Origin of the sequence: Actinomyces sp. oral taxon 448 str. F0400, from assembly GCF_000220835.1 — a bacterium.
Lineage (GTDB): Bacteria > Actinomycetota > Actinomycetes > Actinomycetales > Actinomycetaceae > Actinomyces.
The window spans coordinates 1331902-1389572 of record NZ_GL985606.1 but is presented as its reverse complement, the minus strand read 5'-3'; the positions used below and the strand labels follow the sequence as shown (position 1 = coordinate 1389572).

Annotated in this window: 47 protein-coding genes and 2 tRNA genes; 26 read left to right on the top strand and 23 right to left on the bottom strand. The window is 69.0% G+C overall.

Annotation, left to right across the window (positions count from 1 at the left end; genetic code table 11):
* Window positions 1-338: 338 nt before the first annotated feature.
* Window positions 339-3698 (bottom strand): isoleucine--tRNA ligase, encoded by a 3360-nt coding sequence (gene ileS, locus HMPREF9062_RS05940; protein WP_034254782.1) that lies wholly within the window; start codon window positions 3696-3698, stop codon window positions 339-341.
* 945 nt (window positions 3699-4643) lie between these two features.
* Between ileS and HMPREF9062_RS05930 the strand changes: the two genes are divergently transcribed.
* The 8 genes from HMPREF9062_RS05930 (at window position 4644) to HMPREF9062_RS05895 (ending at window position 13096) form a co-directional block, all read left to right on the top strand.
* The gene (locus tag HMPREF9062_RS05930; RefSeq protein ID WP_009749162.1) at window positions 4644-6419 is read left to right on the top strand and encodes a nitrite/sulfite reductase; all 1776 of its coding nucleotides are present in this window, start codon (window positions 4644-4646) and stop codon (window positions 6417-6419) included.
* Window positions 6416-7282, top strand: a complete 867-nt coding sequence (locus tag HMPREF9062_RS05925) for a phosphoadenylyl-sulfate reductase (RefSeq protein WP_009749161.1) — start codon at window positions 6416-6418, stop codon at window positions 7280-7282. The genes HMPREF9062_RS05930 and HMPREF9062_RS05925 overlap by 4 nt, the downstream gene beginning before the upstream one ends.
* A 97-nt stretch (window positions 7283-7379) precedes the next feature.
* Window positions 7380-8312 (top strand): sulfate adenylyltransferase subunit CysD, encoded by a 933-nt coding sequence (gene cysD, locus HMPREF9062_RS05920; RefSeq protein ID WP_009749160.1) that lies wholly within the window; start codon window positions 7380-7382, stop codon window positions 8310-8312.
* 50 nt (window positions 8313-8362) lie between these two features.
* Window positions 8363-9781: a sulfate adenylyltransferase subunit 1 gene (locus HMPREF9062_RS05915; RefSeq protein WP_009749159.1), complete on the top strand. Its 1419-nt coding sequence runs from the start codon at window positions 8363-8365 to the stop codon at window positions 9779-9781.
* Window positions 9778-10572 carry a uroporphyrinogen-III C-methyltransferase gene (cobA, locus tag HMPREF9062_RS05910; protein ID WP_009749158.1) on the top strand — a complete coding sequence of 265 codons (795 nt, stop codon included), beginning with the start codon at window positions 9778-9780 and terminating at the stop codon, window positions 10570-10572. Before HMPREF9062_RS05915 ends, cobA begins: the two co-directional genes overlap by 4 nt.
* Before the next feature lie 17 nt (window positions 10573-10589).
* Window positions 10590-11537, top strand: coding sequence for a sulfite exporter TauE/SafE family protein (locus HMPREF9062_RS05905; RefSeq protein ID WP_009749157.1), 948 nt, complete (start codon window positions 10590-10592; stop codon window positions 11535-11537).
* A gap of 35 nt (window positions 11538-11572) precedes the next feature.
* On the top strand, window positions 11573-12286 hold the full coding sequence (locus HMPREF9062_RS05900; RefSeq protein ID WP_172634830.1) for a sirohydrochlorin chelatase: 714 nt from the start codon (window positions 11573-11575) through the stop codon (window positions 12284-12286).
* Window positions 12287-12361: 75 nt separating this feature from the next.
* Window positions 12362-13096, top strand: a complete 735-nt coding sequence (locus HMPREF9062_RS05895; RefSeq protein WP_009749156.1) for a UTRA domain-containing protein — start codon at window positions 12362-12364, stop codon at window positions 13094-13096.
* A 70-nt stretch (window positions 13097-13166) separates the two neighbouring features.
* On the opposite strand, the gene HMPREF9062_RS05890 is transcribed toward HMPREF9062_RS05895, so the two are convergent.
* The 7 genes from HMPREF9062_RS05890 to HMPREF9062_RS05860 all read right to left on the bottom strand — a co-directional run bounded on the left by HMPREF9062_RS05890 (window position 13167) and on the right by HMPREF9062_RS05860 (window position 21455).
* The gene (locus tag HMPREF9062_RS05890) at window positions 13167-15236 is read right to left on the bottom strand and encodes a glucose PTS transporter subunit IIA (RefSeq protein WP_009749155.1); all 2070 of its coding nucleotides are present in this window, start codon (window positions 15234-15236) and stop codon (window positions 13167-13169) included.
* 36 nt (window positions 15237-15272) lie between these two features.
* Entirely contained in the window at window positions 15273-16967 is a 1695-nt protein-coding gene (locus tag HMPREF9062_RS05885) for an alpha,alpha-phosphotrehalase (RefSeq protein ID WP_009749154.1), read from the bottom strand.
* A 559-nt stretch (window positions 16968-17526) separates the two neighbouring features.
* Window positions 17527-17925: a hypothetical protein gene (locus tag HMPREF9062_RS05880; RefSeq protein WP_009749152.1), complete on the bottom strand. Its 399-nt coding sequence runs from the start codon at window positions 17923-17925 to the stop codon at window positions 17527-17529.
* A gap of 17 nt (window positions 17926-17942) precedes the next feature.
* Complete coding sequence (locus tag HMPREF9062_RS05875) at window positions 17943-18722, bottom strand: SDR family NAD(P)-dependent oxidoreductase (protein WP_009749151.1); 780 nt, start codon at window positions 18720-18722, stop codon at window positions 17943-17945.
* A 67-nt stretch (window positions 18723-18789) separates the two neighbouring features.
* A complete protein-coding gene (locus HMPREF9062_RS05870) occupies window positions 18790-19575 on the bottom strand; it encodes a TetR/AcrR family transcriptional regulator (RefSeq protein WP_009749150.1) in 786 nt (261 codons plus the stop codon).
* Between the two features lie 69 nt (window positions 19576-19644).
* Complete coding sequence (locus HMPREF9062_RS05865; protein WP_009749149.1) at window positions 19645-20433, bottom strand: ABC transporter permease; 789 nt, start codon at window positions 20431-20433, stop codon at window positions 19645-19647.
* A 20-nt stretch (window positions 20434-20453) separates the two neighbouring features.
* Window positions 20454-21455: an ABC transporter ATP-binding protein gene (locus tag HMPREF9062_RS05860; RefSeq protein ID WP_034253835.1), complete on the bottom strand. Its 1002-nt coding sequence runs from the start codon at window positions 21453-21455 to the stop codon at window positions 20454-20456.
* A gap of 217 nt (window positions 21456-21672) precedes the next feature.
* On the opposite strand from HMPREF9062_RS05860, the gene HMPREF9062_RS05855 reads away from it, so the two are divergent.
* The 3 genes from HMPREF9062_RS05855 to proC all read left to right on the top strand — a co-directional run bounded on the left by HMPREF9062_RS05855 (window position 21673) and on the right by proC (window position 24763).
* Complete coding sequence (locus HMPREF9062_RS05855; protein WP_009749147.1) at window positions 21673-23043, top strand: alpha-amylase family protein; 1371 nt, start codon at window positions 21673-21675, stop codon at window positions 23041-23043.
* An 88-nt stretch (window positions 23044-23131) separates the two neighbouring features.
* Entirely contained in the window at window positions 23132-23878 is a 747-nt protein-coding gene (locus HMPREF9062_RS05850; protein ID WP_009749146.1) for a sulfite exporter TauE/SafE family protein, read from the top strand.
* 57 nt (window positions 23879-23935) lie between these two features.
* Window positions 23936-24763, top strand: a complete 828-nt coding sequence (gene proC, locus HMPREF9062_RS05845) for a pyrroline-5-carboxylate reductase (RefSeq protein WP_009749145.1) — start codon at window positions 23936-23938, stop codon at window positions 24761-24763.
* Between the two features lie 73 nt (window positions 24764-24836).
* On the opposite strand, the gene HMPREF9062_RS13775 is transcribed toward proC, so the two are convergent.
* Window positions 24837-25688 carry a hypothetical protein gene (locus HMPREF9062_RS13775; protein WP_034253830.1) on the bottom strand — a complete coding sequence of 284 codons (852 nt, stop codon included), beginning with the start codon at window positions 25686-25688 and terminating at the stop codon, window positions 24837-24839.
* Window positions 25689-25878: 190 nt separating this feature from the next.
* The gene (locus HMPREF9062_RS05835; RefSeq protein WP_009749144.1) at window positions 25879-27261 is read right to left on the bottom strand and encodes an MFS transporter; all 1383 of its coding nucleotides are present in this window, start codon (window positions 27259-27261) and stop codon (window positions 25879-25881) included.
* A 45-nt stretch (window positions 27262-27306) separates the two neighbouring features.
* On the opposite strand from HMPREF9062_RS05835, the gene HMPREF9062_RS05830 reads away from it, so the two are divergent.
* The 4 genes from HMPREF9062_RS05830 to HMPREF9062_RS05815 all read left to right on the top strand — a co-directional run bounded on the left by HMPREF9062_RS05830 (window position 27307) and on the right by HMPREF9062_RS05815 (window position 34741).
* Window positions 27307-27867 (top strand): RrF2 family transcriptional regulator, encoded by a 561-nt coding sequence (locus HMPREF9062_RS05830; RefSeq protein ID WP_009749143.1) that lies wholly within the window; start codon window positions 27307-27309, stop codon window positions 27865-27867.
* Window positions 27868-27952: 85 nt separating this feature from the next.
* Complete coding sequence (gene valS, locus HMPREF9062_RS05825) at window positions 27953-30757, top strand: valine--tRNA ligase (protein WP_034253827.1); 2805 nt, start codon at window positions 27953-27955, stop codon at window positions 30755-30757.
* Window positions 30758-30983: 226 nt separating this feature from the next.
* Window positions 30984-32873, top strand: a complete 1890-nt coding sequence (locus HMPREF9062_RS05820; RefSeq protein ID WP_034254775.1) for an AMP-dependent synthetase/ligase — start codon at window positions 30984-30986, stop codon at window positions 32871-32873.
* Complete coding sequence (locus HMPREF9062_RS05815; protein ID WP_009749140.1) at window positions 32870-34741, top strand: AMP-dependent synthetase/ligase; 1872 nt, start codon at window positions 32870-32872, stop codon at window positions 34739-34741. The genes HMPREF9062_RS05820 and HMPREF9062_RS05815 overlap by 4 nt, the downstream gene beginning before the upstream one ends.
* A gap of 55 nt (window positions 34742-34796) precedes the next feature.
* On the opposite strand, the gene HMPREF9062_RS05810 is transcribed toward HMPREF9062_RS05815, so the two are convergent.
* The 4 genes from HMPREF9062_RS05810 to HMPREF9062_RS05795 form a co-directional block, all read right to left on the bottom strand.
* On the bottom strand, window positions 34797-35186 hold the full coding sequence (locus HMPREF9062_RS05810) for a chorismate mutase (RefSeq protein WP_009749139.1): 390 nt from the start codon (window positions 35184-35186) through the stop codon (window positions 34797-34799).
* On the bottom strand, window positions 35183-36478 hold the full coding sequence (gene clpX, locus HMPREF9062_RS05805) for an ATP-dependent Clp protease ATP-binding subunit ClpX (RefSeq protein WP_009749138.1): 1296 nt from the start codon (window positions 36476-36478) through the stop codon (window positions 35183-35185). The genes HMPREF9062_RS05810 and clpX overlap by 4 nt, the downstream gene beginning before the upstream one ends.
* A 218-nt stretch (window positions 36479-36696) precedes the next feature.
* Window positions 36697-37395 (bottom strand): ATP-dependent Clp protease proteolytic subunit, encoded by a 699-nt coding sequence (locus HMPREF9062_RS05800; protein WP_009749137.1) that lies wholly within the window; start codon window positions 37393-37395, stop codon window positions 36697-36699.
* Window position 37396: 1 nt separating this feature from the next.
* Window positions 37397-38038 carry an ATP-dependent Clp protease proteolytic subunit gene (locus HMPREF9062_RS05795; protein WP_009749136.1) on the bottom strand — a complete coding sequence of 214 codons (642 nt, stop codon included), beginning with the start codon at window positions 38036-38038 and terminating at the stop codon, window positions 37397-37399.
* 232 nt (window positions 38039-38270) lie between these two features.
* Between HMPREF9062_RS05795 and HMPREF9062_RS05790 the strand changes: the two genes are divergently transcribed.
* The 5 genes from HMPREF9062_RS05790 (at window position 38271) to HMPREF9062_RS05770 (ending at window position 41999) form a co-directional block, all read left to right on the top strand.
* A complete protein-coding gene (locus HMPREF9062_RS05790; protein WP_253270670.1) occupies window positions 38271-39098 on the top strand; it encodes a class I SAM-dependent methyltransferase in 828 nt (275 codons plus the stop codon).
* On the top strand, window positions 39095-39733 hold the full coding sequence (locus HMPREF9062_RS05785) for an ATP-binding cassette domain-containing protein (RefSeq protein ID WP_009749134.1): 639 nt from the start codon (window positions 39095-39097) through the stop codon (window positions 39731-39733). The genes HMPREF9062_RS05790 and HMPREF9062_RS05785 overlap by 4 nt, the downstream gene beginning before the upstream one ends.
* Before the next feature lie 57 nt (window positions 39734-39790).
* Complete coding sequence (locus tag HMPREF9062_RS05780) at window positions 39791-40822, top strand: ABC transporter substrate-binding protein (protein ID WP_009749133.1); 1032 nt, start codon at window positions 39791-39793, stop codon at window positions 40820-40822.
* Window positions 40822-41592 carry an ABC transporter permease gene (locus HMPREF9062_RS05775; RefSeq protein ID WP_009749132.1) on the top strand — a complete coding sequence of 257 codons (771 nt, stop codon included), beginning with the start codon at window positions 40822-40824 and terminating at the stop codon, window positions 41590-41592. Before HMPREF9062_RS05780 ends, HMPREF9062_RS05775 begins: the two co-directional genes overlap by 1 nt.
* A 62-nt stretch (window positions 41593-41654) precedes the next feature.
* Window positions 41655-41999 (top strand): cupin domain-containing protein, encoded by a 345-nt coding sequence (locus HMPREF9062_RS05770; RefSeq protein WP_009749131.1) that lies wholly within the window; start codon window positions 41655-41657, stop codon window positions 41997-41999.
* 582 nt (window positions 42000-42581) lie between these two features.
* On the opposite strand, the gene tig is transcribed toward HMPREF9062_RS05770, so the two are convergent.
* The 4 genes from tig to HMPREF9062_RS05750 form a co-directional block, all read right to left on the bottom strand.
* The gene (tig, locus tag HMPREF9062_RS05765) at window positions 42582-44021 is read right to left on the bottom strand and encodes a trigger factor (RefSeq protein ID WP_009749130.1); all 1440 of its coding nucleotides are present in this window, start codon (window positions 44019-44021) and stop codon (window positions 42582-42584) included.
* 159 nt (window positions 44022-44180) lie between these two features.
* Window positions 44181-44495: a hypothetical protein gene (locus HMPREF9062_RS05760; protein WP_009749129.1), complete on the bottom strand. Its 315-nt coding sequence runs from the start codon at window positions 44493-44495 to the stop codon at window positions 44181-44183.
* A gap of 53 nt (window positions 44496-44548) precedes the next feature.
* Window positions 44549-46000, bottom strand: a complete 1452-nt coding sequence (locus HMPREF9062_RS05755) for a DUF1501 domain-containing protein (RefSeq protein ID WP_009749128.1) — start codon at window positions 45998-46000, stop codon at window positions 44549-44551.
* Between the two features lie 21 nt (window positions 46001-46021).
* The gene (locus tag HMPREF9062_RS05750) at window positions 46022-48061 is read right to left on the bottom strand and encodes a DUF1800 family protein (protein WP_009749127.1); all 2040 of its coding nucleotides are present in this window, start codon (window positions 48059-48061) and stop codon (window positions 46022-46024) included.
* Window positions 48062-48364: 303 nt separating this feature from the next.
* On the opposite strand from HMPREF9062_RS05750, the gene HMPREF9062_RS05745 reads away from it, so the two are divergent.
* From HMPREF9062_RS05745 to HMPREF9062_RS05735, 3 genes are all read left to right on the top strand, one after another.
* Window positions 48365-49747 carry an LssY C-terminal domain-containing protein gene (locus HMPREF9062_RS05745; protein WP_009749126.1) on the top strand — a complete coding sequence of 461 codons (1383 nt, stop codon included), beginning with the start codon at window positions 48365-48367 and terminating at the stop codon, window positions 49745-49747.
* A 119-nt stretch (window positions 49748-49866) separates the two neighbouring features.
* Window positions 49867-51219: an L-fucose:H+ symporter permease gene (gene fucP / locus HMPREF9062_RS05740; RefSeq protein ID WP_009749125.1), complete on the top strand. Its 1353-nt coding sequence runs from the start codon at window positions 49867-49869 to the stop codon at window positions 51217-51219.
* Window positions 51216-52511, top strand: coding sequence for an ABC transporter substrate-binding protein (locus tag HMPREF9062_RS05735; protein WP_009749124.1), 1296 nt, complete (start codon window positions 51216-51218; stop codon window positions 52509-52511). The genes fucP and HMPREF9062_RS05735 overlap by 4 nt, the downstream gene beginning before the upstream one ends.
* Before the next feature lie 116 nt (window positions 52512-52627).
* Here the strand turns inward: HMPREF9062_RS05735 and HMPREF9062_RS05730 are convergent, their stop codons facing one another.
* The 5 genes from HMPREF9062_RS05730 to rpmF form a co-directional block, all read right to left on the bottom strand.
* Window positions 52628-52918 carry a putative quinol monooxygenase gene (locus HMPREF9062_RS05730; RefSeq protein WP_009749123.1) on the bottom strand — a complete coding sequence of 97 codons (291 nt, stop codon included), beginning with the start codon at window positions 52916-52918 and terminating at the stop codon, window positions 52628-52630.
* A 138-nt stretch (window positions 52919-53056) separates the two neighbouring features.
* Complete coding sequence (locus HMPREF9062_RS12135) at window positions 53057-53557, bottom strand: hypothetical protein (RefSeq protein WP_050795256.1); 501 nt, start codon at window positions 53555-53557, stop codon at window positions 53057-53059.
* Window positions 53558-54134: 577 nt separating this feature from the next.
* Window positions 54135-54211 (bottom strand) — tRNA-Pro (locus tag HMPREF9062_RS05720).
* Between the two features lie 56 nt (window positions 54212-54267).
* Window positions 54268-54338 (bottom strand) — tRNA-Gly (locus HMPREF9062_RS05715).
* A gap of 35 nt (window positions 54339-54373) precedes the next feature.
* Entirely contained in the window at window positions 54374-54538 is a 165-nt protein-coding gene (gene rpmF / locus HMPREF9062_RS05710; RefSeq protein WP_009749121.1) for a 50S ribosomal protein L32, read from the bottom strand.
* Between the two features lie 164 nt (window positions 54539-54702).
* On the opposite strand from rpmF, the gene HMPREF9062_RS05705 reads away from it, so the two are divergent.
* The 3 genes from HMPREF9062_RS05705 (at window position 54703) to cysE (ending at window position 57571) form a co-directional block, all read left to right on the top strand.
* Window positions 54703-55395, top strand: a complete 693-nt coding sequence (locus tag HMPREF9062_RS05705) for an IMPACT family protein (RefSeq protein ID WP_009749120.1) — start codon at window positions 54703-54705, stop codon at window positions 55393-55395.
* Window positions 55396-55841: 446 nt separating this feature from the next.
* The gene (gene cysK / locus HMPREF9062_RS05700) at window positions 55842-56765 is read left to right on the top strand and encodes a cysteine synthase A (RefSeq protein WP_009749119.1); all 924 of its coding nucleotides are present in this window, start codon (window positions 55842-55844) and stop codon (window positions 56763-56765) included.
* 230 nt (window positions 56766-56995) lie between these two features.
* A complete protein-coding gene (cysE, locus tag HMPREF9062_RS05695) occupies window positions 56996-57571 on the top strand; it encodes a serine O-acetyltransferase (protein WP_009749118.1) in 576 nt (191 codons plus the stop codon).
* The last annotated feature ends 100 nt before the right edge of the window (window positions 57572-57671 follow it).

Genomic DNA, 57671 nt, shown 5'->3' with positions numbered 1-57671 from the left:
CAGCGGCGCCCGGCCCTGCCGAGTCCGGAACGAACGAGTCGGATGGACAGGAAACGGCCCGGGTCTGAGGATTCCCTGAGCATCCTCAGACCCGGGCCGCCGTGTCCCTGATCAGGTCCCTGTACTCTGAATCAGTTCCTGAGCCCGGGATTGCTCCCGGAAACCAAGCTGTGCTTGGCCCACGCCCAAGTATGCCACACCGTTGCCGGTTCAGCCAAGAGGCTGACGCAAATCCGTGCTTCGATCCGCGGCGCGGGATCGACGGCGCCGCCCGGTCCTTCCGGAGCGGTCGTGCGCACCGGCTCCACCGATCCGGTCGCGAGCGAAGACGAAGAAGCTCAGCTCCGCGCCCTGGCGACCTCCGCCCGAGCCTCCTCCGCCGCCGGTTCGGCCACGACGCTCGCACTCGCGCACCCGGTCTCGGACTTGATGAGCTCCAGGTAAGCGCCAGTCCACGCGCCCTTGTCGGCGGGCACCGTCAGCGTCATCTCCATCCTGTCCCCCACGTGCAGGCCGACCGCCTTGCGCTCGTCCTGCACGAGCCGGATCAGATCGCGGGCCCAGCCCTCGGCCTCCAGCTCCTCGTCCAGGGCAGTGTCCAGGACGACGAAGGCGCCCGAGCCGATCATGGTCGCGGCCAGCGAGTCGTCGTCGACCTCGACGCGGCTGGTGAGAGTGAAAGCCCCATCCTCGGCCTCCAGCACTACGGGGGAGCCGTCCACCAGCACACCGTCGAAGCGCACATCCCCGTCATCGGTCAGCTCCCACTCCCCCGCCTTGACGGCGGAGAAGAGCCGACTGGTGACCCTGCGGACCACCGGGGCGAAGGCGCGCGGATTGAGAGCCAGATGCTCGGTCACCTGGTAACCCGCGTCGGCGGCGTCGAGGACCCGCACCTCCTTGACGTTGACTTGGGCGGCGATCAGGGAGCGGAAGGGGGCCAGGCCAGCCGGGTCAGTCGTGGCCACGGTCAGGGAGCGCAGCGGCTGGCGCACGCGCAGCTTCTCGGCCTTGCGCAGGCTCAGGGTGGCGGAGACGGCGTCGCGGGCCCCGTCCATGGCGGTCACCAGGCCCGAGTCGGCCACGTGCGCCGGCAACTCGGGCCAGTCGGTCAAGTGCACGGAGCGCTCACCGGTCAGGCCCCGGTAGATCTCCTCGCTCACCAGGGGGGCCAGCGGCGCCATCACCCGCATGAGGACCTGCAGGACGGTGGCCAAGGTGTCGAAGGCCGGATGGGAGACGGTCGGATCGGCATCGGTGAACCGCGAGCGCGAGGTGCGCAGGTACCAGTTGGTGAGCAGATCCAGGAACTCGCGCACCGTGGCAGTGGCGCCGGTGATGTCGTAGGCGCTCATCTGCGCCCCCACCGTGGCGGCCAGGTCCTTGGTGCGGGCCAGGATGTAGCGGTCCATGACGTGCAGACGGCCGCGGGCCCCGAACAGGCCGGCGTCATCCAGGTCCACGCCGCGGGTGACGTACCCGGCGCCCCCATCGGCCTGCCCAGCGTACAGGGCGAAGAAGTACCAGGTGTTCCACAGGGGCAGGAGCACCTGGCGCACCGTGTCTCGGATGGCGCGGTCGGTGACCACGAGGTTGCCGCCGCGCACCACCGGGCTGGACAGCAGGAACCAGCGCATGGCGTCAGCGCCGTCGCGGTCGAAGACCATCGCCACATCGGGGTAGTTGCGCAGCGACTTACTCATCTTCGCCCCGTCGCTGCCCAGCAGGATGCCGTGGGAGACGCAGGTGGTGAAGGCTGGTCGGTCGAACAGGGCCGTGGCCAGGACGTGAAGGGTGTAGAACCAGCCGCGAGTCTGACCGATGTACTCCACGATGAAATCGCCGGGGTAGTGGGATTCGAACCATTCGACGTTCTCGAACGGGTAGTGCACCTGGGCGAAGGGCATGGAGCCGGACTCGAACCAGCAGTCCAGGACGTCGGGGATGCGGCGCATCATGGACCTGCCCGTGGGGTCGTCGGGGTTGGGCCGCACGAGCGTGTCGATGAAGGGCCGGTGCAGGTCGGTGACCTCGACGCCGAAGTCGCGCTCGAGCTCGGCGTAGGAGCCGTAGACGTCCTCGCGCGGATAGCGCGGGTCGTCCGAGCGCCACACCGGGATGGGGGCACCCCAGAAGCGGTTGCGGGAGATCGACCAGTCGCGAGCACCCGCCAGCCACTTGCCGAAGATGCCGTCCTTGATGTGACCGGGGTACCAGTCGATGTTCTGATTGAGCTCGACCATACGGTCGCGGATCGCCGAGACGCGCACGAACCAGGAGGAGACCGCCTTGTAGATGAGCGGCTTGCGGCAGCGCCAGCAATGCGGGTAGGAGTGCACGTAGGAGGCCTGGCGCACCAGGACGGCGCGCTGGTTCTCGTCGCGGCGGGCCAGCGGGCCGGTGCCGTCACGCAGGTCGGCCACGATGGGCTTGTTGGCCTCGAAGACCTGCAGCCCGGCGTAGTCGCGTATCTCCTCGGTCAGGCAGCCGCCGTCATCAACGGGGACAACGGTCTCGATGCCCGCCCCGGAGCAGGCGATCATGTCGTCCTCACCGAAAGCCGAGGCCATGTGAACCAGGCCGGTTCCGTCGGAGGTGGTCACGAAGTCGGCGGCGATGATCGTCCAGGCGTTCGGCCCGGGGGCGGCGCCCTCGGCCCGGTGGGCGGCGTCGTCGAAGTAGTCGAAGATCGGGTGGTAGCGCCGCCCCACCAGGTCGGCCCCGGTGCAGGTGGCCAGCACCTGCGGGTCCTCGCCGAGCTCGCGGGCATAGGAGCCCACCAGGTCGACGGCGATGACGACGTCCTGGCCGGCGACCGGCGAGTCGAGGTCCTCCTCCACGTGGACGGTCACGTACTCGACGTTGGGCCCCACGGCGATGGCCACGTTGGAGGGCAGCGTCCAGGGCGTGGTGGTCCAGATGAGGACCAGCTCGGGGCGCTCGGCGCCCTGACGCAGGGGCTCCTCCAGGCGCAGCCCCACCGTGACCGTGTTGTCCTGACGGTCCTGGTAGACGTCGTCATCCATCTTGAGCTCGTGGTTGCTCAAGGGGGTGCGGTCGTGCCAGCAGTAGGGCAGGACGCGGTAGCCCTGGTAGGCCAGCCCCTTGTCCCACAGCTGCTTGAAGGCCCACAGCACCGACTCCATGTAGTCGGGGTCGAGGGTCTTGTAGTCGTTGTCGAAGTCGACCCAGCGGGCCTGGCGGGTGACGTAGTCCTCCCACTCCTTGGTGTAGCGCAGGACGGAGGTACGGCACTCCTCGTTGAACTTCTCGATGCCGATGCCGCCGGGGCGGGTGATCTCGGTGACGTCGTCGATGCCGAGCAGACGCTGGGCCTCCAGCTCGGCGGGCAGGCCGTGGGTGTCCCAGCCGAAGCGCCGCTCGACTCGCCTGCCCTTCTGAGTCTGGAAGCGGCCGACGGCGTCCTTGACGTAGCCGGTCAGCAGGTGCCCGTAGTGGGGAAGGCCGTTGGCGAAGGGAGGGCCGTCGTAGAAGACGAACTCGTCGCAGGGCTCGTTGCGGTTGTCGATGGAGGCTTGGAAGGTGTCGTTCTCCTTCCAGTAGGCCAGCACGTCCTTCTCGATGGCGGGGAAGGACGGTGAGGGGTCGACCTCCTGACCGGGACGGTGCAGGGGGTAGAAGGCGGCGCCGGTGCGCTCGTCTGTCGTCTCGTCAGTCTTGTCGGCGGTGTCGGCCATCGGAGTCTCGCCTCGCATCTCACTCGTGAACATCTGCATGCCACGAGGACGACGCCGGCCCCCGCGCCGGCCGGTGGCCGACGACGGCGGGCGGCACCGCGGTACCACCTCGCTTGCCCCGCGTGTCGACGCCAGGTGGCGAGGACGGCGCGGGACCGCTCGTCGGGGGCTGTGCGGGCCCCTCCCGCCCGGGTCTAATGGGGCGCGACCAGCCGTAAGTCGACGGCGGTGCGCCTGTTCTTCCGGGAGGCTCTCCGGTGATGCCCGAGGTGCCGCGGACGGCGCCCCGGCCGGGTCGTTGCCTGGACGGGCTGGAGTGTAGTCAGCGGTGCCCGGCGCGGGCCACCCATGAGCGCCCGCATCGACGTCGTCCTCAACACATTCGACGCACCGGATGCGCTCGACGCACTCTCGACGCACCGTGCGCCAGCGGCCGCCCGCGTCGGTCCGTCGGACCGTTCCGCGTGACGCGAGCCGCACCGCGATTCGCCGCGCCCTCAACGACGCCCGCGAGACCGTTCCGCGTGACGCGAGCCGCACCGAGGTCGACGGGAACCAGCCACCGACCGGCATCGCTTCCGTCAGATGAGACATCCGCCCGTTTTCGTGGATCACGCCAATGACACGATGTCATCTTGCGAGGTTCCCCACCTAGGGGGTGTCGCCCTGCTTTCACTAGCGTCACTGCCATGACCGCAGCACGCCCGACTTCCGCCGAGGGGATCCGCCCCTCGGTGCGGCGGCGTGCCCGCAGCTGGGTCATGTGTTGTCAGGCCTGACGAGCGCCTGACCAATGCGGCACGGCCGCAGACGGATTCCGGCGCAACGAAGCGTCCGGGACCGACCAGCGCATGCCCGCGAAGCGGAGCAGCCACGGCGGACCGCCTCTAGAAGACGAGGGGAACCGGAATCCCGGACGCTCATTCATCCCACTCCGGAGAAGACATGAGCACCACCAGCACAACAACCGCCAGCACCGCCGCCCGCGCCCGGCCCTCACGCGCACGCCCCGCCGAGCGGGCCACCCCCGAGGCGGGCGCCTCCGGGGATGTGCGCCCACCGCACCGGGGTCGCTCCAACGGCCAGTGGCTCGTCGACGGTCGCGACCCGCTCAATGAGAACGAGGCCTTCAAACAGGACGGCAGTCCGCTGGGCGCCCGCGAGCGCATCATCGCCGACTACGCTACCGGCGGCTTCGAGTCCATCGACCCCACGGATCTGCACGGCCGTTTCCGGTGGTGGGGCCTGTACACCCAGCGCAGGCCGGGCATCGACGGCGGGAGGACCGCCCGGCTCGACGTCACCGAGCTGGAGGACCACTACTTCATGCAGCGCATCCGCATGGACGGTCAGACGCTGTCGGCGGGTCAGATGCGCATGATCGGCACCGCCTCCAACGAGTTCGCCCGCGGCACCCTCGACATCACCGACCGGCAGAACCTCCAGCTCCACTGGGTGGAGATCGAGAACATCCCCGAGCTGTGGCGCCGCCTGGACGAGGTGGGTCTGACCACCGTCGAGGCCTGCGGGGACACTCCGCGCGGCTTCCTGGTCTCACCGGTCGCCGGTATCGAGCCAGAGGAGGTCATCGACCCCTCCGAGGCGGCTCGCGCGATCCACGACACCTACCTGGGCAATCCGGAGATCGCCAACCTGCCCCGCAAGTTCAAGACGGCCTTCACCGGGTCGCCCACGCTCGACGTCCTTCACGAGATCAATGACATCTCCTACGTCGGCGTCGATCATCCCGAGCTCGGGCCCGGCTACGATCTGTGGATCGCCGGAGCCCTGTCCACGGCGCCCTTCCTGGGTAGACGCCTGGGCGCCTTCGTGCGCCCCGACCAGGTCGGCGATGTGTGGTGGGGCGTCGTCCGTATCTTCCGCGACTACGGCTACCGGCGCCTACGCAACAAGGCGCGTCTGAAGTTCCTCATGGCCGAGTGGGGACCCGCGCGCTTCCGCCAGGTTCTGGAGGAGAACTATCTGGACTACCGCCTCGCGGACGGTCCGGCCCCGCGCCCGCCGCGCGGCGGGGCCGACCATTTGGGGGTGCACGTCCAGCGCGACGGCGCCTACTGGGTCGGGGGCAAGGCGCCGTTGGGGCGGCTGTCCGGCGATGTCATGCTCGGTCTGGCCGACCTGGCCGAGTCGGTGGGCTCGGACCGGCTGCGCACCACGCCCTTGCAGAATGTCCTGCTGCTGGACGTGCCCGGGGACCGTGTCGAGGATGCCGTCACCGGGCTGAGGGACCTGGGCATCGACCCCAATCCCGGCCCGTTCGCCCGTTCCATGCTGGCGTGCACGGGCCTGGAGTACTGCAAGTTCGCGATCGTGGAGACCAAGTCCCTGGCCGCTCGCGTATCGGCGGACCTGGACGCGCGGCTGGCCGACACCGACCTGGAGCGACCGCTGAGCGTGGCTATCAACGGCTGCCCGAACTCGTGCGTGCGCATCCAGACCGCGGACATCGGGCTCAAGGGCCAGATCATCACCGTCGACGGCCAGCGCGTCCCGGGGTTCCAAGTCCACCTGGGAGGGTCCCTGGCCCGCGAGGACAACCCCGAGGCCGAGTTCGGCCGCACGGTGCGCGGGCTCAAGGTGGCCTCGACCGGCCTGACCGACTACATCGAACGCGTCGTGCGCCGCTACCTCGCCGACCGCGCCGACGAGGAGACCTTCGCCCAGTGGACCCGTCGCGCCGATGAGGAGGCCCTCCGATGACCGCCGGCGCCCCCGCCGTCAAGAGCACCCGGAATGCGCAGGACGTCCGGAGCGCCAGAGGCGGCCCCAGCGCGCGGTCCCGGCCCTCCCCCGCCGGATCCGCCCGCAACCGCTTCGGACGCGCCATCGCTCGCGGCGCCAACGTCCCGCGCTCGGCCGACGCGCCTCGCCGCGGCGAGGACGAGTTGCGCGCCCTGGCCGCCTCCGGCGCGGCCGAGCTCGGCGACGACGCCCCCGCCGAAGAGGTCGTCGCCTGGGCGGCCCGCGTCTTCCCGGACACGCTCGCTGTGGCCTGCTCCATGGCCGACGCCGTCCTGCCGCACGTCGTCGCCGCCCGGATCCCCGGAGTGGACACGCTCTTCCTGCAAACGGGATTCCACTTCGCCCAGACCGAGGAGACCCGCGACGCCGTGGCCGAGACGATGGACATCACACTCATCGACGTCCTGCCGGCGCTCACGGTGGCCGAGCAGGATGAGCGCTTCGGGCCGCGCCTGTACGCGCGGGATCCGGGAGAGTGCTGCCGCCTGCGCAAGGTCGAGCCCCTGGCTCGGGCGCTGGCTGGCTACGAGGCGTGGGCCACCGGTGTGCGTCGGGAGGACGCCGTCACCCGCACCACCACTCCCCTGGTCGGATTCGACCAGACGCACCGGATCGTCAAGATCAACCCGCTGGCCGCCTGGACCTTCGACGAGCTGCTCGCCTACGCCGCCGAGCACGGCGTCGTCGTCAACCCGCTGCTGGCCGACGGCTACCCCTCGATCGGCTGCGAGCCGTGCACCCGGCGCGTCCCTCCCGGGGAGGACCCCCGCTCGGGGCGCTGGGCCGGCTTCGCCAAGACCGAGTGCGGCATCCACCTGTGAGCGCGCCGTCCACTCCGACCATCTCTCGACCATCACCGCCCCGGAGACCATTGTGCCCATCATACGTTCTGCACCTCTCGCACCCCCTGCGCCCCCTGTGAGCACCCCGGTCGGAGGCGAGGCCCCGACGCGGGCCCGCCCTCTGGACCAGCTCGACGCGCTGGAGGCTGAATCCATCGCCGTCATCCGCGAAACCGTCGCGCAATGCCGTCGTCCCGTGCTGCTGTTCTCCGGCGGGAAGGACTCCGTGGTCATGCTGCACCTGGCGGTCAGGGCCTTCTGGCCCGCTCCCGTCCCCTTCCCGCTGCTGCACGTGGACACCGGCCACAACTTCCCGGAGGTCCTGGCCTACCGGGATGCCGTCGTCAAGCGCTTCGGGGTGCGCCTGGTGGTCGCCGCGGTCCAGGACTACATCGACGACGGCCGTCTGCGTGAGCGCGGCGACGGCACTCGCAACCCGCTGCAGACCCGCCCCCTGCTCGACGCCATCGCCGAGGGCGGTTTCGACGGGGTCTTCGGCGGGGGGCGGCGCGACGAGGAGAAGGCTCGCGCCAAGGAGCGCATCGTCTCTCTGCGCGACGAGTTCGGCCAGTGGGATCCGCGCAACCAGCGGCCCGAACTGTGGAACCTGGTCAACTCGCGCCACGCCCCGGGCGAGCATGTGCGCGTCTTCCCGCTGTCGAATTGGACCGAGCTGGACGTGTGGCGCTACATCGAGCGGGAGGACATCGAACTGCCGAGCCTGTACTACGCCCATGAGCGCGAGGTCTTCTCACGCGACGGCATGTGGCTGCCGGTCGGCTCGGTCACTCGACCGCACCGCGGGGAGGAGGTGCGCACGCTCACCGTGCGCTATCGCACTGTGGGCGACATGTCCTGCACCGGCGCGGTGGAGTCCACCGCCGCCACCAACCACGAGATCGCCGTCGAGGTGGCGGCCTCCGCCCTCACCGAAAGGGGCGCCACGCGCGCCGACGACCGTCTGAGCGAGGCGGCCATGGAGGACCGAAAGAAGGAGGGGTACTTCTGATGCCCGCCCCATCGCCCGCATTCCCGACCGCTCGTCACCGAGAGGCACTCATGACCACCAGCGACTCCCTCCTCGCCTCCCCCGCCGGGTCGCGAAGCTCGGCCGACGAGGCCGCACGCCGATTCCTGGCGGCCGCCGACGCGGCGACCGGACTCCTGCGCCTGGCCACGGCCGGCAGCGTCGATGACGGCAAGTCCACCCTCGTGGGCCGCCTCCTGTTCGACTCCAAGTCGATTCTGCGCGACCAGCTCGCCGCCGTGGAGCGGGTCAGCCTCGACCGTGGCCTGACCCACGCGGATCTGGCACTGCTGACCGATGGGCTGCGGGCCGAGCGTGAGCAAGGAATCACCATCGATGTCGCCTACCGGTACTTCGCCACCGCGCGGCGCTCCTTCATCCTGGCCGACTGCCCCGGGCACGTGCAGTACACGCGCAATACGGTCACCGGCGTCTCGACGGCCGACGTCGTCGTCCTACTGGTGGACGCCCGCCACGGCGTGCTCGAGCAGACCCGGCGCCACCTGGCCGTGTCCGCGCTCCTGGGTGCGCCCCACGTGGTGGTGGCGGTCAACAAGATCGACCTCGTCGGCTTCTCGGCCGAGGTCTACGCTCGGATCGCCGAGCAGGTCGAGCACGTCGCCGCATCCCTCGGCGTCGCCGACGTGCGCGCCCTGCCCACCTCCGCCCTCGAAGGGGACAACGTCGTGGACCGCTCGCAGCGCACCCCCTTCTACGACGGCCCGTCCCTCCTGGAGCTCCTGGAAACCCTGCCGGCGGGCTCCACGCGGGCCGACCACGCTTTCCGCCTGCCCGTCCAGCTGGTCATCCGCCCCCAGGGCGCGGCCGCTGACGGCCTGACCGACTACCGCGGCTACGCGGGGCGGGTCGGCGCCGGAACTGTGCGTGTGGGCGACGAGGTCGTCATCCTGCCGTCGGGCCGGCACACCGCCGTGACCGGCATCAACCTGGGAGATCGCCCTCTGGAGGTCGCTCGGGTCGGGCAGTCCGTGGCCCTGGAGCTGGCCGACGACATCGACATCGCCCGCGGCGACGTCATCGCCGGGCCCGACGACGTCCCGGATCTCGTGCGCGAGATAAGCGCGCATGTCGCCTGGCTGTCGGAGCGTCCTCTGCATGTGCGCGACCGGGTTCTGGTCCAGCACGGCACCCGCACCGTCCGGGCCCTCGTGGCGGGCATCGAGGGCGTCCTCGATCTGGATGATCTGACGGTCTCGCCGGCTACTGCACTGGAACTCAACGACATCGGGGGCGTCCACCTGCGTCTGGCCGAGCCGCTTCCCGCGGCCGACTACGCCTCTTCGCGCGCCGACGGGGCCTTCCTGCTCATCGACCCGCAGGACGGCTGGACTCTGGCGGCGGGCATGATCGGCACGGTCGGCACGGCCGGCTCCGCCGTCCGCGTCCCCGCTCGGACGCCTGCTCCGCACGACGAAGGCGCACGACCGTGACCTCGACCCGCCGGGCGGGCACCGTCGACGACGGCGTCGACGGCGGCTGGGTCGCCCTCGTCGGCGGAGGGCCGGGCGAGGCGGGTCTGATTACCGCGCGCGGCGCCGAATTGCTGGCCCGCGCCGATGTCGTCGTCGTCGACCGTCTGGCGCCGCGCGACCTGCTGAGGGGTCTGACCCCGGGCACCGAGGTCGTCGATGCCTCCAAGCGGCCCGGCGACCACCTGGTTCCCCAAGACGGCATCGACGCCCTGCTGGTGGCTCGCGCCTTGGCCGGGCATCGGGTGGTGCGCCTCAAGGGCGGCGACCCCTATGTGCTGGGCCGCGGCGGCGAGGAGGTGCTCGCGTGCCGGGCGGCGGGCGTGAGGGTCGAGGTCGTTCCCGGTGTGACCTCCGCGGTCGCCGTGCCCGCGGCCGCCGGCATTCCGGTCACGCACCGCGGGCTCGCCCGCGGCTTCTCCGTCGTCTCAGCGCACGAGGACCTGATCTCCACCGTCCCGGTGCGTCGCGACCACACCCTGGTGCTGCTCATGGGGGTGCGCCATCTGCGCCGCTCGGTCGCCATTCTCACCGACCGCGGCGCCGACCCGCGTACCCCGGCCGCCGCCGTCGAGCGCGGTTACCGCCCCGACCAACGGGTGACCACGACGATCCTGCATCGCCTTCCCGACGTCGCCGAAGCCATCGGCGTGAGCGCCCCAGCCGTCATCGTCATCGGCGACGTCGTCACCGTCAGTCCCGCCTGGAAGAAGAGGGCCGCGCCCAGGGGCCGACCCGCCCCCCGCCCCTGAAACAGATCGGATTACGCATGAGAAAGCTATTCGTCCTGGCCCTCGTGGGCCTGGCCTCCCAGCTCGTCGATGGCGCCCTGGGCATGGGCTACGGCGTCACCTCCTCGTCCCTGCTCCTGCTGGCGGGGCTCAGTCCGGCCCTGACGAGCGCAAGCGTCCACCTGTCGGAGATCGGCACGACGCTCATCTCGGGCGCCGCCCACCACCGGCTGGGCAACACCGATTGGCGACTCGTGGCACGTCTGGGCGGTCCGGGAGCGGTGGGAGCCCTCCTGGGGGCGGGCGCCCTGTCCGGTTTGAGCGCGAACGCGGCTGCGCCGGTGACCTCGGGCATCCTGCTGGCGCTGGGCGTCTACGTCCTGATCCGCTTCGCGGTGCGCCCGCCGACCGGCGCCGGCACCCGCAGAAGCCCGCACTCGTCCCGCCTCCTCGTTCCGCTGGGCCTGCTGGGCGGATTCATCGACGCCACCGGCGGTGGCGGCTGGGGCCCGGTGGCCACGACGACGCTTCTCACTCGTGGTCGGACCGCTCCGCGCACCGTCGTCGGCTCGGTCGACACCTCGGAGTTCATTGTCACGGTGGCCGCTTCGGCGGGCTTCCTCCTGGGCCTGGGAACAGCCGGTATCAGTCTGTCGGTCGTGGGCGCGCTCCTGGCCGGCGGGCTCGTCGCCGCGCCGGTCGCGGCGTGGCTCGTCTCGCGGCTGCCCGACCGGGTGCTCGGCAGTGCGGTCGGCGGGGTCATCGTGCTCACCAACCTGCGCACGGTCCTGTCCGCCCTGGACGCCCCGAGTCCGCTCACCGCGGGCCTTCTCTTGGGCTTCGTCCCCCTGTGGGCGCTGCTCGCCACCGCTTCGGTGCGCGGTGCCCGCAGGCCCTCGTCCCGAACGGTTGTCGGGGCCCGCCCTCACGAGACGCCGACGCCGGCCCGCGAATCCGCCGTCGCCCCGGCGGCCCGGGTCTCGTGACCCGGCAGAGCCTGGGCCCGCCGGCAGCGGATGCGGTGTCCGCTGCGCCTCTCGTCCTGGTGGGCCATGGCACCCGCGCACCACGGACCGCCCCTCTCCTGGAGCGCGTCGCCGAACAGACGGGCAGCCTGCTCGGCGACGTGGACGTGCGGTACGGCTGGACGGAGTTCCAGACGCCGAGCGCCGCCGACGCGCTGGCGGGCAGCGCCGATCCGGTCATCGTGCCCTTCTTCCTGGGCGGGGGCTACCACGTCGAGCACGATCTGCCGCGCCTCGTGCACGAGCACGGCTCGGGCACGCTCACCGCCCACCTGGGGCCGGAGCCGATCATCGTGGAGGCCGTCGCTGAGCGCACGCGTCAGGCCCTGGCGCGCGAGGGCGTGCGAGCCATCGAGGTCGACGGCGTCGTCCTGGCGGCGGCAGGCTCGCGTCGCCACGGGCCGATCGCCGAAACCGAGAAGGCCGCCGAGGAACTCGCCCGACTGCTGGGCGTCCCGGTGCGGCCCGCCTACCTGTCAGCGGGCGGGCCGAACGTGCGTCGGCGGGTGCACGCCTGGCACGAGGAGGGCGCCGAGGTCGTCATCGTGGCCGCCTACCTGCTGTCCGAGGGGCGCTTCTCGCACGCGCTGCACCATTGCGGCGCGGAACTCGTGAGTGCACCCGTGGGAGCGCATCCCGCCATCGCCGACGTCGTGGCCCGGCGCTACCACCGAGCCGCAAATAGTTATCGAAGGGGTGGGAGAGGATAAGGTTGGCTACGAGCGACCCACCGGTCATCCGATGACTGGTTGCCCGATAAGAGCCGGGCGGGAGGGAGGGGGCACGTGGCCACGGCGAAGTACGAGGAGATCTACTCGGCGCTGCGCACAGGCATCGAACGGGGCGAGTACCCGTTCCTGTCCTTCCTGCCATCGGAGAACTCCCTGGCCCACGACTTCGGGATCTCCCGCAACACCGTGCGCAAGGCGCTCCAGTACCTGGCGAGCCAGGGATATGTTCAGGCGATGCAGGGCAGGGGAATCCAGGTCATCTTCCGCCAGCATCATCAGACGTCCCACTTCCTGCTGACCGGCATCGAATCGCTGGCCGAGGCCGGCCGCCGGCTGGGCATCGAGGTGCGCACCAGACTGCTGGAGTCCAGCATGATGACCGTCGACGCCGACCTGGCCGGCCGGTCCGGCCTGCCCGAGGGCGCCAGCGCGCTCGCCCTGACGCGTCTGCGCCTGCTCGACGGGCGGCCGGCCATCATGGACCGCAACATCTTCCTCACCGAGGTCGTCCCGCAGATACCGACGAAGGCGGCCGAATCCTCCGTCTACGCCTATCTGGAGAACCGACTCGGGGTGGGTATCGTCTCCTCCTGCCGCCTGGCCACCATCGAGCCGGCCGACGAGGAGGACCTGCAGTACTTGGATCTGAGCGGGCTCGACTGTGTGGGAGTCGTCGAGTCGTTCTCCTTCGACTCCGCGGGCGTTCCCTTCGAGTACACCCGGTCCCGTCACGCCCCCAGGACCTTCAGCTTCATCTCCACCGCCCAGCGCCTGCCGGCGCAGCGGTGAGGGCGGGAGCCGATCCCCGGCTCCCGCCCTCACCGCTGCGCGATCACTGCGAGCGTGATCATCTCAAGCCTCAGGCGCCGACTGGATCCCGGCGTCCCAAACGCACCTTCTTGACCTCATGGCTCTGGCCCTCCTCGAAGTCCGACTGCTTGAAGCCGAAGAAATACGTGCACGCGAAGGAGACGACGAGCGTCACCATGGAGGCGATCCAGAACCCGGTGAAGCTGGAGTCCATGCCGTCGGGGTTGACGAAGGACGGGAACCCGGCGAAGGCGCCGGTGAAACCGTACATGTTGACGTTGAACAGGCCGGTGAGCAGGCCGCCGGCGGCGCCGCCGATCGACGCGGTGATGAAAATCCGCCCGTACTTGAGGTTGAGACCGTACATGGCCGGCTCGGTGACGCCGCAGAAAGCGGAGATCGCGGCGGGAGCCGCCATGCTCCTGATGCGGGCGTTCTTGATCTTGAGCCAGACCGCCAGCGCACCGCCGCCCTGGGCGATCATTGTGGCGGAGACGATCGCGTTGAGGTGAGAGGAGCCGTCGGTGGCAAGCTGGGACGAGATGATGGGAATGACGGCCCAGTGCAGACCGAAGATGACCAGGCACTGGTAGAAGCCGCCGATGAGCAGACCCGCAAGCGTGTAGTTGAAGCCCAGGACCGCGTTGATGGCCGCCGCAATACCGCCGGAGATGAACATGACGATGGGTCCGAAGACCAGCAGGATGAGGGCGGAGACCACGAAGATCTCGATCAGGGGCCCGAAAATCGGACGGATGACGGCGGGCAGGGCCTTCTTGAGCCGGGGCTCGACCTTGGTGGCCAGCCAGGCGGCCACGATGATGGGGAAGATCGAGTAGGCGTAGGCGTTGCCCTCCGGCAGCGCGACGGGAATGCCGAAGAAGTCGGCGTTGAACACGGTGCGCCCCACCTGGGCCACGATGTGATAGCCCTCGTCATCGGTGGTCGCCATGGTCACCACCGAGGGGTAGCACAGCACGCCGCCGATGATCGCCACGACGATGGGGTTCGAGCCCAGACGCCGAGCGGCGGTGAAGCCGACGATGATGGGGAGGAAGAAGAACATCGACGAGCTCATGGCGTCGATGAATCGGTAGGTGTCGGACGCCTCGGCCACGACCTTGAACTGAACGAGGAGCGCCAGAAGTCCCTTGAGGATTCCGGAGGCCGCCAGCACCCCGACGATGGGGATCATCGAACCGGTGATGACTCCGATGAGCGAGGAGAAACCGAACTTCACCCAGCCCCAGGCGGTGGTGGGACGCTCGACGAGCTGGACGGGCGGGGCGTCCTGTCCTTCGCCTGCGATGTGGGGCAGCTGCTTGACGACGGCGTCGTAGACGTCCTCGACCTCCGGGCCGATGACCACCTGGTACTGGCCGCCGGCCTTGGCCACGTCGATAACACCCTCGGTGTCGGCCACCGCGGCGTCGTCTGCCAGCGACTGATCCTTGAGGTAGAAGCGCACCCGAGTGATGCAGTGGATCACCGAGCTGACGTTGTCGGGACCGCCGATGTTCTTGATGATGCCGTGAGCGGTGGCGTCGAAGCCGGTCAGACCGTCGTCGGGCGCGTCGCGGGCGGCCTCATCGGCGGCCGCCGGGGCGGAGTCGGCCTCGGACTGCTGCGAGGGGTCCGCGGCCATGGCCAGGCCGATGGCGTCGCCCGCCTGAACCGGGCCGGTGGTGACGTCGATGCCCGAAAGTCGCTGCGCGGTGTTGGTGATGGCGAAGATGATGGTGGTGTCCTTGCCGGCCTCGGTGATGGCGTCCAGGTTCATGGTGCCCAGGGGCTGGCCGGCGCTGACGGTCTGCCCGGCGGCGACGCCGAGGTCGAAGGGCTTGCCCTCGAGCTCGACGGTGTCCACCCCCAGGTGCAGCAGAACCTCCAGGCCCTGAGGAGTGGAGAAGCCGAGTGCATGGCCGGTGCCGGCCACCATCACCACGGTGCCGTCCACCGGGGCGAGCACCTGAACTGTGCCGGTGGTCGGCCGGATTCCGAGACCCTCCCCCATGGTCCCGGCGGAGAAGACGGGATCAGGGACGTCGGCGAGTTCGATCGCCTCGCCTGTGGCAGGTGCGACGATTCGCATCTGCCTGTCATGCGCGTCATCGGACATGATTTTTCCTTTCGGTGCGGGTCGGTTACAGGGGAGTCAGGGGGCCGTCACGCGAGGGCCGAGAAGGGCCAGCGCCTCGTAGGGGCGCAACTGCATCCGCGGACGCAGCGGTGGGGCCGGGTAGTTGGAGATGAGTACTTCGGCGTCGAGAAGGTCCTCGGGCACGTCGATCTCGGTTTCGTGCCCGCGGAAGCTGCAGATGACCAGCAGATGATGCCGCTCGTGGCGGCGAATGTAAGCCAGGACGTCCGGGTGGTCGGGGGCGTAGGGCTCGTAGGTCCCCTCGGAGACCACGGGCATGGTCTTGCGCAGGGCGATGAGCCTTTTGTAGTAGGGGAGGATGCGCCCAGACGCCTCCTCGCGGATGACGTTGACCTCTGCCTGGTCGGTGGGGCGCAACCAGGGGGTACCGTCGGTGAATCCAGCGCCGGTGCTCGCGTCCCACTGCATGGGGGTGCGGGCGTTGTCGCGGGCCTTGGCGTGGACGATCCGGAAGGCCTCGTCCGCTTCGCGGCCCTCCTGGAGCAGCTCGATGAAGGCGTTGCGGGCCTCGACGTCGACGTAGTCCTCGATGCTCGTGTAGCCGGGGTCGCTCATGCCGATCTCCTCGCCCATGTAGATGTAGGGGGTCCCGCGCATGAGGTGGATGGCGGTGGCGAGCATGGCGGCCGACTCGTAGCGGAAGCGGTCGGGGTCGCAGAAGCGGTTGATGGCGCGGGGCTGGTCGTGGTTGTTCCAGAACAAGGCGTTCCAGCCGCCGCCGGCCTGGAGCCCGAGCGTCCAGTCGTTGAGGATCCTCTTGAGGGCCAGAACGTCGGGCGTCATAAGCGTCCACTTGCGACCTTCGGCGTAGTCGACCTTGAGGTGATGGAAGTTGAAAACCATGGACAGTTCGTGATTCTCGGGCCGGGTGTACTCCACGCATGCGGCGATACTGGTCGAGGACATCTCCCCCACCGTCACCGAGTCGGGGTCCTGACCGAAGCTGGCCTCGTTGAGCTCACGCAGGTAGGTGTGGACGAGAGGGCCGTCGGTGTAGACGGCTCGGTCATCGGTGCCCGCCGGCGCATCGATGAAGGGCTCGGGCTTGCCGATGAGGTTGACGACATCGAAGCGGAAGGCGCGCACGCCCCGGGCGCGCCAGAAGTTGACGACCTCCGCGGCACGAGCGCGCACCTCAGGGTTGTGCCAATCGAGGTCGGCCTGACCCGGGTCATAGAGGTGGAGGTAGTACTCGCCTGAGCGCGGGCGCCCGCCCTCGTCAACGGGGCCGAAGGGCGCCCAGGCGGGTCCGCCGAACTTGGAGACCCAGTTGGTGGGCAGTTCGGTGGGCGGGGATCCTTCCTCTCTCGCGGGGCGGATGTAGTAGTAATCGCGGTAGCGCTGCTCCCCGGCCAGAGCCCGCTGGAACCACTCGTGCTCGGTCGAGGTGTGATTGAGGACCATGTCGAGCATGACCCCGATGCCGTGGGCGTCCAGGGCTGCGACGAGGTCGTCGAAGTCCTCCAGGGTGCCCATGACCGGGTCGACGGCGCAGTAGTCGGATACGTCATAGCCGTTGTCCCGCCCGGGTGAGGGGAAGAACGGGTTGAGCCAGACGTAGTCGACGCCGAGGGAGGCGATGTAGGGGACCTTCTCGACGATCCCACGCAGATCGCCGACGCCGTCCCCCGTGGAGTCGCGGAAGGACCGCGGATAGATCTGATAGACGACGGCGTCTTTGAAAGACATGGCTCCCCCCGAATCCCGTCACCGGTGCTGGAACCGGCAACGGCACGGACGACTTGTGCATATGAGTACTTGTGCATATAAGTACACATCAGAGACCTTGCCCATATCAATGAGACTTGCATCACATTGTGCACGTCATGGCGAGATCCGCTCGCACCGTCCTGTTATGAGATCCTGATCACATGTCTCTCACCCGCTCCAGGCCCTCATGCCGCACGGCGCTCGACGGATGACCGCCTGACCGTCCAACGTACGCCCGCCTCGCGGACACCGACTCACCAGGTCCGCATGATTCCGCGGTTCTGACGAGTCCGGCCGCGCAGCGCAGACGCTCGTGCGCAACGGAGTCGTCGACGCGCGGGAGGTCCTCCGACGGCGGCGCCCACATCCATCTGATCGCCATTGTTCCGACGAATCGTCGGGATATACGGGTGAAAGCGTGCTTCCCTCGCGCGCATTCGCTCCGGCCCCCGGCAGCGTGTCCTCCCCTCGCCCGTCCGGCCGCCCGACGCCGGTTGAAGCCGCGCCTCACCGCGCCCGGCTCCCGACCCCGGCCGCCTCAGCCCGCGTCGTCCTCCTCGTCATCGTCGTCCTCGTCCTCAAGGGCCCCGTCGTCGGCATCGGAGTCTGCGACATCGGGCCCCCGGGGGACGGGAGCGGCCGATCCGTCGGGCCAGGACGACCCGTACGGGTCGTCCTCCTCCTGAAAGTCGCCATACCGAGGGCCATCGATGCCGAACCACGGGACCGGCTGATCGTCGTCCTCCCGCTCATCCTGGTCGGGCCCCCACCGTCTCGCGCCGTCGGCGGCCGGCGCGCTCCGTCCGGGACTCGCAGCGGCGGACGGCGGGACGGCTTGGGGAAGAATCGAGGTGACGGCAGTATCGGCAGCACCGACGGCATCCGGGCCGGCGACGGGTCGGATGCCATCCGGAGCCGCGGGGCGGGGCGCGCCCATCGCTGCTCCTTCCGATCTCAGCCGCGGGCGACAACTGTGTTGGACGCCTGGGCCCGCGGGCGCACGATCATGGAGTCGATGTTGACATGGGCGGGGCGCTCCAGCGCCCAGGTGATGCACTCGGCGATGTCCTGCGCGCTCAGGGGGCCTTCGACCCCGGCGTAGACGGCGTCCGCGCGCGAACGGTCCCCGTGGAAGCGGTTGAGGGAGAATTCGCTAGTGGCGACCATGCCCGGCGCGATCTCGATGACGCGCACCGGCTCGCCGACGAGCTCGACGCGCAACGTGTTGGCGATAATCCGCTCGCCATGCTTGGCGGCCACGTATCCCGCTCCGCCGGGGTAGGTGCCGTGGGCAGCGGTCGAGGTGAGGAAGACGACGTCGCCACCGCGCTCGCGCATGAGCGGGAGAAAAGCGCGGGTGACGCGCAGCGCCGCCAAAACATTGCGCTCGTACATGGTCAGCCACTCCTCGGGGTCGCCATCGGCGACCGGGTCGGCGCCGAGCGCGCCGCCCGCGTTATTGACCACGGCGTCGACCGGGCCGTCTTCGAGCACCCGGGCGGCGAGGGCGTCGACCTCGCCCGGGCTCTGAAGGTCGGCGGCGACCCATGTGCATCCGGTCTCGGCCGCGAGCGCCTCCAGGCGCTCGACGCGACGGGCCGTGGCGACCGTCTCCCAGCCGTGGGAGCGCAGCAGCCGAACGGTGGCCTCGCCGATCCCGGTGGAGGCGCCAGTGACGAGGGCCCGACGGGGGCCCGGGGTCGATTGGATCTGCGACTGATTCGACTCGTTCACGGTCCCATCCTGCCTCGGATGTCCGGGCCGTCGCACGGCCCCCGAGGCGGACCGCGGCCCTCCGGGCTCAGGGGGCTGTACGGGCCCTGGAACCGGGGTTCGCCCCGAGCAGCCTGGCGCAGACAGCCCGCACGAGGGGCGAAACCTGGTCGGGGCTTGTCGCAGCGGAGGTGATCGCGCCCAGCAGCGTGATGGCGATGAGGGCGAAAGCGGTCTCGGTGTCCTCCGTCGTAGCGATCTCCTCTCCCCGAGACCGGGCCACCCGAGCGGCCGCGGTCTCCAGGGAGTGGCGCCAGCCCTCGGCCAGCACCTCGCGGGAGTCCTCGTGACGCACCGCGTACAGGCAGATCTCGAGCTGGAGGAGGACGTCCTCAATGGGAATCTCGTCAAGATCGATCACCCAATCGCCGTCGGAGAGCCCGTCCTCCCGAGCCTGCCCGGAGCGACAGCGGGCCACCTCGAGGAAGACCGCCTCCTTGGAGGGGAAGGAGGCGTAGAAGGCCCCCTTGGTGAAGCCGGCGGCCGCCGCGATATCGGCCACAGAGGCGCGCTCGTAGCCCTTGGCCGCGAAGACACTTCCGGCCGCCTCCAACAGTCGGCGGCGGGTCTCCTCCGAACGGCCCCGACTGCCGTCGTGTCCGGAGGACGTCCCGCCCATCCTCTGCGCGGCCACCACGAGCGAGTCGGCCGCCTTGCGCATGGATCCGGCGACGGCGGCCTGGCTCGTTCGCGCCGACGCCTCGGCGGCCGAGCGCGTGAAGTCGCCGAGCGCCTCGTTGAGGGCGCGCGTGGCGGCGCGAACCTCCTCGAGGGCGTCGTCGCCGGAGGCGTGTGAAGAGTCCCGGGTGGCCATGACCCCACTGTAGACGAGCCACGGGGGAGGCGGCCGCCGACGATCCGGACGACCGCCTCCGTGGCCGCGTCAGGATCGGCGCCCCAGGGCCCATGACGCCGCCGCTACGGCGAGGACGGCCCAGACGCCCAGCACGATCCAGGCGCGGGCGGTCATGACGGCCTCCTGGGAGCACAAACCCGCGCGTACGACTCGTGCCATCGGCTCGAAGGGCAGCCACTCGTGCACGCCGCGGGCCCAGCCCGGCAGTCGAGAGGCCGGGAAGGAGAAAGGCGAGAAGAGCATGATGACGAAGACGAGGACCTGTGAGAGAACCTGCGCCACCGGCGGGGCAAGGAGATTGGCGACGGCGTAGCCGATGCACGCGGATGTCAGGGCGACCAGGAGCGCACCGGGGACGAGCCACCAGGCTGGGTCCAGAGCGACGTCGAAACGGGCGGCCCCCACGGCGACGCCCAGAACGAGGCCGGGCAGGGCCATGACGGTCCACAGAAGGAGGTCCGCCAGGAGGAAGGAGACCCGTGGCACGGGAAGGGTGCGCATCCAGTCCAGGCTCCCCTCGGTGCGCGCTTGACTGACCCACTGGGGCGCCATGATGAGGCCGATGGTGATCAGGGAGATGGCGGGAGCGCCCGTGGCCAGGTAAAGGCCCGCCTCGTGGCCCGCGTCGCCGGCGATGAGCCCGTAGCCCAGGACGGTGGCGACCGCCATGAGGGTCTGGACGACCATGACCAGCGGAAGCTGGGGCAGCGAGCGGCGCAGCTGCCACCGCATGAGCAGGGCGGTCTGACGCCATACGCCGGCCGTCGGCAGCTGCTCCTGTCCGGCCGGTGCGGCCGTGGTCGTGGGTTCGCTCATGGGTGCGGTGGCGGTTGCGCTCATGCCTGCTCCTCCTTGTTGCCGGCGTCCTGATCGTGATCGTGGTGATGGTCCGCGTGTGTGGTGAGCTCGACGTAGACGTCCTCCAGGGAAGTCGGTTCGAGGCTGTAGCGCTCGATGGCGCCCTCCTCTCGCAGGCGGGAGACCCAGGCCACAGCATCGGTCTCGCGGCCGGCGGGGACGCCGAAGACGGTGCGCGAGCCCTCGGTCCGGTCGACGCCCAGCCAGGGCGGGGGCTCGAGGACAGCGCCCGGGTGCGCCAGGACCTCCAGGACGACGGGGTGGGCTCGAGAGGAGACGAGCTCGTCCGGAGCGCCTCGGGCGATGACGCGACCGGAGTCGAGCACGGCGAGACGGTCGACCGCTCGGGCCGCTTCGCGCACGTTGTGGGTGACCAGCAGGACCGCGGCGCCGTCGTCGGCCAGCACGCGGATCTGCCTCCACAACAGGCGGCGGCGCACCGGGTCGACGTCGTTGGTTGGCTCGTCGAGGATGACGAGCCTGCCGGGTTCGACGGCGCACATGGCGAAGGCTGTCAGGCGCGCAATGCCGCCGGAGACCTTCTGGGCCGGCGTGCGGGCCCACCGGCCCAGGTCGAGGACCTCGATGAGGCGGGCCGCACGGATGCGGGCACGGCGCGCCCCCGCCCCGCGAATGCGGCCGACGAGCTCGATGGCGCGCTGCGGCGTGAGCCCGGTGATCGGGACGTTGGCCTGGGCCTGGACACTCGTGACGCGCCGCGCGGCGGCGGGATGGGCGACCGCGTCGATGCCGTCGAGGACGATCGACCCCGAGGTGGGGCGCGTCAGGCCCACGATCTGGTTGACCAGCGTGGTCTTGCCCGCGCCGTTGTGCCCGAGCAGGCCGACGATCTGACCGGCGCGGATGTTCAGCGAGACGGCGTTGTTGGCGTGCACCGCGTGCGCGCCGGTGCCGAAGCGCTTGTGGAGGTCGGTGATGGTGAGCAGGTCCATTGCCGCACCTGCTGTGCCTGCGCTCATGTGGGGCTCCTGGATTCTCGACGGCGGCACGCAATTGATATACTCATTAGTATCGTTCGTGCCGACTGGAACATACCATATGGTATCACCTGGCGACCCCCATGCCCGCCCTCCCCGCGGTCCGCACGCGGTACCGTGACCGCATGCACGCCGACGACGCCGAGCCCCTCCCCCCGCCGACCAACAGCCTCGGCGAACTCCGGGCGAGCCGGAGTGGGTGCGCTACGCCATCGCCTGGCACGTCATGCCGCTGGGGGCGGTGGGAGCGCCCGCGCTGTGCCCGCACGGGGATCCCGACGATCCGGACTCGCCCGCCGGAGCGATGGCCGGCGAGCATCGGTTGCGGCGCCTCATCGAGTGGCTCGACCATCTCGTGGCTCTCGGCTGCAACGTGCTCATGCTCGGCCCCGTCTTCCATTCGATGTCCCACGGCTACGACACGGTCGACCACATGCGCGTCGACCCTCGCCTGGGCACGAACGAGGATCTGCTCACCCTCATCGAGGCGGCCCACCGCCGGGGCGTGCGAGTCATGCTCGACGGCGTGTTCAACCATGTCGGGATCGACCACCCCGCCTTCGCGGCGCTCCCCCGGGTCGGCCCCGACTCGCCGCAGGCCCGCATGTTCCGCCTGACCTGGCCCGGCGGCGCGCGGGCGTGGAGCCCCGGTACCGCCCCGGAATACGAACGCTTCGAGGGTCAGGACTGGCTGCCCGAGCTCGACCACTCCTGCAAGGCGGTGGCCGATCTCGTCGTCGACATCATGACCCACTGGTGCTCGCTCGGCGTGGACGGCTGGCGCCTGGACGCGGCCTACGCCGTCGACCCCGTCTTCTGGACGCGGGTGCTGCCCCGCGTACGTCGTGCCCACCCAGGGGTCTACGTCGTCGGCGAAGTCATCCACGGCGACTACGCGGGCATTGTGGCCGCCTCGGGCATGGACTCGGTGACCCAGTACGAGCTGTGGCAATCGATCTGGCACTCGCTGGCCGAGGCGAACTTCTACGAGCTGGACTGGACACTGCGCCGTAACGCCGAGCTGCTGAGGAGCTTCGTACCCTGGACCTTCATCGGCAACCACGACACGACCAGGATCGCCTCTCAGCTGTCCGACGAGCGCCGCGCCCCCCACGCGCTGGCCCTGCTCATGACCCTGCCGGGCACGCCCGCGATCTACTACGGAGACGAGGACGGCCTGCGCGCCGTCAAGGAGGAACGTCTGGGCGGGGACGACGCCATCCGCCCCGAACTGCCCGCTTCGCCCCGACAGCGCGACGGCGGGGCGATGCGCGCCCTGCATCGTGAGCTCATCGCGGTGCGGCGCCGGCTGCCGTGGCTGCACGACGCCGACGTCGACGTGCTTCATCTGGATAACACAGTCGTATCGCTGCGCATGCGCGAGCGATCCCCGCTACCCGGGGCGGCGGCCGAGGAGGCCGTGACGGCCCTCAGCCTTCAGGAGACCGAGGTCTGGCTGCCCACCGCGAACCACCACCGTCCCCTGGCCTCGACTCACGACGCCTCGCCGCCGCGGCCTGAGCGCAACGGCGTCATCCTACCGCCGACCGGCTGGGCGGTTCTGGGCTGAGATCCGCCCGCCCCTCCCGCGAATCCGCCCCGACCAGTCCGTCCATTTGTCCGGACTTCTCGCCTGGTGGACGCCTTAGACTTCGAGTGTGATTCCCACCGTCTCGACTGCGGGCTGGTGCCTGCTGGTCGTCGCCGCCATCGCCGTCGGCATCGCCAAAACCGCCCTGCCGGGAGCGGCCACGCTCGCGGTGGCCCTGTTCGCCGCGGTCCTGCCCGCCAGGGCCTCCACCGGCGCCCTGCTCATCCTGCTACTCGTGGGTGACGTGGTCGCCATCGCCGCCTACCGCCATGACGCCGACTGGGCCACCCTGCGTCGCCTGGTGCCGGGAGTTGTGCTTGGCCTCGTCCTCGGAGCGGGATTCCTGACGCTCGCCGGCGACCGGGCGACGGCGGTGCTCATCGGCGCGCTCCTGCTCGTCCTGATCGCGGTGACGCTCACCCTCATGCGCCGCGCCGGGACGTCGGTGGCCCGGGGGAGGACAAGCCGGCTCCTCTACGGCACCCTGTCGGGGTTCACAACGATGACGGCCAACGCCGGCGGCCCGGTGATGACCATGTATCTGCTGGCCTCACGGTTCGCGGTGGCCCCTTTCCTGGGCACGACCGCCTGGTTCTTCTTCGCCGTCAACGTCGTCAAACTGCCTCTATCCATCGGCCTGGGCGTCATCCGCGTCGAGACCCTGCGGCTGAACGCCGTCCTGGCGCCCGTCGTCATCGTCTCCGCCCTGGCCGGCCGACGTCTGGCCATCCGGATGAATCAGAATCTGTTCGACCGCCTGGTCACCGCCCTGACCGTCGTGTCCGCCGGCTATCTCATCGTCGGCGCGATGTGAGGCGGCGGTCGCGTCCCGCCTCCGGACTCCCGCGGCTCAGCGCACTAGGCTGGGGGGATGAGGACCTACGGCTTCATCGGCGCGGGCAGCATGGCGGATGCGATCATCCGGGGGGCGGTCGCATCCGGGGTCCGGGCGCAGGACCTGGCGATCACCAGCGCTCACGACTCGGCCCGGCGCCTGGCGGAGCGGACCGGAGCGGTGCACCTGGAGAACTCCGCCGCCCTGGCCAGGCAGTGCGATGCGGTCGTCCTGGCGGTCAAGCCCCATGTGGTGCCGGACGTCCTCGTCCAGATCCATGATGCCGTCGCCGCCCATCGTCCCCTGGTCGTCTCGATCGCCGCCGGTGTGACTCTTGAACGAATCGAGTCCCTGCTACCGAGCGGAACCCGGGTGGTGCGCGCCATGCCGAATATGGCCGCCGCGGCCGGCGAGTCGATGACGGCGCTGGCCGCGGGCAGGAGCGCCACACGGGAGGATCTGGAGGACGTGCGCCGCCTGATGAGCGCAGTCGGACGCACCGTGACCATGGCGGAGAAGAACTTCTCCGCCTTCGTCGGCCTGGCCGGCTCCTCCCCCGCCTTCGTGCTCACCTTCATCGAAGCCCTGGCACGCGCCGGTGTCATGGACGGGATCCCGAAGGCTCAGGCCGTCGAGATCGTCACCCAGGCGGTCCTCGGCTCGGCGCGCATCGTCCAGGTCGAGGAGACCCGGCGGGCCGACGGCGCGGCGGGCCGCACACCCGCCGACCTGATCGACGCCGTGTGCTCCCCGGGCGGGACGACGGTAGCCGGTGTGGTGGCCATGGAGCGGTCCGGCTTCTCCAGCGCCGTCATCGACGCCTTCGAGGCGACGGTCGCACGCGATCGCGAACTCGGAGCCTGAGACCGCAGATCCCCGCACGGTCCCGGAGACGACGGGCGGGGCGGGCGCGCCCGGCCGGGGATCACTGAGGGAATTACTCCGAGCCCTCGGATGGGGGTTCGCTCGCCTCCTGCGTCGGCGTGGGCGGCTTCTCGAGGTACGCTGTCGACGGGGAGGCCGGTTGCCTCGGGGAGCTGGAGCCCTCCTCGGACGACCCGCCGGACTGCTCGTCCGTCGTACCGGATTGCCAGTTGGCCGCACCGTAGGCCGCCCCGCCGTCGGTGTCCGCGCCGGCGGTCCCCCGACCGCCGCCGGTCCGGCCGCGCACAGGAGCCTCGTCGGTCTCGTCGGCGGGGGAGCCGGAGGGGCCGGTCGTCCCGGCACCGTCGAAGACCTCGTCGGGAACGGCGGGCGGGGAGGCGGCGGACGCCGGCGCGGAGGGGATGGGACCGTCCTGGTCGTCATCGGCGGCGACGCTCGAGGCGCTGGGGCTGGTCGTCCCGCCGGTGCCGGTGGGGTGCGGCGTCGGCGACGGGCGCCCGGCCTCGGCGGTACTGCCGGTCGTCGGGGAGACAGCGTCCGGGCCGCCGCCCTCCCGGCTGCCGGAACCGGGCACGGCGACAGCAACGGCGACCACGGCCGCGAGACCAACGACTGCCGCGGCGGCGATCCGCACGCGGAACGGCGAGGACGGACGTCCGACTCGCGCGGCCGGCGCGGCAGCCGGCATCCCCCGGAAGCGATCGTCGGCGGCGTCCGACTCGGCCGGCCCGATGACGGGCTCGTCGATGGGTTCGATGGCGCCGGTGTCCTCGCGCAGGCGACGCTGCGCCTCCAGCTCTGGAGTATCTGCGGACACCGAGGTCGCCGGGGAGGAGGCGGGGGCGGACTCCGGGAGGGGGGCGGGGGATGTCCCGGACGAAGCCGCCTGAGGGCACTCGTCCACGGGTTCTCCTCTCAGTCGTTCGGGAAACCGGGAATGGGGATGGATCGCTGCGCTGATCAGCGGGTTGCTTACAACAGAACGATAACGTCATTGTGAAGACGTTTCACCTCCTCCTCGCAGCCGCGAACGTGGCTCTCGTCCTATCGATCCCGCCCCATCGCGGGGCTCGCGTTGGGCCGCGATAGCGTTCTCAGCCCCGACGGCGCCTACCGGCGACCGCCATGACCGCCAGCAGCAGGAGAACGTCGACGATGAGGGTGAGCGCCATGGCGATGCGGTGCCCGTGCTGGGCCGCCAACGAGTAGTAGAGGGTCCCCAGGAGGGCGACCCCCGCCGAGGCCGCGAACTGCTGGGCCGTCGTCACGATGCCGCTGGCGACGCCCGCCTTCGGCGTCGGGACGTCGGACAGGGCCACCCCGATCAGAGTGGGCAGGACGAGACCGTTGCCCAGGCCCGTCAGGCACACCGCGACGACGACGCAGGCGAGGATCGGCGCGCCGGGCGTGAGCAGGCCGACAATCGCCACCGCGAGCCCGCATACCGTCGTCGCGGTGCCGGCGCGAACCGCTCGAGGCCTGTCCCGCGCCACCCAGGAGCGCAGGAGCAGGGAGCTGAGCGCGAAGGTGGCCCCCGACGGAGCGAAGACGAGGCCCGCGTGCAGGGGGTCGAGTCCCTCGCCCCGCTGCAGCAGTATGGTCAAGCGGAACATGAAGGCGGCGAAGTAGGCCATGAAGAGCACCGACGACACGGTGCCGCGCACGAGTGACGGCTCGGTCAGGACCGACCGCTCCAGGAGGGGATCGCCTCCCCGGCCCTCCAGACGATCCTCCGCCCGCATCACCGCCCACACGACGGCGCCGCCCAGGATGGGCCCGCCCCACATCCACAGCGGCCAGTCGTTCTGACGTCCCAGGACGAAGGGGATGAGGATGAGCGCCATTCCGATGGCGAGCCCTCCCTGGGCGGGGACATCGAGGGCGGGGGCGTGCTCACGTCTGAACCCCGGAAGGACGCGCAGGGCCGCTACCGCGGTCGCCGCCACGACGGGGACGTTGACAAGGAAGACTGTCCTCCAGCCCAGGCCGGCCAGGTCGATGTGGACGAGCCAGCCGCCCAGGACCTGTCCCGCGATGGCCCCGACACCAGTGGCGACCCCGTACCACGCCATCGCCCAGCCGCGGCGGGAGGCAGGCAGGAACACGTTCACGCAGGCGAGGACCTGGGGGATCATTACCGCCGCGGCGAAGCCCTGGGCCACGCGGGCCACGACGAGCAGGCCCGCCGACCCGGCGGCGCCGCACAGCAGGGAGGTCAGGCCGAACAGCGTCAGCCCGCACAGATAGACCCGCCGCTGGCCGTACAGATCCCCCAGACGTCCACCGGTGACCAGAGCGGAGGCGTAGGCGAAGGCGTACCCGCCCACGACCATCTCGAGCTGGGCGTCACTGGCGCCGAGAGCCTCCTGGATGGACGGCGCTGCCACATTGACGACGAAGAAGTCGAATTGTCCCATGAAGGCGGCGACGAGAACGGTCGCCAGCAGGACTCCGTCACGATATTTTATCGACATCATGTGTCTACAATATCTATATGAGGAAGACTGTGCAATACTCACCGCATGCGCGTCTCGAGGGGGGTCGAGTGGGCCCTGCACACAGTCATGCTGCTGGCCCAGGCGCCTGCCGGCTCATGGACCTCCCGGCGGACCATCGCGGACTTCTACGACCTTCCCGACCCCTACCTGGCGAAGTACCTCAAACGGCTGGTCTCCGCGAGCATCCTCCTGGCGGTGACCGGGCCGCGGGGCGGCTACAGGCTGGCCGCCCCGCCCGAGAAGATCTCGGCGCTATCGGTCTTCGAGGCCATTGAGGGCTCGGGGCCCGCCTTCGTGTGCGAGGAGATTCGATGTCACGGCACGGGCGCGGCCACGCCGGAGGAGTGCCGGCGCACATGCGTGGTCCACGCCCTCATGGACGAGGCCGACGCCGCCTGGCGGGCGCGGCTCGCCGAACGAACGGTGGCCGACCTCGTCGGCGTCCTGCCGAGCACGTTGAGAACCCGGACCCGCGGCATCCTGACCGCCGCCCGACCCTCGACGATCCAACGCCTCTCCGCGCGATCACAACCTCAGCCGCGCCAGCCTCGATCCACTCCGCGGGACGAGGAGCATCGTTCGTAGGCGGCGTCGCCCGTAGCCCACCTCACAGCCAGGCGCGGCGGCCCCTCCTCGGGCCGCACCGTCGGCCCATGACAGAATCGGCGCCATGTCTGGAACCGATCACTCTCCTCGCCTCCTCCCCTCCGAGCTCCACGGGCCTCGAGTCCCCGCCAGAGTGAGCACCGAGGGCCTGGAGAGCGCATGGGGGCGGCGCTGGGAGGACGAGGGCACCTACGCCTTCGACCGGTCCGCGCAGCGCCACGAGGTCTTCTCCATCGACACCCCGCCTCCCACGGTCTCCGGCTCCCTGCATGTGGGCCACGTCTTCTCCTACACGCACACCGACACCATCGCCCGTTTCCAGCGCATGCGGGGCAAAGCCGTCTTCTACCCCATGGGCTGGGACGACAACGGCCTGCCCACCGAGCGCCGCGTGCAGAACTACTTCGGCGTGCGCTGCGACCCGGCCCTGCCCTACGACCCCGACTTCACCCCGCCGCGCTCGGGCGACGAGGGCGCGTCGGTCAAAGCCGCCGATCAAATCCCGATCTCGCGACGCAACTTCGTCGAGCTGTGCGAACGCCTGACGGTCGAGGACGAGGCGCAGTTCGAAGCCCTGTGGCGCCGCCTGGGCCTGAGTGTGGACTGGACGCAGCACTACCAGACCATCGGAACGCGGGCCCGCAAAGTCGCCCAAGCAGCCTTCCTGCGCAACCTGGCGCGCGGCGAGGCCTACCAGGCGGCTGCGCCGGGCCTGTGGGACGTGACCTTCGGCACCGCGGTGGCCCAGGCCGAGCTGGAGTCGCGCGACTACCCCGGCTTCTACCACCGTCTCGCCTTTCACCTCGTCGACCCCGCCGCTGCCTCGCAGGCCGCCGCAGCCGGCGCCCCCGTCGAGGAGGGCCCGACCGGCACCAGGGACGTCTGCGTCGAGACGACCCGCCCCGAGCTCCTGCCCGCGTGCGTCGCCCTGGTCGCCCATCCCGACGACGAGCGATTCAAGCCGCTGTTCGGCACGATGGTCGCCTCCCCCGTCTTCGGCGTCGAAGTCCCCGTCCTGCCCCACCCCGAGGCGGAGATGGACAAGGGCGCCGGCATCGCCATGTGCTGCACCTTCGGGGACACCACCGACATCGACTGGTGGCGCGATCTCGACCTGCCGCTGCGCGCCATCCTGCGCAAGGACGGCCGCCTGGAGATGCAGACACCGGCATGGATCACCGACGCCCGCGGTCGCGAGGTCTACGCCGCCATGGCCGGCAAGACCGCCTTCACCGCTCGCGCGATCCTCGTCGAAGCGCTCACGGTCGGCGGTGAGATGCGCGGCGAGCCGGTCAAGACGGTGCGCCAGACCAACTTCTACGAACGCGGGGACAAGCCCCTGGAGATCGTCACCTCCCGCCAGTGGTACATCCGCAACGGGGGCAGGCCGTGGATCAACCCCACCAGCGGGGAGGACCTGAACACCGAGCTGATCGAGCGCGGTCGAGAGCTCGACTTCCACCCCGACTTCATGCGCGTGCGCTACGAGAACTGGGTCGCCGGCCTGAGCAACGACTGGCTCGTCTCCCGCCAGCGCTTCTTCGGCGTGCCCTTCCCCCTATGGTACAAGGTCGGCGCTGACGGCGAGGTCGACTACGGGACCGTCCTCACCCCCGACGAGTCGATCCTGCCCGTCGACCCCTCGAGCGATGCGCCCGCCGGTTACACCGAGGAGCAGAGGGGCGCGCCCGGCGGCTTCATCGGCGAGATGGACATCATGGACACATGGGCCACCTCTTCCCTGACCCCCCAGCTGGCCTGCGGCTGGCTGACCGATGAAGACCTCTTCTCCCGCGTCTACCCCATGGACCTGCGCCCCCAGGGGCAGGACATCATCCGTACATGGCTCTTCTCCTCCGTGGTGCGCGCGGACCTGGAGTTCGGCGCCCTGCCGTGGAAGCACGCGGGGCTGTCGGGCTGGATCCTGGATTCCGAGCACAAGAAGATGAGCAAGTCCAAGGGCAACGTCGTCACCCCCATGGGCCTGCTGGACCGGTACGGCTCGGACGCGGTGCGCTATTGGGCGGCCCGCGCCCGCCTGGGCCTGGATGCGGCCTTCGAGGAGGCTCAGCTCAAGGTCGGGCGCCGTCTGGCCATCAAGATCCTCAACGCCTCCAAGTTCGCCCTGTCCATGGGCGTGCCGTGGGACGCCGATGAAGCGGTGCTGGCGGCTCAGCCCGCTCCGAGCCTGGAGGCGGGCGGGGTCACCGAGCCCATCGACCGGGCCGTTCTGGCCGCACTGGCCGACGTCGTCGACGCCGCGACCGCCGCCTTCGAGGACTTCGAGCACGCCCGCGCCCTGGAAGTCGCGGAATCGCTGTTCTGGACCTTCTGCGACGACTACATCGAACTGGTCAAGGACCGCGCCAACGACTTCTCCGGCTCCCATGATGCGACCGCCGTCCACTCCGCCCGTACGGCGCTGGCGATCGCCGTGGACACGTTCGTGCGGCTGTTCGCCCCCTTCCTGCCCTTCGTCACCGAGGAGGTGTGGTCCTGGTACCGCACCGGCAGCGTGCACCGCTCCGCCTGGCCTCAGGCAGCGGGACTGCGGGCGGCTGCGGGCGGAGCCAACGCGGGCCTCGTCACCCGCGCGGGCCTCGCGCTGGCGGCCCTGCGCAAGGTCAAGTCGGAGGCCAAGACGAGCCAGCGGACCCCGATCCTGTCGGTCGCAGTCACCGCGGAGCCCGCGGTGGCCGACGCCATCGAGTCGGTCCGCACCGATCTGATCGAGGCGGCCAAGGTCACAGGCCCCTTCGAAGTGGCCCGCACCCCTGCCAGTGCCGATTCCTCCGTCTCCCCGGTGTCGGTCACGACCGTCGAGCTCGGCGAGGCCCCCGCCAGGTCCAGGAGCACGAAGCGCTCCTGACCCGCGCGCCCCGACACGACGGCGCGCGGGGACGGCTGACGGGAGCGGCCTTCCAAGCGCCTTTCGATAACGTGATATCCATCATTAATATGACGAATCGTCATATGCAGCCGGATCCACGGGCGGACGGAGGTCGCTGCGTGCGATGGTTCTCTCCATCGTGTCCGCCCTCGCATATGGTGTCGCCTGTCAGAATGACCCGGTGACTCCACGAACCTCCTCCCCCATGCCGCAAGCGACCGCACCGGTAGCAGGTTCCCCTTCCGTCGTCGACGGCGTCTCGGCCAGCCCGCTCGCCAAGGAGCCCGAACCCACCTGGACGATCCCATGGCTGCTGGCCGACCGGATCGCCCGCGCCCCGGGCTCGACGATCATCGAGCGCAAGACCGGGCTGGGGCACTCCTGGTCCACGGTAACGGCGCGCAGCTTCGGCGAGGACGTCGCCCGTGTCGCCTCCGGCCTGGTGGGGATGGGTCTGGAGCCGGGGCAGTGCGTGAGCATCATGGCCCACACCTCCTATGAGTGGACGCTGCTCGACATGGCCATCGCCCGGGCGGGACTGATCTCCGTGCCGATCTACGAGACCGACTCCGCCTCCCAGGTGCAGTGGATCCTCACCGACGCGGACGTGCGGCTCGTGATCACCGAATCGGCCGCGCTAGCCGAGCTGGTGCGAGGCGCCGCGGAGGCCCGGGCCGCCTCCAATTCCTCCGACGTCCCCGAGGTCCGGGTGCTCTCCCTGGATCGGGACGCCATTACGACCATCTCGGCGGCGGGGAGGACGGTGCCCCGCACCGTCCTCGACGAACGCACCGATGCGCTCAGAGGCGAGGACGTGTACTCCATCGTCTACACCTCCGGCACGACCGGCAGACCCAAGGGCGTGGAGATCACCCACCGGATGGCCGCGGGCCTGGGCTGGAACGGCGTGCGGTGGCTGCCCGATCTACTTCTGGCCCCCAGCACCCGCCTTCTGCTCTTCTTGCCCCTGGCGCACTCCTATGCGCGGTTCCTCCAAATCCTGGCGCTGGCGGGCAACGGCGTGCTCGGACACACCCCGGACGTCGCTACGCTTCTGCCCGACCTGGCTGCCTTCGCCCCCACCTACATCCTGGCGGTTCCCCGCGTCCTGGAGAAGATCTACAACGCCGCCGATGCCAAGGCAGGCAGCGGCGTGAAGCTCAAGACCTTCCGCTGGGCCGCCAAGGTCGCCATCGAGTACTCCCGGGCCCTGGACACCTCCGAGGGTCCCTCCCCCAGGCTGGTGGCCGCCCACGCCCTGGCCGACCGTCTCGTCTACCGCACCATCCGGGCCCTGCTGGGCCCCAACGCCCGCTACGCGATCTCCGGGGGCGGCCCCCTGGGGCCGCGTCTGGGCCACTTCTACCGGGGCGTGGGGATCATCATCCTGGAAGGATACGGCTTGACCGAGACCATCGGCCCGACCAGCGTCAATCTGGACACCCTCAACAAGATCGGCACGGTGGGTCCGCCCGTATGCGGCAACAGTGTGCGCATGGGAGCCGACGGCGAACTGGAGGTCACCGGCCTGGGAGTCTTCCCCCGCTACCACAACAACCCCGAGGCCACGGCCGAGGCCTTCACGTCGGACGGCTGGTTCCGCACCGGCGATATGGGCTCGATCGACTCCGACGGCTGGATCACCATCAACGGTCGCAAGAAGGAGCTCATCGTGACGGCGGGCGGCAAGAACGTCGCCCCCGCCGTCCTCGAGGACCGCCTGCGCGGCCACCCCCTGGTCAGCCAGGTCCTCGTCATCGGCGACGGAGAACCCTTCATCTCCGCTCTAGTCACTCTGGACGCGGAGATGCTGCCGGGCTGGCTGCACAACCACGGTCTGCCGGAGATGAGCGTCGTCGAGGCGTCGACCAACCCGCAGGTACTGGCCGCTCTCGATCGGGCGGTGGCGCGCACCAACCGCGCAGTCTCCCGCGCCGAGTCGATCCGCGCCTTCCGAGTGCTCACCAACGACTTCACCCAGGCCAACGGCCTGCTCACCCCGTCACTGAAAGTCAAACGCAACCAGGTCATGAAGGAGTACGCCGGGACGATCGCCGACATCTACGCCTCGACGAGGAAGGGACCGCAGGAGTGAGCACCGCGCCGATCTCCCCCGGACGTCCAACGTCCCCGGACTCCGCACCGGCCCACGAATTCTCCGCCCCGCTGCTCGTTCCCACCCGCGCGGGCATGACCGGCCCGTGGGCGCTGGCCGAGCGGGCGCGCCGCAACCCGGATGGCGCCCTCATCGCGCGCAAGGCGTCTCTGGGTCGCTCCTGGCGGGACATGAGCGCGACCGCCTTCCGCACCCAGGTCCGAGAGGTCGCTGCCGGTCTCGTGGCGCGTGGTCTGATGCCCGGTGACGCCGTCGGCATCATGGCCCGCACCTCCTACGAGTGGACGCTGCTGGACTTCGCGGCCTGGGAGGCGGGGCTCGTCGTCGTCCCCGTCTACGAAACCTCCTCGGCGGAGCAGGCCCGCTGGATCCTCACGGACGCCGGCGTGCGTCTGGTCGTCGTCGAGGACGCGACCATGGAGACGATGCTGACCTCGTTGACGGGTACAGCGCCCGAGCTGGCGGACCTCCACGTGCTATCCATCGCCAGAGGGGCACTGACCGACCTCGTCATGGACGGCAAGGACATCGACGCAGCCGACCTCGATCGCCGGACCGCCCGCCTGACCAGCGCCGATCCGGCCACCATCGTCTACACCTCGGGAACGACCGGGCGTCCCAAGGGCGCCGAGCTCACCCACGGCAACCTCATCCACCTGGCCGTCAACGCCTGCGCCCATTTGCCGGAATTCCTCCAGGCCGAGCAGGTGCGCACTCTGCTCTTCCTGCCACTGGCGCACGTCCTGGGCCGCTTCATCGAACTGCTGGTCGTCTGTTCCCCGCGCGGGGTGCTCGGGCACACCCCGGACGTGAAGAATCTGGTGACCGATCTGTCCACCTTTCGGCCCACCTTCGTCACGGCGGTTCCACGCATCTTCGAGAAGATCTACAACGCCGCCGACGCCCGGTCGACCGGTCCGAAGCAGAAGATCTTCCGCATGGCCGCCGAAACAGCGATCGCCTACTCGCGCGCCCTGGACGCCCCGGGCGGGCCGCGCCGGACGCTGCGAGCCGAACGGGCCATCTTCGACCGTCTGGTCTTCTCCGCCCTGCGGGACCTGTTGGGGGGCCGGGTCACCCACGTCATCTCCGGCGGCGGTCCGCTGGGCGAGCGCCTGGGCCACTTCTACCGGGGCGCCGGGGTGACGGTACTGGAGGGCTATGGACTGACTGAGACATCCGCTCCCTGCACGGTCAATCGGCCGGCCGCCACACTCATCGGCACCGTCGGGCAGCCTTTGCCGGGCACTGCGGTGCGCCTGGACGACGACGGGGAGATCCTCCTCAAGGGAATCGGCGTTCTCGGCCGCTACCGCAACAACCCCGAGGCCACCGCCGAGGCCTTCACGCCGGACGGCTGGCTACGAACCGGCGACCTCGGCTCCTTCACCGCCGAGGGCTTCCTGCGGATCACAGGCCGCAAGAAGGAGATCATCGTGACAGCGGGCGGCAAGAACGTCGCCCCCGCCGCTCTCGAGGACCGTCTGCGCAGCCACCCCCTGGTCAGCCAGGTCCTGGTGGTGGGGGACGCGCGCCCCTGCGTCGGCGCTCTGATCACCCTGGACGCGGAGATGCTCTCGGGCTGGCTCGCCGGCCATGGGCTGGAGGACATGGACCCGGTCGAGGCCGCTCGGGACCCGCGGGTACGCTCCGCGCTGGAACGGGCAGTCAGTCGAGCGAACCGAGCGGTCTCGCGGGCCGAGTCGATCCGCACCTTCACGGTGCTGCCCGGCGATTTCACGGTCGCCAACGGTCTGCTCACGCCCTCGCTCAAGGTCCGACGGGCTCAGGCTCTGGACCGCTTCGCCGACCAGATCGACGCCCTCTACACTCGCGCGATCTCTTGATGTCCAGCCGGCCGGCGGCCCGAACCCGGCGTCAGTAACTACTGACAGGGCTCGGTCAGCGATCGGTCAACTCGTCGCGGATGGCCTCGTGATGGCGGATGACCTCGTCGACGATGAAGGAGAAGAACGACTCTGCGAAGATCGGATCGAGCCCGGAGTCGGCGGCCAGAGAGCGTAAGCGCGCCACCTGACGTTCTTCGCGGGCCGGATCCGACGGCGGCAGATCAAGCTCGGCCTTGAGCACACCCACCTGCTGGGTGCACCGGAAACGCTCGGCAAGAAGGTGGACGAGCGCGGCATCCAGGTTGTCGATCGTAACGCGGTAGGCGGCCAGCCGGGGTGGAACGCCCGGCCGGCCTTGTTCAACAGCCTCCGGCCTCGGCGAGGTTGAGCCGCCGGCGGCACCGCCTCCGTCGGCGGCACCGGCGGGCGGGACGGAGCTCATGCGGTCCGGCTCCGCTCCCCCTTGTAGGCGGCGGCCAGCGTCCCCGACCCGGCCTCGTAGCGGGGTCGGCCGGTCCCGCGCACGGCATCGGCGTCGACGACGACCCGGCCGATCTCCGGCATGGAGGGCACCTCGAACATGGCGTCGCCCAGAACCTCCTCAGCGATGCTGGTCAGCCCGCGCGCCCCGGTCTTGCGCTCCAGGGCCAGAGAGGCGATAGCCTTAATGGCCTCATCAGTGAAGACGAGCTCAACGCCGTCGAGGCTGAAGAGGTACTCGTACTGGGAGACGAGCGCGTTCTTGGGCTCGGTCATTACACGAACGAGCTCGGGAACGCCCAGGTCCTGGACGGTGGCGATGACGGGAAGGCGCCCGATGAACTCAGGGATGAGGCCGAACTTGTGGAGGTCCTCAGGACGCACCGGCGAGGCGAACACGTCCCGGCCGGCGTCCCTGGTCAACGTGGCGCCGAAGCCGACGAGCTGAGCGCCGACCTCCTTACGCTGGCGCTGGCGGACGATCTCCTCAATCCCGGCGAAGGCTCCGGCCGCGATGAACAGGATATTGGTGGTGTCGATCTCGAGGAACTCCTGGTGAGGGTGCTTACGCCCCCCGCCCGGAGGTACTGAGGCTGTGGTGCCCTCGATGATCTTGAGCAGGGCCTGCTGAACCCCCTCGCCGGAGACGTCGCGCGTAATCGACGGATTCTCGGCCTTGCGCCCGATCTTGTCGATCTCGTCGATGTAGATGATGCCCTTCTCTGCGCGCTTGACGTCACCATCAGCCGCCTGGATGAGCTTGAGGAGGATGTTCTCGACGTCCTCACCAACGTAACCGGCCTCCGTCAGAGCGGTCGCGTCCACGATGGCGAAGGGCACGTCGAGCAGGCGGGCCAGGGTGCGCGCCAGATGAGTCTTACCGGTGCCCGTGGGGCCTAGCAGGAGGATGTTCGACTTTCCAAGCTCCAGGCCATCGCCCTCGGCGACAGCCCGTTCGCGCACCTGGACGCGTTTGTAGTGGTTGTAGACGGCCACGCTCATGGCGCGCTTGGCGGTCTCCTGACCGATGACGTACTGGTTGAGAAAATCGAAGATCTCCTGCGGTTTAGGCAGTTCCAGGGGAACGCCCGCCCCGGAGTCGCCCAGCTCCTCGTCGACGATCTCGTTGCACAGCTCGATGCACTCGTCGCAGATGTAGACGCCCGGGCCGGCGATGAGTTTCTTGACCTGCTTCTGACTCTTTCCGCAGAAGGAGCACTTGAGAAGGTCGACACTTTCGGCGCTGCGTGCCACGTGGGGATCCTCCGTCTTGTCGAGTCGCTGCGGGCACGAGGCCCGACCCTGACGCCAGCCTACGGTGAAGGCGTCTCGACGAGGCCGGAGTACTCGGCGTGTCCGCGCGAAAGCGGGATGGGCATGGGGTGGAGTTGCACTCGTAGGCTAGCGCGCTTCCGCCGCGCGCGTCCCCCGATTCGGCCGAATTCAGGTCGAACCCAGACCGTTCTCAGGTCTCAGGCCGAGTGCGGCGGGGGAGAAGTCTTCCGGGAGGACAGCACCTGGTCGACGATGCCGTACTCCAGGGCCTGAGTCGCCGTCAGGACCTTGTCGCGCTCAAGATCGCCGTGGATGAGGTCGCGATCACGACCGGTATGAGCCGCCAGGGTGTCCTCGAGCCACGCGCGCATGCGATCGATCTCGTCGGCGACGATCTCGATGTCCGAGGCCTGCCCATGCATGCCCTCCATGGCGGGCTGATGGACGAGGACCCGGGCGTTGGGCAGGGCCAGGCGCTTGCCGGGGCTGCCGGCGGCCAGCAGAACCGCAGCAGCGGAGGCGGCCTGCCCCAGGCACACTGTCTGCACCTGCGGCTTAATGTACTGCATAGTGTCGTAAATGGCCGTCAGCGCGGTGAAGGAGCCGCCGGGACTGTTGATGTACATCGTGATCAGCCCGTCCGGATCCTGGGACTCCAGGACCAGCAGCTGGGCCATGATGTCGTCGGCGGACGCATCATCGACCTGCACCCCCATGAAGACGATGCGATCCTCGAAGAGCTTGGCGTAGGGGTCCTGGCGCTTGAATCCGTAGGCTGTGCGCTCCTCGAACTGGGGCAGCACGTAGCGCGAGGTCGGCAGACCGGCGGAGGCGACGGTACCGAAGTCCGCAGCACCGAGCCGGCGAGCGGCGTCGAAGTAGGGGGAGTTCGTCATGTCAGTTGTCTCCGTTCTGAGCGCCGATCTCACGGCTCGAGGTCACGATGTGGTCGATGAAGCCGTAATCGAGGGCCTCGGAAGCGCTGAACCAGTGGTCGCGGTCGGAGTCCGCGGTGATCTCCTCCAGCGTGTGGCCCGTGTTGGCGGCTGTGATCTCGGCCAGCTCATGCTTCATCGCGATGATGAGGTCGGCATTGATGCGGATGTCCGTCGCGCTGCCGCCCGCGCCGCCGGAGGGCTGGTGCATGAGCACGCGGGCGTGCGGGGTGATGTACCGCTTGCCTTTGGCACCGGCGGTCAGAAGGAACTGGCCCATGGAGGCGGCCAGACCGGTGGCCACGGTGACGACATCGGGCCGCACGTACTGCATCGTGTCGTAGATGGCCATGCCGGCGGTCACGGACCCGCCGGGGCTGTTGATGTACAGGTAGATGTCCTCATCCGGATCCTCGGCCGCGAGGAGCAGCATCTGGGCGCAGATGGCGTTGGCGTTCTCATCACGAACCTCGGAGCCGAGCCAGATGATCCGCTCCTTCAGGAGCCGGTTGTAGATGGAGTCGGTCAGGCCGAGACCTGTTCCGGGACCCTGGCCCTCGGCCACGGGCACGGCGGGTATCGCCGGCGAAGTCAGCTCACTCACGTCAGTCCTCTCATGTTCGGTGCTGCCAACGCTAACGCCGTCACCCCAGGCCTCATGCCCGCGATCGGGCGCTTTCGCTCACGGCACAGGTCCAGCGCCCCGTGATGCGAGGACATCCGTGCCACACGAGGGTGAGAGACCGTGAGGAAGCGCACCCGCCCCAGGGCGAGCGAGTAAGTTAGGGTTCCCTCACCCCATCATCAATGATGATCAACGGTCTGAGGAGGAGCCATTGCTATCCGCTTCCGCACCGCACGCCTCAACCGACGACCATGGCGCCCGCACCGGCCCTGAGGCCTCCCGCATGCAGGGCCAGTGGTTGCTCGCCCGTCTCGGCAAGCGCGTCCTGCGCCCCGGAGGCCTCGGCCTGACCCGCCGACTGCTGACCGTCGCCCCCGCGCACGGCGGGCGCGTCGTCGAGCTCGGTCCCGGCGTCGGCCGCACCGCTGAACTGCCACCGGCCTTCCACCCGTCCTCCTGCACGGCGGTCGACCCCGACCCCGAGGGGCGCGAGCGGGTCACCGCGATCCTCGAGGGGCACCCGGAGGCCGGCTCCGTCGTCGCCGACGCCGCCGCCACGCCTCTGCCGGACGCAAGCGCCGACCTGGTCGTCGGCGAAGCCATGCTCACCATCCAGTCGAGCGAGCACAAGCGCGAGATCATCGCCGAGGTTGCGCGCGTCCCGGCTCCGGGGGACCGCTACGTCATTCATGAGCCGGCGCTGCGGGACGACCGCTCGCCCGAGGAGCTGAAAGCGGTCCGCCAGAACATTTCCCGCACGATCATGGTCGGCGCTCGTCCACTGCCGCAATCCAGCTGGAAGGAGCTGCTGACCGGCGCGGGTCTCATGGTCAAGTGGACCGGGAGCGTCTCCATGCATCTGCTCGAGCCCCGCCGCATCGTCGAGGACGAGGGGCTCCTCGGCGCCATCCGCTCCTGGCGAGCCGTGCGCCGCACACCCGGGGCGCGCGAGAGGGTGCGGGCCATGAGGCAGAACTCCCGTCTGCAGGGGCGGATGCTCAGCGCCGTCGGCATCGTGGCACGCAAGCCTACCCAATGACGCCCCGCGACATGGCGGGCGAGACCGCCAACCTGGTTCTCGACCACCTCACCATGGTGCGCCGCGGACTCACGCTCGTCGATGATCTATCGCTATCCGTCGGTCCCGGTCGGACCCTGGCCATCACGGGCCCCTCGGGCGCGGGCAAGACGACGCTCCTGCGCGCCGTCTCAGGCCTGTCCCCCGCCGACTCCGGCACCGTCACCCGCCCGCAGGGCCGCGTCGCCCAGGTCTTCCAGGAACCCCGGCTCCTGCCCTGGTACTCCGCGCACCGCAATATCTCACTCATCATGGACGGACCGGCACCGAATCTGACGGCGATGCAGTGGCTCGAACGCGTCGGCCTGGCGGACGCGAGCCACCTGCCTCCGGGGCGCATGTCCGGCGGCATGCGTCAGCGCGTGGCCATCGCCCGGGCGCTGGCCGCCGCCCCGAGCCTCCTGCTCGTCGACGAGCCCTTCTCGGCTCTAGACCGTCCGTTGGCCGCGGCCCTGCGAGGCGACCTCATCAGGCTCCTCGCCGACCAGGACGTGGTAACCGTCTGGGTGACGCACGACCCCGGAGAGGCCGAGGAGGTCTCCCACCTCCATCTGCATCTGGACGGTCCACCCGGGACCTGGCGTCTGACCGGCTGAGAACCACTACGACCACCCGCGTCCCCGCCCCATCAGCACTTTTCGTGAAAGGACCGCATGATCAAGCGCCGCTCTCTTCTCGCCCTGACCGGACTCGACCTGCTGACCTCGGCGGTCCTGGCCGCCTGCTCGCCGAAGGGCGGAAGGGCCTCCGCCGACGCCACGGGCTCCCAGTTCCTCGACGCACTGCACGTCCACACGCCCACGACCCTCGCCTACGCTGCGCCCATGACATCCTTCGGCACCTACGGCTACCTCGACGCCCTCGTCGGGGAGGTCACGAAGGACAATTGGGCCAGCGTCGACGTGCTCAAGTCGCTGCTCCTCAACGGGGAGACCGACCTGGCCGCGGTCCCCTCCTACGTCCCCGCGAACCTGTTCAGCAAGGGCGTCGATGTGCGGCTGCTGGCCATACAGGTGTGGGGCATGCAGTACGTCATCGGCCCCGTCGGCTCGGCCGAGCAGGGTCTGGAGGCACTGCGGGGCAAGACCGTCGGCGTGCCCATGCCGGGCAACATGCCCGACCTCATCTTCCGCTACCTGCTGGGGCAGAAGGGCTGGAACGTCGATACCGACCTGACCATCCAGTCCTACACCGATGGCCAGGAAGCTCTGGGCGCCCTGCTCACCGGCACCGTCGAGTACTGCGTCCTGCCCGAGCATCCGGCGAGCATGTCCCTGGCCAGGGCCCAGCAGCAGGGAAAGAGCCTGGAGCGGACCGTCAACCTCCAGGAGGTGTGGGCCTCGGTCACCGGAGGCGAGGCGCGGTTCCCCATGGCCGGCCTGGCCATGCCGACAGCCCTCGCCGACCGTTCCGACCTCGTCGGCGCCATCCTCAGCGAGCTGGAAGCCGCCGTCGACGACGTCAACGCCATGTCGGAGGAGACGGTGGACGCGATCTCGAGCGTCAACGAGGTACCCGCAGATGTCGTCAAAGAAGTCATTCCGCGCTTGCAGCTTCAGATCGTCTCCGGCGCGGACGCCAAAGACGAGCTGGAGGACTTCTACACGAGGCTGGCCACTCTCAACCCCGACATCATCGGCGGATCCCTGCCGGCCGGGGACCTCTACATCTCGGATCCCCGCTGATGCTCGGCATGCGCCCTGCAGCTCGACGACTGCGCTCCCCCCTACTGTGGTGGACCGGTGTCGCGCTGGCGATCCTCATCTGGCATCTGGTGGCCCGATCCCAACCCGAGTACGTACTGCCGGGTCCGCAGACCACGTGGAAGGCTCTGGTCGGCCTCATACGCCACGACGAGCTCGGTGGCGCGCTCCTGCTGACCATCGAGCGAGGCGCCATCGGGCTCATGTTCTCCTGCCTAATCGGAATGCCGCTGGGATGGGCGATGGGCACATGGCCATGGATCAGTGAACTGCTGGACTCGTGGGTGCAGGTGCTCATGTCCATCCCACCAATCATCATCGTCGTGGTCGGCATGATCTGGCTCGGACCCACCGCTGGAGTCGTCATCCTCGTGGTCGCCCTGGTGACCCTGCCCCTGTTGACGACCACCGTGCGCGATGCCGTGACGGGAGTTGACATCGATCTGCTGGACATGGCGAGGGTCTTCGCCCGGAGCCGGGCGTGGACGGCACGCAGAATCATCCTGCCCGCGGTCGCTCCCCCGGTACTCTCAGCGGTGACCGTAGCTGTCGGCCAATCGGTGCGGGCCACCGTCATGTCCGAACTGCTCAGCACGGCGACGGGTCTGGGCGCACAGGTCCAGCAGGCGCGCACCAACCTGGAGACCGCCGATGTGTTCGCCCTGTCCGCCGTCATGGCGACACTCACGCTCGCCCTCGAGCTGTTCCTCCTGGGACCGCTCCGCCGCCGGTTGGCCCGCCCTCCGTCCTGAACGACGACGGCGCACCGGCCACCAGGCCACCATCACATCCGAGAACACACGAAAGGAATATCATGCCCACTACCCCCGTGAACGAGTCCCTTTTCCGCCTCGGCCTGAACGATGCGCTGCCGATCAGCGAGGAAGCGACGACTTCGCGTGTTGTGGTCAACAACGACGTGCTGCGCACCGTCATCTTCACCTTCGACGCCGGCCAGATGCTCACCGAGCACGCTTCCACCAAGGCGGTCGTTGTCACCCTCCTGGAGGGCGAGATGGACTTCTCCATCGGCGAGCGCAACGAACGCATGAAGGCCGGCGATGTCATCTACCTGGCCCCGAACGACCGGCACGCCCTGACCGCGGTGACCCCCTGCCGCATGGAACTCGTCATGGTCGACGTCAACAGCGGGGCCTGAGCCCCTGCGCCCCGTCCTCCCCGCGAGATCGATCCGAATTGGTTCACGTCGCTCCGGGTGACATGCCGGACGGACCGCTGTCTCACCCCGAGAGGCGGTCCGCCCGGTGTTCAGTTCCTCACCCGTAAGGTCGATCGCCAAAATCCCCCGAACACGTCGTTCGCCTCTGCTCTGATGGAGCGGCGAGGCCCTCGTACGGGCCCGGCCGCTCACCGCCTCTGGCTCTTCATGTCCAAATCTGCCGCAAAGACCGACCAGCTGCCGAGCCAGGTGGAGACAATCGTTGAGATTCCGGGGTTTCTTGCGATGCCTGCAACACTGCGAAAACCCCTTTGTGGCAGATTTGGACACCTCGTGCACACGAGACGGTCCCAAGCGCCTCAGACGTCCCACCAGACCTGTCTCCTCCGCTCACCGCCACAACTCACGCCTCGGCGCCGCGAAGCACGACGGCGGACAAAACGAAGAGGCGCAGGGACAGCGGCGGCCCCAGGCCACGTCCGCCACCCGGGCGGCCACAGGCCCAGGCCGATGACGCCGGCCAGGGGCGAGCGGCGCAGCGTCCGACGCGCGGATCTCAGCTCACTCGGGGCTCTGAGGGCTCTCAGCGGAAGCGACGGAGTCAGCACTTCCGGCGGAGGTCGCACTCTCAGTGCTCTCAGCGCTTCCGGCATCCGCATCGATCGGGGAGGAGCCCGTCTCGCCGGCCTCATCGGCGTCTGCGGCAGTCTGAGCGTCGAGCTCGTCGGAGCCGATAAACTCGGTCAGATCGAGGATCCGACCGGTGGAGTCCCTGACGGTCACCTGACGCAGGGCCATAGCCAACGACTTGTTGCGGGCGATCTCGGAAATGAAGGTCGGGATCTGACCGGCCTTCTGGGCTCCCTGAATGAACTGGGAGGGCTCCATGCCGTACTGCTGGGCCATCTGGACGAGGAAGTCGATGAGCTCGTCCTGGCTCACACCAACCTCCAGGCTCTCCGCCAGGGTGTCGAGAATGATCTGGTTGCGCACGCCATCGGTGATCTCGTCGCGGATCTCACCGGCGTGCTCGTCGTCCTCAGGCTTGCCCTCGGCGGTCAGATGCTGCTTGATCTCGTTGTCGACGACATCGGTGGGGACCTCGAAGGACACCTGCTCGCGCAGGTGCTCCAGGAGGGCGTCGCGGGCGGCGACGGCCTGGTCGCCGGCTCTGCGCTCGGCCACCTGCCTGCGCAAGTCCTCGCGCAGCTCATCGATCGTGTCGAACTCGGAGGCGAGCTCGGCGAACTCGTCGTCGGCCTCGGGCAGCTCGCGCTGCTTGACAGCGGTGGCGGTAACAGTGACCTCAGCCTCCTCACCCTTGTGCTCGCCACCGGCCAGTGCGGTCGTGAAGGTGATGGACTCATCAGCTTTCAATCCGCGCAGGGCGTCGTCCAGGCCGTCGAGCATGTTGCCCTTGCCAATCTCATAGGAGACGCCGGCCACTGAATCGACCTCCTCATCATCGATGACGGCCTTGAGATCGATGGTGACGAAATCCCCGGTTTCGGCCTCACGCTCGACCGATTTCAAAGAGCCGAAACGGGCACGCAGGCTCTCCAGCTCGCCGTCGACGTCCTGGTCGGTCACCTCGACGGCATCAACACCCACCTCGGTGCCGGCCAAGTCGGGCAGGTCGAAGACGGGTCGAACGGTGACCTCGGCGGTAAAGCCGAGCTGACCGCCCTGGGCGCCGGTGACATTGGGCAATTCGGTGACCGAGACCTCCGGCTGAGCCATGGGGACGCGCTCCGTCTCAGAAAGAGCGTCGCGGTAGAGGTCCGGGAGCCTGTTGTTGACGGCCTCCTGGATGACCGAGGCACGGCCCACACGCTGGTCGATGACCGGGGCCGGGACATGGCCGCGGCGGAATCCGGGCACCTGGATCTGAGAGCCGATCTCCTTGTAGGCGGCGTCGAGGCTGGGCTTGAACTCCTCGTAGGGGACCTCCACGATCAGCTTGATGCGCGTGGGGTCAAGGTTCTCGACAGTGCTCTTCACGGGGGTCTGCTCCGATGCGGGGTGCTGGTAGATGCATGTGCGGGGCGAGGACCGCCTCGCCACGGACGCCGACGGGCGGCGCCAATCCGTGCCATCCTAGGGCACGGTCGCAGCGGTGCGAAAAATGACGCTCAGCACATGATGGCTGCGCCGACGGGATCACTCGCGCCACGCGCCCGGACCGGTCGCCAGCGGCACAGTGCGTCCGGCCACGACCTTGCCCAGAAGGCGGCGGGGCGTCTCGGCCACCGCATCCACGGCGACGGTCACCCGTTCATGAACCTCGCGGGCCTCAGCGTCATCGACCCCGGTGAAGCGCACGGTCACGTGCGGCTCACCGGCGACGATGCCGACCTGGAAAGCCTCCAGTGTCGTCGTGGCCTCGACGGCGGCGCGAGCAGCGTCCTCAACGTCGCCCGGTGATCGGCCGGGGCGCAGAGCGGCGACCGTCAGAACCGTTCGATAGGAGGGCACGACCCCACCGTAGCCGAACGGAGGCCGCCCCGCGGTCCCCGGTCACGGGCGAGTCAGACAATGCCCAACGGTGCGCCGGGTGTGAAACCCGGGAAGACCTCCGCGAGGTTGTCCCCGTTGCCGAGCCTGGTGCTCACGATCTCGCTGAGCGCCTGGCGGTAGTCCAGCGTGATCGGCACATCGCCCAGCGAGAGGTTGCCCGCATCCAGACTCGGCACCGTGCCGAGCACACGGCCGCCCTTGATACCGCCTCCGAGCACGAACATGGTGTTGCCCTGGCCGTGATCGGTGCCCGCGCTGCCGTTCTCAGCCACGCGCCGGCCGAACTCACTCATGGTGACCACGGTGGTGGTCGCCCACCGGTCCCCCAGGTCCGTGCGGAAGGCGGCCAGCCCCTCGGCGAAGTCGCGCGCCCGTCGGGAGAACCACGCCTGCTCATCGGTGGCGGCGCCGAGCCCCGCGTGCATGTCCCAGTCGCCGATGTCGATGCAGGCGACCTCCACCCCAACGTCGGCCTTGGCCAGGCGGGCGATCTCGGACAGCCCGCGCCCCCATGTGGAGTCGGGATAGGTCTCCGGGGCGCCGGGTTGGTCCGCGCGGACCTGCTGAAGCACGGTGGCGGCGTCGAAGGTGGCGGCCGCCGTCTCTTGCACCTGACCGCCGGCGCCGCCGTACATCTCCTCCAGCGCCGTCTGAACGCGCGACTTGACCTGACTCGAGCTCCACACGGCCAGGTCGAAGGAATCGATGGAGGATACCGCGAGGGTGTCCATGGCGTTGGTGGCCAGCGAGAAGACCGTCGAACCGCCGACGGTCACGCCCCGGAACGTGCCGGTGTCCGCCGAGCTCGTCTGGAGATGGCGTCCGAGCCAGCCGGTGCGCACCGACGCCGGGGCGGCACGCTCGACGGTCACCTGATCCACGAAGTGGGAACGGGTGACATCCGGGGAACCCGATCCCTGGATGATCGCGAGCTGCCCTGCGTCCCAGATGGGCTTGAGAGCCCTCATGTGGGTGCTCAAGCCCCAGGTCCCATCCAACGGGACGGTCTGCTCGGCCCCGACCGCGATCGTGGAGCGGGCTGCGTAGTAGGCGGGATCGTTGATCGGCACGATGGCCGAAAGACCATCGAAGCCCCCGCGCATGAATACGCACACGAGCAGCTCGCGGGAGGCGGCGCCCTCGGCGGGAGCCGCGAAGGAGTAGCGGGGCATCGCAGTCGCCGTCAGCAGCGCCCCGAAGCCCGCTGCGGCCCCGCCCAGAATATGACGGCGCTTGACGAGGCGGGGTCCGCCCTCGACGTGCTCGACCTCGGTGAGCTCGGGCAGGTCGTAGTTCTCGGTGATGTAGCCGTCGGCCTCACAACCGGTCATGTGGCGGGTCACGCCGTCGACCTTCACCAGCAGCGCATCCTGCGACTGGTCGTGATGGTGCATGGGCGTGACGACGTCCTCTCGCATGAGGGCGGTGCCCTGGACGAAACGGGTCTTCTTGGACTCGGCCATCGTTGCTCCTTACCTCTTGCTTCAACGCAGGAAACCGTAGGGGCTGGCGAAGCACAGGCGGACGGCCTCCATGACGTCGTTGTCGATGCCGTCGCCGGCCACCGTCCACTCCTCCGCACTCCCCGAGGAGGGGGCGCCGGCCAGGACGGAGGCGACCGCCTCGAGATGGGAATCGGGCCAGGCGTAGCCGGTCAGGTGCCAGGAGATCCGGGCGGCGGTCTCCACGGCGTTCGCCCCGGCCTCCACGTCGAGCACCGTGACCCAGTCGGTGCGGCCCGACTCCTTCTCGTCGCCGATAACGGCGTTCTGGGTTGCGTTCCACAGGTTCATCATGCGGCTGGTCGACATCCAATACTCCGCGGTGTCCGGGTAGCCGTCCACCGTGGCGTACATGCGGGGATCCTGCCCAGCATCCTTGACGAGCCAGCCGTAGACGCCCGTGTTGTAGGGCTCGTCGCCGTCGTCGCGGCCGCGCGGGGTCAGCGATTGGGGGTGGGCCGCACGAGCGACGGTCATGACGAGCTCGATGGGCCGGCGCCATTTCCTGCCGACCGAGGCCTGGAAATCGGAGTGGGTCAGAGCGGCGCGGACAGCCGGAGCGATCCGGGTGTCATTGTCCAGGTAGGCCTGGGCGATGTGATCGACGACGGCCTGACTCGGCTCATCCTCGATGTAACGACGAGCAATGCGAGTGGCCAACCGCTGGGCGGTGGCCGGGTGGGCGCACAGGTACTCGACATAGCGCTTGAGCAGGTCGGGTCCTCGGGCCGCATCGTCATTCTCGTCGTGGAAGTCGAGAACATCGACCGGTCCGGTGGCGTGCTGCTCCGAGCGGTAGACGTAGCTCAGGGTCTCCCAGTCCTTGCCGTGGCCGGTCAGGAGCCTCGTGGATCCCTTGACATCGTCCTCGCTATAGGTGTCACGGCCCACGGTGTAGAGCTCGAGGAGCTCACGACCCAGGTTCTCATTGGGACTGTCCCTGGTGGATTCGACATTGTCGAGCTCCTCCAGCAGGGCGACATCGGTCAGGGCGGCGTGCAGGAAATCGGCGTAGCGCCCCAGGGCGTGCTTGCGCAGAGCGATGTCGAAGCCGGTGATGAAGGACTCGCCCTTGCCTCGCAGGGGCACGTAAACGTGATCGGCGAGCATCTCGACGATGGACTCGGCCAGGACCCTGTTGGAGAAGCGCAGTCGGGCCAGGATCGCGTTGGTCACGCTCGGCGAGGCCTTGTAGACCGCTCCGTTCGTGGGGCCGACGAGTTCGGGCGTGGTCATCTGCGACCAGGGGAAATAAGTGGAGACGATGTCCTCGGCGCGGGAGTCGTCGATGCTCTCGGGTGCCAATTGGGCGTCGAGCCACGCCTCGACCCCCATGCTCTCGATGTCGGCCGCGATCTCGGCGGTCGCCGCATCCGAGGCGCGCCGGGCCAAATGCCACGCCGGTGAGGTCCTGAGGGTAACGCCGGGCGCCAGATCGGTGGTGGCGGTCAAGGAGGCCTGCTGAGGCGCATGACTGTAGACCTCGGGAGGCGCGGGTGTCGCCGCGGCAGCGTCCCCCTGCGAGTCGCCGGACGACGACCCCGTGCCGTCGGTGCCATCCGCGAAACCGCCGGTCCGCTCAGCCACGTTGATCCCGTCGGCGGAAGGGTCCGGTGCCATCGCGCCGGTATCGCCTTCCGAGGTTCCTACGACCCGGGGCGAGGGCGCCTGCGAGGAGACGACCTGCTGCGCGGAGGCCGGCGAGGAGAGCGCCCCGGGTCCGGACGCGATGCCGGCGGCGGACGCGGAGGGGCCGGGCGCGCCGGCGGATCCGCGCGCACCGCCCCCGATCCCGCCGTTCAGGGCGCTCGCCGCGGTGCCGACGGCGCCGAGGGCGGCGGCACCGGTCAACCATAAGATGCCACGGCGCCGAGTGGAGCCCGCTTCCTCCCTGTCCGCGCCCTCGGCGTGCGCATCGGCACTCGCCCGCGCGGTCCCCTCATCGGCCGTAGGGGTGCCGGAGAAGATGCCAGGGTCAGGTGAAGGAGTGGTCGAAGAGTCGTTGTCAGGGTGTGCTTGCATTGCGCCTTCCGGTCGCCGCACCGCGCTCGGGTGTCGACAGGACGGTTCTCAGGATGTGTCGATGTCCGCGGACTTCCGGTCGCCGGCCTGCTACCAACCGGCGACCATTCAACAGGGTAGCGTAGAGAACCGGTCTCAGCGAGAGGGTGAGGGCTCTGATCGATGAGAAAAGACTCATCGGTCGTCACGCCCCCAGCGGACCGCAGTCGCGCTCACGATCGCGGTTCCCGCCCTGCGCGGCGATGTTCCGCCCGATAACCTGAGGCCGGTCAGCATCGAGTCGCCTGTTGGGAGGTCCCGCCGATGAGCTCGTCCCCACCGGTGCGAGACGGCCCCGCACCGGTCCTGCGCCCCGTACAGCGACGGCTGCTGACCTCGCACAGTCTGGATCTGGTCTTCTTCGGCATCGCGCTGGTGTGCGTGACGCTGCTCGCGCTCGCGCTGGCTCGCCAGGGGTGGCGGCTGGCGCCTCAGCTCATCTACCTCGTGGGTTTCTGGCTGCTGACGTCCTACCTCGCCCTGCCCCGGGTGCACCGCATCCTCACCGCGATCTACGTGCCCGACTACTTCATCGGTCGAGCTCGCACCACCGATGGCATGCTCGGCGACCCGATCAATCTCGCCGCGCGCGGCAGTGAGAACGATGTGCACCGGGTTATGCAGGCGGCGAGCTGGACCCGGGCCGACCCTCTGCGCCTGGATACCTCGGTGCGGATCGTGCACGCGGCCCTAGCCAGGCGTTCGTATCCGGCGGCGCCGGTGAGCACACTCATGCTCTTCGGCCGACCGCAGGCCTTCACCTACGAGCAGCAGGTGGCGGGGAACCCCTCCCGCCGCCACCACATCCGATTCTGGCCGGTGCCCGACGGCTGGCTCCTGCCCGGCGGAACGCCTGTCGACTGGCTCGCGGCCGGCACCTACGACCGCGCCGTCGGCCTGTCACTGTTCACGGGGCAGGTCACTCACAAGGTCGCCGCCGATACTGACGTCGAACGGGACCACGTGCTGTCCACCGTACGGCGCACCGTCCCCGCGGTCGGCGTCACGACGCTGAAACGCTTCTCCACCGGATACCATTCGCGCAACGGCGGTGGAGATGCCATCACCACGGACGGCAGCCTGCCGATCCTCGAGCTCGAGGAGACCGACCTCGACGACCTGCCCGCCTCCGTCGGCCCGAGTGCGGACGCTGGAGCACCGGCTCCCGACGACGACCTGGTGGTGGCGACGACGAAGGCGGCGCAACGAGCGGCCGCCCGTCCCATAGGGCTGGTCGGCGGTCTGCTGGCCATCGCGGTGGGCATCGCCCTGGACACGGTGAGCTATCTCCCGCACATCTCCCGCCTGGCCGCTCTGACGAGCACCGAACTCAACGACCTGCACGCCGCCGGGCGGCTCGATGGCGTCATCTGGGGCGTCCTGACCGCAGTCTACCTGGTCCTGGCGGCCCTGATCGCTCTCACCTTCCGCGGCATCGGTCAGAGTCGTTTCACGCTGATGGGTGCGGTGTGTCTGCAGGTGATGGGGCAGCTGTGGCAGTGGATCGCGCTGCCGCCGGGCAGCCTGTCCTTCCCGGCTCTGCTGACGACGTCGATGTACGTGCTGGGTCTCTACGGCTTGAGCAGCCTCGCCGTCGCGCAGTGGTGTCAGGAGCGGGGGAAGGATCGCCGCAGGCGACGGACCTGAAGAACCCTGCGCGAAAGCCCGCCGAAACGAGGAAGCCAGGGTACCATCATAGTGATGTGTTGCACACACTTCGGCGCGGAGCCCGCCTCCGTGTCGCCGGAGCAATCCACGGAGACCCTATGACGGCCCTGACACAAGCCAGTGAATCCACCGCCTCGTCCACCGAATCCAAGCCCAAGATCCTCTTCCCGGGCGCCGCCACGCTCCTCATCGCGGTCATCGGGTGCTTCACCGCCTGGGGCATCGCCGCCGATCTGACGACCCCCATGGTCTCGGGTTTCAAGCGCATCTTCGATATGTCCTCGTTCCAGGCGTCCCTGGTCCAGATGGCGTACTACGGCGCATACTTCCTCCTCGCCATCCCCGCCGCCTTCATCAACTCCAGGTGGGGCTACAAGGCGGGGATGGTCTCGGGCCTGGCTCTCGCCTCGCTGGGCGCTTTCGGATTCTGGCCCGCCTCCCGGGTGATGACCTACGGCGCCTTCCTCGCCGCCCTGTTCGCCATCGCCGCCGGGTGCTCCCTGCTGGAGACCTCCGCCAGCCCCTACGTCATCTCCCTGGGACCGGAGCAGACGGCTACGCGACGCCTCAATCTCGCTCAGGCGTTCAACCCGTTGGGGACCAATATCGGAGTTCTCATCGCCTCGACTCTCATTCTCCCCAGGCTCGACACTCCGGTGAATCTCGCCGATGTCAGCGCCGAGACGGAGCGGCAGATCCGCGCCGAACAGTTGCGCGCCGTCACCGGCCCCTATATCGGGCTGGGGATTTTGCTGGCCGTCATCCTCGTGATCATCTTCATCCAGAAGGCGCCGCCCGCAGCCTCCTCGTCCGAGGAGACGACCACGACGAGGCCCGCCAACCCGGCGGCCATCTTGTGGCGCTCGAAGAGGTACCGCTACGGCGTCCCCGCCCAGTTCTTCAACGTGGCCGCCCAGGTGTGCTGCTGGACGTACATCATCCAGTACACGCAGCAAGCGGTCGACGGCTCCCTGCAGCTGGGGTCGCAAATGCTCCAGATCAGCCTCATCATCTTCCTCATCGCCCGCTTCGTCATGACCGCCGTCATCGCGCGCATCCGGGCGACCAAGGTCATGACGGCCCTCGGCACGCTCGCCGTCTGCCTGTGCATCTACGCCGCGCTCCGTCCGGACTTCACCGGGGTCATCGCTGTTATCGCCATCTCCTCGTGCCTATCCCTCATGTTCCCCACGATCTACGGGGTCGCCCTCGCAGGGCTCGGCGAGGCAACGAAGTTCGGCGCCGCTGGTCTGGTCATGGCGATCGTCGGCGGGGCGATCATGCCGATGGTCCAAGGAAAGGTGATGGACATGACGAGCGCGTCGACCTCCTTCGTGGTCCCCGCATTCTGCTTCGCCATGGTCACGCTCTATGCGATCTACGACCTGCGCGCACCCGTTCAGCGAGTAATCGCCACAACCTCGACAGAGACAGAGAGGAAGGCCCAATGATGACCCCCCTGAAACAGCGCGTCGTCGCCCTTCTCACCGCTGCCATGACCGCCCTCGCCCTGACCGCATGCTCGCACGGATCCTCCCCCTCCGCGAGCGGATCCATCGACGTCCTGTCATGGTGGACGTCCGCCTCCGAGTCCTCCGCCTTCGACACTCTCATCGACCAGTACAAAAAGCGAAACGACGACGCCTCCGTCGACGAGATCGCCGTCACCGGAGGCGGGGGCTCCCAGGCCCATGTCACCCTGGCTTCGCGCCTCGCGCGGGGGGATGCCCCCGACGTCTGGCAGAGTCTTGTCGGCGGGAACATCGCGGCGTGGCGCAGCGCCGGCGCAGTCGGCGACATCTCCTCCCTCTTCTCCGACGACGTCAAGGCGCAGCTGCCCGAAAACATCCTCTCCTCGGTCTCGGTGGACGGGGCGCAGTACGCGGCGCCCCTGGCCGCGCATCGGGCGAACCTCCTCATGTTCAACAGCAATGTCCTGCGCAGCGCAGGTATCGCCGAACCCGATTCGGGTTACACCCTCAACCAGTTCCTGGCGGACCTCGACGCCCTTCAGGCGCAGGGAACGACCCCCTTGTGCATCGGCGGAGCCGACACCATCACTACGGCGGGACTCTTCGAGTCCGTTCTCCTGGCCACCATCGGTCAGGACGGTTGGGAGAAGATCGAGGCGGACCGCTTCGACTGGAACGGTCAGGAGGTCAAGGACGCCTTGGACACCTTCGGGCGCCTGATGGACCGCACCTCCGCGGATGACGCGTCCCGCACGTGGGATGAGGCCGCCGGCCGGCTGGCTGCCGGAGACTGCGGCTTCTACCAGATGAACGACAGCGCCCTGAGCGAGTCCGCCGCATCGAACGGTTCGGCCACCGGGAACGCGCCGGTGTCCTCGGTCGTCTTCCCCGGAACCGACGGTTCTTTCCTCATGGTCGTCGACTCCTTCGTCGCCTCCTCCTCGACGGACAACCAGAAGGGCGCGGACGCCTTCCTCTCCACTGTCCTCGATCCCGGAGCCCAGACCGCCGTTTGCGAGGTCAAGGGATGCGTGCCGGTGCGCAACGACGCGGACGTCTCCACCCTCTCCGCCTACCAGCAGCAGGCGTCGCAGGATCTGCGCAGTCAGACGATCCTCAACACGATCTCCTACGGGGAGGTGACCTCGCCGGCGATGCAGGACGGCTTCTTCCAGGCCGTCAAGAACTACATCTCCACCCGCGACTCCTCATCCTTCGGACGCATCCTCACAGATCGCGTCAACGAGGGGGAGGGCGGTCCCAACCACTGACCGCCGGGATTGGCTTGGGCCGGACGTTGTCCGGCCCAAGCCAATCCCGCCCGATCCCACGGCTAGGACCCGTTCAGGCGGAAGCGCGACGGAGTCGCTGCGAGAGGGAGGGCGCGTCAGGCGATCTGGTCGATGAAGGTGAGGACCGAGTGGGGCTCCTCGATGATCTCCTCCAGACGATCGTTGAAGGGGCCGCCGTAGGGCATACCCAGATGGGTATGGAAGGCGTCCTCATCGACGTAGGCCTCCATAACGAAGAACTTCGCGGGATCGTCGCTGTGACGGTAGACGTCGAAGACGCGGTTGCCGGGCTCGGTGCGGACCTTGTCGGCGAAGCCGCAAATCATCTCCGCGACCTCATCCTCATGACCGGGCTTGGCAGTGAACTGCGAGTGCAGGATCTTCATGGTTCCTCCTTGTGGCGTCACGTACAACACCGCCCTCATTCTATGATGCACACCATTTCAAGGGGGCCGTCACAGAGGTCGACTGCGCGTTCCTCTCCGCTCCGCCATCCCGACCGGTCGCGGCCATCCATGATCAGATCAGTTCATGGTCAGGGTGATGTTCAATCCGTCATCGGGGTGGTACGTCCATGAGGCGCTGATGCCCTCCCACTGACCGTCCTGCATGCCGTCGAGGGCGCGGGTGGCGGACATGCGGGATATGACGGCGTCGGATGCGCCGAGCTTGGCGAGGATGCATCGCAGGTCCTGAACGGACATACCGGACGAATGCCGCTCTGCGCCTCGCGTGCGAAGCGTGAGAGTGCGGCCGCCGTCGCCGAACTGAGCGCCGGCGGGAGAGCCACACGAGGAGACGGCGGAGGAGAACAGGGTGCTGCGCGTGGCGGAGGCCGACGCCGATGCGGCCGCGACGCCCTTCTCACTCCCGACGGCGTAGCCGCCGACTGCGCCGAGCGTGAGGGCGACGGCAGCGGTGGCGAAGATGGACACGACGACGCCGGCGCGACTCCTGCGGGACGGGCGCGAAGGGTATGGCGCGGCATGGTCGGGTCCGTCGACGGGATAGACGGGGACAGTCATGGGAACTCCTGACGAAGATTTGAAACAGCACAGCCAGCGAAACGCTAGCATGATGGTTTCTAGGATTTTAGTTCATGAGAGTCTGCACCGGTGCAAGCCGACGGATGCCGTATCGTCACAATCTGTTTCGCGCGGGCGGGCCGTACGGCCCGGCCGAGCGAGGCGGCCGCCGGTCGGGGCCTCCCCCGCTCCGCCATCGCGCCTTGAGGTAGCACCCGCCCGTGGCCACTGCTCAGCCGAGCCGGAGCGCCGGTCGCCGGTACTCGCGCGAGAAACAACCGCGGGTCGTAGCACGGCCGAAGACTCGGGCACGCATGCCGGGAACGCCGGCGAGAACGAACAGGACGGCGTGGTGGGCGTATCAGCGAACGCATTCGCAAGGGTCGAGGCGACAGGACGGCATGATAAATCATGGCATAACGGCGCGACCTTCGCAGGCGCCGGCGACTCAGCACCTCTCGATCGTCCTGACTACTCGTACCGTACAGTCGTAAATATACCGAATTCCCACAAATTTAAAATATGCAGGAAAAATGGAACATGAAACTGTTTATAAATAGTTCAAATGTGGACTCGATGGTCGGGGCAGCGGGATTTGAACCCACGATCTCCTGCTCCCAAAGCAGGCGCGCTACCAAACTGCGCTATACCCCGCGAAGAAACGAGAGAGTCGCCGCCGGGGAACCGGAGGCGACCCGCCCGTTCTACAGAGCGGGTGACGGGAATCGAACCCGCACCATCTGCTTGGAAGGCAGAGGCTCTACCATTGAGCTACACCCGCGAGGCGGATCGGCCCCGCCGACCCGCAGACAAGAGTCAGTACTCGATGAGACCGGTCCTGTAGGCCTTCACCAGACGACGGGGCACGGTGATCTCACGACCCTTGACACGAATCGTGTTGAGCTCGGGCAGCTTAGCCTTCCACTGCGAGCGGCGGTTGCGGGTATTGCTGCGGGACATCTTCCGCTTCGGCACTGCCATGAGCCCGCTCCTCTCAAAGTCTGTGGATCGTGCGATCCGTCGGAATCAGGACCGCAGGATACCTTAACGGCAGCGAGCGAGGCCCTTCCAGCCCAAGCAGGGCGTAAGCCATGTGAGATCAGTCCCGTCGTCTCGGTGCCGGTCCGTCGTGCCACGATGCCGTCATGCACGCTCCAACCGCTGCCGGCCCAGCTCCCACACCCACGTTCACCCTGGCCCGGGGCGACCAACCCGAAATCGACCTGACGGTCAAACGCTCCCGCTTCCTGGCCCGGGCGGCGCGGGCGGACAACGAGGAGGAGGCGCGCGGGTTCATCGCAGCGGTGCGTGCCCACCACCCGGACGCTCGCCACCACTGCTCGGCCTTCACGGTCCCCAGTCCCGGAGCCCTGGCGGTCGAGCGCTCCAGCGATGACGGCGAGCCCTCAGGCACCGCCGGCGGGCCGATGCTCAAGGCGCTGCGGTCAGCGGGGCTGAGCGCGACCGCCGTCGTCGTCACCCGCTACTTCGGAGGAACGCTTCTGGGCACCGGCGGCCTCGTGCGCGCCTACTCGCAGGCGACGGCGCGCGCCCTGGCCGTCGCACGACGAGTGCGCCTGACGACCCGCCACCTGTGGGAGGTGCACGCCCCAGTGGCCGACGCCGGTCGCCTCGAGGCCGGGTTGCGGGACGCGCGCGGGCGCGGAGCGCACGACCTGACCGTGGAGGGAATCACCTGGGGCCCGAACCACGCTGTGCTGACCCTGGCCACCGATTCCCCCGACGCCGTCGGGCTCGACGAACTCCTGGCCGCCCTGACCGGCGGCGGAGCCGAACCCCGCAGCATCGGACGCCGCACCGTTGAAATGCCGGCCTGACCCACCCGCCGAGCGGATGCTCGGCCTTCACCGTGTTCGCCTTGACAGCCGCAACCATCCGCGCGGTACTGTCTGTCCGGCAGGGGACCCCTTCATCAAGGTCGACGAGTCCCGATGCACGAAGCACGAGAGGAGGGCTCCCATGATGGCCAATGGCGTCATGTGCGCGACGTCCTCCTGCTGTCGGTGTCGATAGGGCGCCTGGCCACGACACTGTGCGCGCGTCGCTGCGCGCATGCCCGGCGCTCTGGGCGAGTCTCGACGCGAACTGTGCTGCAATCGCAGGAACCGCGCGCCTCATCCGCCCTCCCCACCGACGGCCGCGAACCGTCTGCCGACTCCGCTCGGCGCCCGGACCCTGCCGGTTCCCCACTCTTGTTGTTCATCGGCCGCCGTGCCTGCGCGGCCGATCCCGTCCACAGGGAAGCTCACGAGGAAGAAGCATCATGACCTATTTGTCCAACATCACCGAGGCCATCGGCGGCACCCCGCTGGTGCGCATCAATCGCGTCATCTCCGGCCCCGTCACGGTCCTGGCCAAGGTCGAGGCCTTCGAGCCCGCCGGGTCCGTCAAGGACCGCATCGCCCTGTCGATCGTGCGCGCAGCCGAGGAGTCGGGCGATCTCAAGCCGGGCGGCACGATCATCGAGGCCACCAGCGGCAACACGGGCGTCGGCCTGGCCATGGTCGGCGCGGCTTTGGGCTACAAGGTCATCATCACGATGCCTGAGACTATGTCCAAGGAGCGCCGTGCGATCATGCGCGCTTTCGGCGCCGAGCTCGTGCTCACCACGGAGGGCGGCGTCGCCGGTGCGGTCAAGCGGGCCGAGGAGATCCAGGAGGCGACCCCCAACTCGATCCTGGCATCCCAATTCACCAACCCGGCCAACCCCTGGATCCACCGGGAGACGACTGCGCGCGAATTCCTGGAGCAGGCCGGTGAGTTCGACGCCTTCGTCGCCGGTATCGGCACCGGCGGCACCCTGACCGGTGTGGGCCAGGTCCTGTCCGAGGAACGGCCCGACGTCAGGATCTTCGGCGTTGAGCCCACCGAGTCCCCTCTGCTGAGCGAGGGGCATGCCGGCCCACACAAGATCCAGGGGCTGGGCCCCAATGTCGTCCCCGAGATTCTCGACCAGAACATCTGGGACGAACTGCTCCACGTCCCCTCCGACGACGCCATCACCTACGCCCGGCGCGCTGCCGCTGAAGAGGGCCTGCTCGTGGGCGTCTCCTCGGGCGCCGCTCTGGCCGCCATCGATTCCCTCGCCCGGCGTTCGGAGCTCGCGGGCAAGACGATCGTCACCGTCCTTCCCGACACCGGTGAGCGCTATCTGTCCACCCCGTTGTACTCCGAATACCTCAACTGATAGCCCGATCGCGCCACGGGTGCCCGGTTCCCGCCGCCCTCTGAGCGGGCCGGCCGGCGGCGGCACCCGGGAACGGGGGTGCCGCCGCCGAACGTTATCTCGGCCCGGACCCCCTCCGGCCATCGGCCGCCGCGAACGGTCCCGATGGGCGCGGGGAGCCGGGCCGATAGCCCTTCGCCAACGCCCTACGGCAGTGCCGCCCGGCACCGACCCCGACACTGAGGAGCACCATGCACGACCCGAACCGTTCGCTGTGGCACCTGGCCAAGGAGGACTTGACCACAGCCCGCAGACGCGATCCCGCGGCGCGCTCCAGTCTCGAGGTGGCCGTGCTCTACCCCGGTGTGCACGCCCTGTGGGCGCATCGAGCAGCGCATAAGCTGTGGCGCTCGGGCCACAAATTCGCCGCCCGAGCCCTGTCCCAGGCGGCACGGAATGTCACCGGCATCGAAATCCACCCGGCGGCGAGGATCGGCGATCGCTTCTTCATCGACCACGGCATGGGTGTGGTCATCGGCGAGACCGCGGAGGTGGGCGACGACGTCCTCGTGTTCCACGGGGTGACCCTCGGTGGTGTCTCGATGAACCCCGGTAAGCGCCACCCCACGATCGGTAACAACGTGCAGATCGGTGCGGGTGCCAAAGTGCTCGGCCCGGTGACGGTCGAGGACAATGCGAAGATCGGCGCCAACGCGGTGCTGGTCAAGAACCTGCCCGCCGACCACGTGGGCGTGGGCGTCCCGGCGCGCGCCCGCGACCCGCGCACCGACCCCGAACTCATGATGGACCCCACCATCTACATCTGACGACAGCGTCGGACTCGCCGGCCCGCCCCGCACTCGGTCGATCGGCGCCGCTGGCGCACGACGAGGCCGGACGGCGGAGGGCCGCTTCTGCGGACATCAT

Excerpts from the sequence above, each read along its gene's own strand:
- HMPREF9062_RS05890 (WP_009749155.1), bottom strand. The coding sequence starts at position 15,236 with ATGTCCGATGACGCGCATGACAGGCAGATGCGAATCGTCGCACCTGCC.
- valS (WP_034253827.1), top strand. The coding sequence starts at position 27,953 with ATGTCTGGAACCGATCACTCTCCTCGCCTCCTCCCCTCCGAGCTCCAC.
- fucP (WP_009749125.1), top strand. The coding sequence starts at position 49,867 with ATGACGGCCCTGACACAAGCCAGTGAATCCACCGCCTCGTCCACCGAA.
- HMPREF9062_RS05800 (WP_009749137.1), bottom strand. The coding sequence starts at position 37,395 with ATGACGAACTCCCCCTACTTCGACGCCGCTCGCCGGCTCGGTGCTGCG.
- rpmF (WP_009749121.1), bottom strand. The coding sequence starts at position 54,538 with ATGGCAGTGCCGAAGCGGAAGATGTCCCGCAGCAATACCCGCAACCGC.
- HMPREF9062_RS05745 (WP_009749126.1), top strand. The coding sequence starts at position 48,365 with ATGAGCTCGTCCCCACCGGTGCGAGACGGCCCCGCACCGGTCCTGCGC.
- ileS (WP_034254782.1), bottom strand. The coding sequence starts at position 3,698 with ATGGCCGACACCGCCGACAAGACTGACGAGACGACAGACGAGCGCACC.
- HMPREF9062_RS05905 (WP_009749157.1), top strand. The coding sequence starts at position 10,590 with ATGAGAAAGCTATTCGTCCTGGCCCTCGTGGGCCTGGCCTCCCAGCTC.
- HMPREF9062_RS05755 (WP_009749128.1), bottom strand. The coding sequence starts at position 46,000 with ATGGCCGAGTCCAAGAAGACCCGTTTCGTCCAGGGCACCGCCCTCATG.
- HMPREF9062_RS05785 (WP_009749134.1), top strand. The coding sequence starts at position 39,095 with ATGACGCCCCGCGACATGGCGGGCGAGACCGCCAACCTGGTTCTCGAC.
- cysE (WP_009749118.1), top strand. The coding sequence starts at position 56,996 with ATGCACGACCCGAACCGTTCGCTGTGGCACCTGGCCAAGGAGGACTTG.
- HMPREF9062_RS05925 (WP_009749161.1), top strand. The coding sequence starts at position 6,416 with ATGACCGCCGGCGCCCCCGCCGTCAAGAGCACCCGGAATGCGCAGGAC.
- HMPREF9062_RS05885 (WP_009749154.1), bottom strand. The coding sequence starts at position 16,967 with ATGTCTTTCAAAGACGCCGTCGTCTATCAGATCTATCCGCGGTCCTTC.
- HMPREF9062_RS05930 (WP_009749162.1), top strand. The coding sequence starts at position 4,644 with ATGAGCACCACCAGCACAACAACCGCCAGCACCGCCGCCCGCGCCCGG.
- HMPREF9062_RS05780 (WP_009749133.1), top strand. The coding sequence starts at position 39,791 with ATGATCAAGCGCCGCTCTCTTCTCGCCCTGACCGGACTCGACCTGCTG.
- HMPREF9062_RS05775 (WP_009749132.1), top strand. The coding sequence starts at position 40,822 with ATGCTCGGCATGCGCCCTGCAGCTCGACGACTGCGCTCCCCCCTACTG.
- HMPREF9062_RS05865 (WP_009749149.1), bottom strand. The coding sequence starts at position 20,433 with ATGAGCGAACCCACGACCACGGCCGCACCGGCCGGACAGGAGCAGCTG.
- HMPREF9062_RS05860 (WP_034253835.1), bottom strand. The coding sequence starts at position 21,455 with ATGAGCGCAGGCACAGCAGGTGCGGCAATGGACCTGCTCACCATCACC.
- HMPREF9062_RS05730 (WP_009749123.1), bottom strand. The coding sequence starts at position 52,918 with ATGAAGATCCTGCACTCGCAGTTCACTGCCAAGCCCGGTCATGAGGAT.
- HMPREF9062_RS05880 (WP_009749152.1), bottom strand. The coding sequence starts at position 17,925 with ATGGGCGCGCCCCGCCCCGCGGCTCCGGATGGCATCCGACCCGTCGCC.
- HMPREF9062_RS05830 (WP_009749143.1), top strand. The coding sequence starts at position 27,307 with ATGCGCGTCTCGAGGGGGGTCGAGTGGGCCCTGCACACAGTCATGCTG.
- HMPREF9062_RS12135 (WP_050795256.1), bottom strand. The coding sequence starts at position 53,557 with ATGACTGTCCCCGTCTATCCCGTCGACGGACCCGACCATGCCGCGCCA.
- cysK (WP_009749119.1), top strand. The coding sequence starts at position 55,842 with ATGACCTATTTGTCCAACATCACCGAGGCCATCGGCGGCACCCCGCTG.
- HMPREF9062_RS05835 (WP_009749144.1), bottom strand. The coding sequence starts at position 27,261 with ATGATGTCGATAAAATATCGTGACGGAGTCCTGCTGGCGACCGTTCTC.
- HMPREF9062_RS05735 (WP_009749124.1), top strand. The coding sequence starts at position 51,216 with ATGATGACCCCCCTGAAACAGCGCGTCGTCGCCCTTCTCACCGCTGCC.
- HMPREF9062_RS05810 (WP_009749139.1), bottom strand. The coding sequence starts at position 35,186 with ATGAGCTCCGTCCCGCCCGCCGGTGCCGCCGACGGAGGCGGTGCCGCC.
- HMPREF9062_RS05770 (WP_009749131.1), top strand. The coding sequence starts at position 41,655 with ATGCCCACTACCCCCGTGAACGAGTCCCTTTTCCGCCTCGGCCTGAAC.
- HMPREF9062_RS05705 (WP_009749120.1), top strand. The coding sequence starts at position 54,703 with ATGCACGCTCCAACCGCTGCCGGCCCAGCTCCCACACCCACGTTCACC.
- proC (WP_009749145.1), top strand. The coding sequence starts at position 23,936 with ATGAGGACCTACGGCTTCATCGGCGCGGGCAGCATGGCGGATGCGATC.
- HMPREF9062_RS05750 (WP_009749127.1), bottom strand. The coding sequence starts at position 48,061 with ATGCAAGCACACCCTGACAACGACTCTTCGACCACTCCTTCACCTGAC.
- HMPREF9062_RS05820 (WP_034254775.1), top strand. The coding sequence starts at position 30,984 with ATGCCGCAAGCGACCGCACCGGTAGCAGGTTCCCCTTCCGTCGTCGAC.
- HMPREF9062_RS05915 (WP_009749159.1), top strand. The coding sequence starts at position 8,363 with ATGACCACCAGCGACTCCCTCCTCGCCTCCCCCGCCGGGTCGCGAAGC.
- HMPREF9062_RS05870 (WP_009749150.1), bottom strand. The coding sequence starts at position 19,575 with ATGGCCACCCGGGACTCTTCACACGCCTCCGGCGACGACGCCCTCGAG.